39 protein-coding genes, 2 tRNA genes and 1 other RNA gene (1 of these 42 running past the window's edge) are annotated in these 57,671 nt (G+C 46.9%); 22 read left to right on the forward strand and 20 right to left on the reverse strand.

What is annotated here, in order from left to right; translation table 11 throughout:
• Window positions 1-827: 827 nt before the first annotated feature.
• From E5342_RS02590 to E5342_RS02605, 4 genes are all read right to left on the reverse strand, one after another.
• Window positions 828-2,405 carry a sulfatase family protein gene (locus E5342_RS02590; RefSeq protein ID WP_135958761.1) on the reverse strand — a complete coding sequence of 526 codons (1,578 nt, stop codon included), beginning with the start codon at window positions 2,403-2,405 and terminating at the stop codon, window positions 828-830.
• Between the two features lie 116 nt (window positions 2,406-2,521).
• Window positions 2,522-3,994 carry a glycoside hydrolase family 125 protein gene (locus E5342_RS02595; protein ID WP_121736483.1) on the reverse strand — a complete coding sequence of 491 codons (1,473 nt, stop codon included), beginning with the start codon at window positions 3,992-3,994 and terminating at the stop codon, window positions 2,522-2,524.
• 107 nt (window positions 3,995-4,101) lie between these two features.
• Window positions 4,102-4,962 (reverse strand): sigma-70 family RNA polymerase sigma factor, encoded by an 861-nt coding sequence (locus tag E5342_RS02600; RefSeq protein ID WP_121736482.1) that lies wholly within the window; start codon window positions 4,960-4,962, stop codon window positions 4,102-4,104.
• 138 nt (window positions 4,963-5,100) lie between these two features.
• Entirely contained in the window at window positions 5,101-6,627 is a 1,527-nt protein-coding gene (locus E5342_RS02605; RefSeq protein ID WP_135958762.1) for a Do family serine endopeptidase, read from the reverse strand.
• 386 nt (window positions 6,628-7,013) lie between these two features.
• Here E5342_RS02605 and rnpB point away from each other — a divergent pair.
• The 3 genes from rnpB (at window position 7,014) to E5342_RS02620 (ending at window position 10,150) form a co-directional block, all read left to right on the forward strand.
• An RNA gene (rnpB, locus tag E5342_RS02610) (RNase P RNA component class A) lies at window positions 7,014-7,368 on the forward strand.
• Between the two features lie 30 nt (window positions 7,369-7,398).
• Window positions 7,399-8,769, forward strand: coding sequence for a YihY/virulence factor BrkB family protein (locus E5342_RS02615; protein WP_121736480.1), 1,371 nt, complete (start codon window positions 7,399-7,401; stop codon window positions 8,767-8,769).
• A gap of 25 nt (window positions 8,770-8,794) precedes the next feature.
• Complete coding sequence (locus E5342_RS02620) at window positions 8,795-10,150, forward strand: MATE family efflux transporter (RefSeq protein WP_135958763.1); 1,356 nt, start codon at window positions 8,795-8,797, stop codon at window positions 10,148-10,150.
• A 98-nt stretch (window positions 10,151-10,248) separates the two neighbouring features.
• Here the strand turns inward: E5342_RS02620 and E5342_RS02625 are convergent.
• The 12 genes from E5342_RS02625 to E5342_RS02680 all read right to left on the reverse strand — a co-directional run bounded on the left by E5342_RS02625 (window position 10,249) and on the right by E5342_RS02680 (window position 23,814).
• Window positions 10,249-10,320: transfer RNA gene (locus E5342_RS02625), tRNA-Met, on the reverse strand.
• Window positions 10,321-10,466: 146 nt separating this feature from the next.
• Complete coding sequence (locus E5342_RS02630; protein ID WP_121736478.1) at window positions 10,467-10,784, reverse strand: chaperone modulator CbpM; 318 nt, start codon at window positions 10,782-10,784, stop codon at window positions 10,467-10,469.
• A gap of 13 nt (window positions 10,785-10,797) precedes the next feature.
• Window positions 10,798-11,661 carry a DnaJ C-terminal domain-containing protein gene (locus E5342_RS02635; protein WP_121736477.1) on the reverse strand — a complete coding sequence of 288 codons (864 nt, stop codon included), beginning with the start codon at window positions 11,659-11,661 and terminating at the stop codon, window positions 10,798-10,800.
• Window positions 11,662-11,859: 198 nt separating this feature from the next.
• Window positions 11,860-12,462: a riboflavin synthase gene (locus E5342_RS02640; protein ID WP_121736476.1), complete on the reverse strand. Its 603-nt coding sequence runs from the start codon at window positions 12,460-12,462 to the stop codon at window positions 11,860-11,862.
• A gap of 336 nt (window positions 12,463-12,798) precedes the next feature.
• Window positions 12,799-15,126, reverse strand: coding sequence for an ABC transporter permease (locus E5342_RS02645; protein WP_121736475.1), 2,328 nt, complete (start codon window positions 15,124-15,126; stop codon window positions 12,799-12,801).
• A gap of 38 nt (window positions 15,127-15,164) precedes the next feature.
• Window positions 15,165-17,537 carry an ABC transporter permease gene (locus E5342_RS02650; RefSeq protein ID WP_135958764.1) on the reverse strand — a complete coding sequence of 791 codons (2,373 nt, stop codon included), beginning with the start codon at window positions 17,535-17,537 and terminating at the stop codon, window positions 15,165-15,167.
• Between the two features lie 12 nt (window positions 17,538-17,549).
• Window positions 17,550-18,800 carry an efflux RND transporter periplasmic adaptor subunit gene (locus tag E5342_RS02655; RefSeq protein WP_005861993.1) on the reverse strand — a complete coding sequence of 417 codons (1,251 nt, stop codon included), beginning with the start codon at window positions 18,798-18,800 and terminating at the stop codon, window positions 17,550-17,552.
• A gap of 47 nt (window positions 18,801-18,847) precedes the next feature.
• Window positions 18,848-20,182, reverse strand: coding sequence for a TolC family protein (locus E5342_RS02660; RefSeq protein ID WP_121736473.1), 1,335 nt, complete (start codon window positions 20,180-20,182; stop codon window positions 18,848-18,850).
• A 504-nt stretch (window positions 20,183-20,686) separates the two neighbouring features.
• Window positions 20,687-20,761 (reverse strand) — tRNA-Pro (locus tag E5342_RS02665).
• A 59-nt stretch (window positions 20,762-20,820) separates the two neighbouring features.
• Window positions 20,821-21,561: a murein L,D-transpeptidase catalytic domain family protein gene (locus E5342_RS02670; protein ID WP_135958765.1), complete on the reverse strand. Its 741-nt coding sequence runs from the start codon at window positions 21,559-21,561 to the stop codon at window positions 20,821-20,823.
• Between the two features lie 34 nt (window positions 21,562-21,595).
• Complete coding sequence (locus E5342_RS02675) at window positions 21,596-22,612, reverse strand: L,D-transpeptidase (RefSeq protein WP_135958766.1); 1,017 nt, start codon at window positions 22,610-22,612, stop codon at window positions 21,596-21,598.
• A 113-nt stretch (window positions 22,613-22,725) separates the two neighbouring features.
• Window positions 22,726-23,814 (reverse strand): acyltransferase, encoded by a 1,089-nt coding sequence (locus tag E5342_RS02680; protein ID WP_135958767.1) that lies wholly within the window; start codon window positions 23,812-23,814, stop codon window positions 22,726-22,728.
• A 185-nt stretch (window positions 23,815-23,999) separates the two neighbouring features.
• Here E5342_RS02680 and E5342_RS02685 point away from each other — a divergent pair, with 185 nt between their 5' ends.
• On the forward strand, window positions 24,000-24,536 hold the full coding sequence (locus E5342_RS02685; RefSeq protein ID WP_121736469.1) for an HdeD family acid-resistance protein: 537 nt from the start codon (window positions 24,000-24,002) through the stop codon (window positions 24,534-24,536).
• On the opposite strand, the gene E5342_RS02690 is transcribed toward E5342_RS02685, so the two are convergent.
• The gene (locus E5342_RS02690) at window positions 24,531-25,436 is read right to left on the reverse strand and encodes a helix-turn-helix domain-containing protein (RefSeq protein ID WP_135958768.1); all 906 of its coding nucleotides are present in this window, start codon (window positions 25,434-25,436) and stop codon (window positions 24,531-24,533) included. The genes E5342_RS02685 and E5342_RS02690 overlap by 6 nt on opposite strands.
• 312 nt (window positions 25,437-25,748) lie before the next feature.
• Here E5342_RS02690 and E5342_RS02695 point away from each other — a divergent pair, with 312 nt between their 5' ends.
• The 10 genes from E5342_RS02695 to E5342_RS02740 all read left to right on the forward strand — a co-directional run bounded on the left by E5342_RS02695 (window position 25,749) and on the right by E5342_RS02740 (window position 36,304).
• A complete protein-coding gene (locus E5342_RS02695) occupies window positions 25,749-26,351 on the forward strand; it encodes a TetR/AcrR family transcriptional regulator (protein WP_135958769.1) in 603 nt (200 codons plus the stop codon).
• A 42-nt stretch (window positions 26,352-26,393) separates the two neighbouring features.
• A complete protein-coding gene (locus tag E5342_RS02700) occupies window positions 26,394-27,785 on the forward strand; it encodes a TolC family protein (protein ID WP_135958770.1) in 1,392 nt (463 codons plus the stop codon).
• Window positions 27,786-27,817: 32 nt separating this feature from the next.
• The gene (locus E5342_RS02705) at window positions 27,818-28,843 is read left to right on the forward strand and encodes an efflux RND transporter periplasmic adaptor subunit (RefSeq protein WP_121736465.1); all 1,026 of its coding nucleotides are present in this window, start codon (window positions 27,818-27,820) and stop codon (window positions 28,841-28,843) included.
• 6 nt (window positions 28,844-28,849) lie between these two features.
• Window positions 28,850-31,969, forward strand: a complete 3,120-nt coding sequence (locus E5342_RS02710; protein ID WP_121736464.1) for an efflux RND transporter permease subunit — start codon at window positions 28,850-28,852, stop codon at window positions 31,967-31,969.
• Window positions 31,970-32,140: 171 nt separating this feature from the next.
• Window positions 32,141-32,434 carry a PG0541 family transporter-associated protein gene (locus E5342_RS02715; RefSeq protein WP_005861968.1) on the forward strand — a complete coding sequence of 98 codons (294 nt, stop codon included), beginning with the start codon at window positions 32,141-32,143 and terminating at the stop codon, window positions 32,432-32,434.
• Between the two features lie 36 nt (window positions 32,435-32,470).
• The gene (locus E5342_RS02720; protein WP_121736463.1) at window positions 32,471-33,694 is read left to right on the forward strand and encodes an NADH:flavin oxidoreductase; all 1,224 of its coding nucleotides are present in this window, start codon (window positions 32,471-32,473) and stop codon (window positions 33,692-33,694) included.
• Window positions 33,694-34,485 (forward strand): SDR family NAD(P)-dependent oxidoreductase, encoded by a 792-nt coding sequence (locus E5342_RS02725; protein ID WP_135958771.1) that lies wholly within the window; start codon window positions 33,694-33,696, stop codon window positions 34,483-34,485. Before E5342_RS02720 ends, E5342_RS02725 begins: the two co-directional genes overlap by 1 nt.
• Window positions 34,486-34,621: 136 nt before the next feature.
• The gene (locus E5342_RS02730; protein ID WP_135958772.1) at window positions 34,622-35,206 is read left to right on the forward strand and encodes a 50S ribosomal protein L25/general stress protein Ctc; all 585 of its coding nucleotides are present in this window, start codon (window positions 34,622-34,624) and stop codon (window positions 35,204-35,206) included.
• A gap of 84 nt (window positions 35,207-35,290) precedes the next feature.
• Window positions 35,291-35,854, forward strand: coding sequence for an aminoacyl-tRNA hydrolase (gene pth, locus E5342_RS02735; protein WP_135958773.1), 564 nt, complete (start codon window positions 35,291-35,293; stop codon window positions 35,852-35,854).
• A gap of 21 nt (window positions 35,855-35,875) precedes the next feature.
• Window positions 35,876-36,304 carry an RNA-binding S4 domain-containing protein gene (locus E5342_RS02740; protein WP_135958774.1) on the forward strand — a complete coding sequence of 143 codons (429 nt, stop codon included), beginning with the start codon at window positions 35,876-35,878 and terminating at the stop codon, window positions 36,302-36,304.
• Between the two features lie 178 nt (window positions 36,305-36,482).
• Here E5342_RS02740 and E5342_RS02745 read toward each other — a convergent pair whose 3' ends face one another.
• The 3 genes from E5342_RS02745 to E5342_RS02755 form a co-directional block, all read right to left on the reverse strand.
• Entirely contained in the window at window positions 36,483-36,953 is a 471-nt protein-coding gene (locus tag E5342_RS02745; protein ID WP_135958775.1) for a toxin-antitoxin system YwqK family antitoxin, read from the reverse strand.
• Window positions 36,954-37,055: 102 nt separating this feature from the next.
• A complete protein-coding gene (locus tag E5342_RS02750) occupies window positions 37,056-38,699 on the reverse strand; it encodes an Ig-like domain-containing protein (RefSeq protein ID WP_135958776.1) in 1,644 nt (547 codons plus the stop codon).
• Window positions 38,700-38,743: 44 nt separating this feature from the next.
• Window positions 38,744-41,542 (reverse strand): TonB-dependent receptor, encoded by a 2,799-nt coding sequence (locus E5342_RS02755; protein ID WP_057329471.1) that lies wholly within the window; start codon window positions 41,540-41,542, stop codon window positions 38,744-38,746.
• A gap of 196 nt (window positions 41,543-41,738) precedes the next feature.
• Between E5342_RS02755 and E5342_RS02760 the strand changes: the two genes are divergently transcribed.
• The 8 genes from E5342_RS02760 to E5342_RS02795 all read left to right on the forward strand — a co-directional run.
• Window positions 41,739-43,010: a DUF3843 family protein gene (locus E5342_RS02760; RefSeq protein WP_135958777.1), complete on the forward strand. Its 1,272-nt coding sequence runs from the start codon at window positions 41,739-41,741 to the stop codon at window positions 43,008-43,010.
• A 303-nt stretch (window positions 43,011-43,313) separates the two neighbouring features.
• The gene (gltB, locus tag E5342_RS02765; protein ID WP_135958778.1) at window positions 43,314-47,831 is read left to right on the forward strand and encodes a glutamate synthase large subunit; all 4,518 of its coding nucleotides are present in this window, start codon (window positions 43,314-43,316) and stop codon (window positions 47,829-47,831) included.
• A 25-nt stretch (window positions 47,832-47,856) separates the two neighbouring features.
• Window positions 47,857-49,281: a glutamate synthase subunit beta gene (locus E5342_RS02770; RefSeq protein WP_135958779.1), complete on the forward strand. Its 1,425-nt coding sequence runs from the start codon at window positions 47,857-47,859 to the stop codon at window positions 49,279-49,281.
• A 26-nt stretch (window positions 49,282-49,307) separates the two neighbouring features.
• Complete coding sequence (gene asnB / locus E5342_RS02775; RefSeq protein ID WP_135958780.1) at window positions 49,308-50,972, forward strand: asparagine synthase B; 1,665 nt, start codon at window positions 49,308-49,310, stop codon at window positions 50,970-50,972.
• A gap of 122 nt (window positions 50,973-51,094) precedes the next feature.
• Window positions 51,095-52,753, forward strand: a complete 1,659-nt coding sequence (locus E5342_RS02780) for a DUF6383 domain-containing protein (protein WP_135958781.1) — start codon at window positions 51,095-51,097, stop codon at window positions 52,751-52,753.
• A gap of 754 nt (window positions 52,754-53,507) precedes the next feature.
• Window positions 53,508-54,317: a diaminopimelate epimerase gene (gene dapF, locus E5342_RS02785; protein ID WP_135958782.1), complete on the forward strand. Its 810-nt coding sequence runs from the start codon at window positions 53,508-53,510 to the stop codon at window positions 54,315-54,317.
• Between the two features lie 56 nt (window positions 54,318-54,373).
• On the forward strand, window positions 54,374-55,603 hold the full coding sequence (locus E5342_RS02790) for an LL-diaminopimelate aminotransferase (RefSeq protein ID WP_135958783.1): 1,230 nt from the start codon (window positions 54,374-54,376) through the stop codon (window positions 55,601-55,603).
• A 36-nt stretch (window positions 55,604-55,639) separates the two neighbouring features.
• On the forward strand, window positions 55,640-57,671 hold the 5' portion of the coding sequence (locus tag E5342_RS02795; protein ID WP_135958784.1) for a glutamine synthetase III. 155 nt of this gene lie beyond the right edge of the window; 2,032 of the gene's 2,187 nt are visible here — the first part of the coding sequence; its start codon is at window positions 55,640-55,642; its stop codon lies beyond the right edge, outside the window.

Genomic DNA, 57,671 nt, shown 5'->3' on the forward strand with positions numbered 1-57,671 from the left:
AATTGTTTCTTTTATCCTCGCCCCGGAATCCGTATATCGTAGTCCAAAGTCATACTTCTTTGACGGTATCGATCCGGAAAAATTCCTTTTCCTAATACTTGTACTACTTGTTGAATTATGTAAGTCTCTCAAAGAACTCTCTCTCGCTATCGTTTCTCGATTGCGGCCGCAAAGGTAAGGACTTTTTCTTAACCTCCAAATTTTTCGGTGAAAAATTTTCAAGTTTTTTCTCAAGCCGATCTCCGGGCGGTTGGAAATTATCGCTTGGCCCAGCCAACCTCATCCCCTACCCAAGGATACCTCCACGTTTCCATCATTCCTGAAGCGCCGTTCTCTCTCGAATGCGGGTGCAAAAGTAATGCTATAAAACATAAACTCCAAACTTTTCCGGCATTATTTTTCAAGGTTTCACGATCCCCTTTTCCCCCCACACGCACAAGTACATATTAATACAGTTCCTCATGATCGCTCCGTCCGCCTCGGGTAAAGACATCATGTCGTGGCTACGCAAGTTCTTCGAGGCTATCCATCCCGCATAACAAGCATAAAGGGATTCATTTGAAACCTATATAATGTGCGCATCGTGTGTGTGAAGAAAAAGGTTTCATGAAACCTTAAAACTTGAAACCTGCCTATAGTCATTTTTTAATTCGATACACGCATAAGCAAAGAAGAGCCATACGATAGACTTAATTCCTTCGAGCCAATGACTTAAATCAAAGAGCACAAAGACTCAGCTTCTCACCCACTAAGCTCCAAGTCCTTTATGTACCTTAATCCACAACTAATTAAAAAATCTGATAACAGAACACGAATCTCCGCTCTCATCAGTCCGACACATTGAAGCGTATTCCCACAGAGTCGTCATATTGTTTTTGCAGCTTATAAAGCTCGTCTCGCATGCGTTTCGTCACTGCCTCGTAACTGGGCTTACCGTAAAGGTTATTCATCTCGTGGGGATCTTCTTGGAGGTCGTAAAGCTCCCATACGTCGATGTCGTTGTAGAAATGGATCAATTTATAACGATCGTCACGTACGCCGTAATGACGCTTCACGGAATGCTCGGCGGGATACTCATAGTAATGATAGTAAAGGGAGTTACGCCAGTTCTCCAGCCGCTCGCCTTTCAGCAAGGGAAACAAGGACTCGCCTTGGATGTCGGCTGGAATGGGGGCTCCGGCCAGTTCCAAAAAAGTGGGGGCGTAATCAATATTCTGCACGAGCTGCGGGATATCGCCCTTCTTGCCACCCGGCAAACGCATCAGCAACGGGGTGCGGAAGGATTCCTCATACATGAAGCGCTTGTCGAACCAGCCATGCTCGCCCATGTAGAAGCCTTGGTCGGAGGTGTAGACGATCAACGTGTTATCCAGCAAATCGTTCTTCTCCAGATAATCAAGCACGATACCGATGTTCCGATCCACGGAATGGATCACCCGAAGGTAATCGTGCATATAACGCTGGTATTTCCACTCGGCCAGCTCCTTACCCGTGCGTTTCTTCGCCTTGAAGTCTTGGATGATCGGATCGTAATAGGCGTCCCAAGCGGCTTTCTGATCCGGATTCATGCGATTATAAAGCTCACGGCCATACTTCTCCAGATCGGCGTTGGAAGAATGGATCTTGTTCTCCTTATCGGCCATTTTCAAGTCGTATACGATATCCATATCCTTGATGATGCTCATCTCCTGCTCCGAGGCAGCGATGCGGCCGGCGTAATCATCGTAGAAATTCTCGGGCAGCGGAAAGGTCACATCGTCGTAAAGACGCAGGTCGCAGGTATCGGGCATCCAAGTACGGTGCGGGGCCTTATGGTGCAGCAGGAGGCAGAATGGCTTGCTCTTGTCTCGTTTATTGTCCAGCCAATCAAGAGCCAGATCGGTCGTGATGTTCGTGGCGTACCCTTCGATCTGACGCTTCTCGCCGTTATCGATGAAGATGGGGTTATAGTAATCGCCTTGGCCTACGAGGATGTTCCAGTAATCGAAACCGGTAGGATCGGAGGTGAGGTGCCATTTGCCGATCATGGCGGTTTGGTAACCAGCTTTACGCAATAGCTTCGGGAAGGTCTGCTGCGAGCCGTCGAAGGTATGGGCATTATCGATGAAGCCGTTCTTGTGGCTGTGCTTGCCGGTCAGCATGCAGGCACGGCTGGGGCCACTGATGGAGTTGGCTACGAAGCTATTGGTGAAACGTACGCCCTCCTTTGCGATGCGGTCGATGTTGGGGGTTTGGATGTATCGCTTGTCGTAGGCGCTGATGGTTTGGAAGGAGTGATCGTCCGTCATAATGTAAAGGATGTTCATGGGCTTGGCGGGCTGCCCAGACGTATTCTCTTTTTGGCTACAGGAGGTGGAGGCTATCACCGCCAGACCTGTCAGAATGAATAGTTGATTTGTTTTCATGTATTCCGCATAGATTTATGTTGTCTTGATTGATTTTGCCTAAATACACTCAGCTACAGACTTGTAGAGACGGGCATGCCTCGTCTCTACAAGTGGTGATATTAACCTTGGTGATATTAGCCGAGGAGGTCTTTCAGCTTGCCTTCGGATTGCAGTTTCACGATCAGCTCGCCAAACAGGGTATTCGCCCAAGCGAACCACGAGCGGGTGTAATCAGAAGGATTGTCCTTATGGAAAGACTCGTGCATGAAACCCGTGCCTCCGTCCGTATCACGAAGCGTCTCGATGCAATACCGGATCTCCTCCTCATCGTTGGAAGTCGTGGCACGCATGATCAAGCTCATCGGCCAAATATAGTTGAAGCCGATATGCGGACCGCCAATACCCTCACCAGCCTTTCCTTTAAAGAAGTAAGGATTGGAAGAGCTCAACACCAAGCGACGGGTATTCTGATAAATCGGGTCGTCCACGTCCACGCACCCCAGGAACGGCAGGGCTAGCAAGCTTGGAACATTAGCATCGTCCATGAAAACACGGCTGCCGTAACCATCCACCTCGAAGGCGTATACCTTACCAAATTCCGGGTGCTCCACGATGGCATATTTCTTCACGGCTTCTTCTACCTCGTTGGCCAACGCCTCGCAACAACTAGCCAAGTCTGTATTATTTCTTACAGCACGAAGAACCTCAGCCACCTGACGAAGTGAGGTGATAGCGAACAAATTCGATGGAACCAAGAAGCCGAACAGAGTAGCGTCGTCAGAAGGACGGAAAGAGGAAACGATCAGACCCACCGGGTTCACCGGGCTACCCCAACCCTCATTCAAGAGAGTATCGCCTTGGCGATCCGTCACCCGAGAGAAACGGTACGGCCCAAGGTTGTCCTTGCGCTGTTGCTCACGGAAGGTACGGTAAACAGCCCCCATCGCCTGCTCCCATTTGCTGTCGAATACGGAGGTATCGCCTACTTCCTTCCAGTAATGGTACGCCAAGCGGATCGGGTAACAAAGCGAGTCAATCTCCCATTTACGCTCGTGAAGCTCTTTCTTCATCTCCGTGCGGTCGCTCTCCCACTCGCTCCCGGTAGGGCCTTCGTTGAAACCGTTAGCGTAGGGATCGATCAGTATGCAAGCAGTCTGGCGATTGATAGCACCGACTAGCATTTGCTGCAAGTCCTTATCCTTCTTCGCCAAGGTGACGAAGGGGTAAACCTGCGCCGAGGAGTCACGCAACCACATGGCATGGATATCTCCGGTGATCACGAACGTATCCGGCTTGCCGTCTACCATCTTGAACTCACAAGTCGTGTCCAAGGTATTCGGATAACAGTTCTCGAACATCCAAGCCAGCTTCGGGTCCTTGATACGGGCCTTGGAAACCTTTAGCAATTCCTCTACCGCCTTGGAGGTAAATTTACGTGCCCCAGGAACTGGGCGCTTGCTAACGTAATCGCCTGTCACCTTAGAGGCGATCGTGCTAAAACTCTTTTTATTGTCGGGCGTACTCACGGAGGAGTATACCTTCTCGCCAACCAACAGGCCGGCCAAGGAAATAGATCCTGTTTTCAAGAAATTACGTCTTGTAGTCATTTATATAGTTTTTATGGTATTATATTCCAGTGGCAAAGTTAAGAAAAAAATAAAGGCTCCCAATCCTTTTCGGACCGGAGCCTTCGCCAATTCAATAATTTCTTAAATTAGCCTAAATACGATTTGAGGAGCTTGCTACGAGTTCCTTGTCTTAATCTTCTGATTGCTTTTTCCTTGATCTGGCGAACACGCTCTCTAGTGAGACCAAATTTATCGCCAATCTCTTCCAATGTCATTTCCTGACAGCCAATACCGAAAAACATCTTGATAATCTCACATTCTCTTTCGGTCAGTGTAGCAAGCGCTCGATCAATTTCCTTAGCCAATGACTCGTTCATTAATGACCGATCCGCAATAGGAGCGTCATCGTTCACAAGCACATCCAAAAGACTATTGTCTTCGCCTTCCACAAACGGGGCATCCACGGAAATATGACGTCCGGACACCTTCAAGGTATCGGAAATCTTATCCACCGGGATATCCAATTCATCGGCAAGTTCCTCTGGAGATGGTTTACGCTCGTTTTCCTGCTCGAACTTAGAGAAAGCCTTGCTGATCTTGTTCAGCGAGCCTACTTGGTTCAACGGAAGACGCACGATTCTTGACTGCTCTGCCAAAGCTTGCAGAATAGATTGGCGAATCCACCATACAGCATAAGAAATGAACTTAAAACCTCTCGTCTCATCGAATTTCTCAGCAGCCTTGATCAAACCCAAGTTACCCTCATTAATAAGGTCGGGCAAACTCAAACCTTGATTCTGATATTGCTTAGCTACAGAAACAACGAAACGGAGATTCGCACGGGTCAATTTCTCTAACGCTCTACGATCTCCTCTTTTGATAGCCTGTGCCAATTCCACTTCCTCTTCTACCGTGATAAGATCTTCTCGACCAATCTCTTGAAGATATTTATCCAACGAAGCACTTTCGCGGTTGGTAATGGACTTTGTGATCTTTAATTGTCTCATTCAATTTGTTTAATTGAGAATACGGGGTGCAAAGATAACCATTTTTATTGAAAGAATTGGCTGGATGCACCCCACATCCAGCCAATTAAAAACCTTTAACAATCTTTTACACCTATAAAACTATAATCCTCGTTTATCTTATTCGGCAAGATCTATCGCATAGTACTTCGTGCGTCCGTTCGGATAGAAGCCTTTAATGAAGAGGCCTTGATCTTCCGTACGTCCTAGAAGTATGCTTTCCACAATCTTTTCCAAGTCTTCCGGAGCAGAGATCTTCTGGTTGTTTACAATCATAATAATGAAACCTTTCTTTATACCAGCGTCTTTCAGCTTGCCGCTGGTCAGACCGGTGACCTCGATACCATAACTAACACCCAACTTACGTTTCTGCTCGTCGTTCAATACCTTGAACGCTGCGCCCATAACCTCTGCGCTATCGCCTCCTTTCACGACCTTGGTGCTACCCTGTGCATTACGAAGTTCAACCGTGAATTTCTTCATGCTACCATTACGGTTGATCGTCAACTCTACCTTATCACCCGGACGGTATTTACTGATCTGCTCTTGCAAAGCGCTAGACGATTTGATCTTCACTCCGTTCACAGCTACGATCACGTCGCCCTTCTCGATTCCTGCTTCCTTAGCGGAGCTACGCTCGGCGAAACCACCTACGTAAGCGCCCTCGAATACTTTCACTTTTTCTTTCTCTGCATCGGGCACGTACTGCGGGTCTTGTATCAATACACCTAATACGGCACGCTGCACGGTTCCAAATTGTTTCAGGTCGTTAGCTACCTTACCGGCGATGCTGATAGGTACAGCGAAAGAGTATCCAGCGAAGTTGCCGGTCTCGGAGTAGATAGCAGTATTAATACCGACCAACTCTCCTTTCGTATTCACCAACGCACCACCACTGTTTCCTGGGTTCACAGCAGCGTCTGTCTGTATAAAGGACTCTATCTTGCTACGATCCTTACCACCGGCACCGATGTTACCACGACTCTTAGCGCTCACAATACCTGCGGTAACAGTAGAGGTCAAGTTAAACGGGTTACCTACCGCCAACACCCACTCACCTACTTTCAATTTCTCAGAATCACCAAAGGGGATCGTAGGCAAGTCGGTTGCCTCGATCTTGAGCAAAGCGATATCTGTTGTCGGATCGGCCCCTATAATCTTTGCAGGGAATTTCCGGTTATCGTTCAATGTAACCTCCAGTTCGTCAGCTCCGTCAATCACGTGGTTATTCGTGATGATATAACCGTCTGTAGAGATAATGACACCCGATCCGGCACCCACACGAGGCTGCTGCTGCTGCGGACGTTGGAACCCTCCACGACCACCGAAGCCGAAAAAATACTCGAACGGATCCATGTATTGCTGACCACCGTTCCCGTTAGAGGCTTGGGCGTTAGTCGTGGCCTTGATATGGACAACCCCGTGGATGGCGCTCTCGGCAGCCGTAGTGAAATCGATATTCTCGGCAGCTACGGTTCCATAATTTGTCAATCGGTACGGTTGCTTGAAGGTATTCTCAACTCCGGATACCAAATCCGCCGGACGTTGATTCTTATTCATCAGGTAAGTACTCGTTCCGATTGCGGCACCAGAACTAATGGCTGCTATTAGAGCTACACCAAGCACATTCTTCCAGATATTTTTCATACTTTTCTTATTTAATTAAACACTTAAATTTAACAGTTTCTTTACGGCAAAGAAAACTCAAAAATTGTGCGGATATTCCATTTCCATCGTATTTTTTATCACTTTTAACTAGGACTTACAAGGGCTTAACCGCACTTAACAGTACTGTGTATTGCAAAGTACCTTTTTAACAATTAAACAGCAGACGAATTGACAGTTGACACATGACAACTGACAGTCGGTTGCCGACAATCTACAATTTCTATTCGTATAAAAAAACACCTTGGGAGCAGAATATGTTTAAGGCTGAAAAAGAAAATGTTATCCTATCTTTCCTTTGCGTCTTCAAAATAATTGTCAACCACCGATCGTCAACTGTCAACTAAAATACCTATCTTTGCCCTATCGCAGTCTGCCGGTCTGTCGCTCACTTTCGGGTGTGAGGAAAGTCCGGGCAACATAGAGCACCATACTTCTTAACGAGAAGCTGTCCGTGAGGGTAGAGTAACGTAACAGAGAATAACCGCCGGCCTCGTCCGGTAAGGGTGAAAAGGTGAGGTAAGAGCTCACCGGATCCCGTAGCGATACGGGATGCCGTACGTCTTATGGGTTGTAAGGTCATGTATACCGGCGCATGTAGGATGGCTCGTCCGATGCCGAGGGGTAGACCGCTAAAGCTTACCGGCAACGGTAAGACAAGATAAATGGCAGACACCTCTTTCCAAAGAGGTACAGGACCCGGCTTATAGGTAGACTGCTTTTTTTATTTGCCAATTAAAATCATGTGCCAATATGCCTAAAAACAAGCCACGGGAAGAAAAGAAGCCTATTGGAGAACGGATCAGCGCATTATTAGCACGAACCATCCGTTTCGTCACTTACGACATTTGGCGGATTACCGAGAATGAAGTGAGTGGGTTGAAGGAGATTTATATCAATATCATCAAAACGATCATACTCGCCGTGCGGGGTTTCCAAAGCGAGAACCTACAAACCAAAGCATCGGCACTCACCTACAGCACATTGTTATCTATCGTACCTTTGTTGGCCGTATTATTAGGTATAGCGAAGGGCTTCGGTTTTCAAGGGACAGTACGGCAGGAGTTGTTCGATTATTTCCCCGGACACGAGATGGAACTGAACAAGGCGTTCGAATTCGTGGAAAGCTATCTGGCGCAAACGCAAGGGGGAGTGATCATCGGGGTTGGTTTGATTTTATTGTTTTATACGGTGATCAACTTGATCTCGTCCGTAGAGGATACGTTTAACGATATCTGGCAGATCCAGAAATCCCGACCGTGGTACCGGAAGATATCCGACTATCTCGCCTTATTCCTCGTGTTGCCAGTGCTAATGACGGCATCCAGCGGTTTATCCATCTTCATGTCTACCTTGCAGAACTCGTTCTTGGGACAATACTTGTTTTTCACGCCACTCATGGAACTATTCTTACATATAGCGCCTTATATTATCACAACATTTGCTTTCACAGGACTGTACGTCTCCCTACCGAATACGAAGGTAAGGTTCATGAACGGGTTGGTGGCAGGCTTTATCGCCGGTTGCGCCTTTCAGTTGTTCCAATTCATTTATATCAGCGGGCAGATTTGGGTGAGCAAGTACAACGCTATTTACGGTAGTTTCGCCGCATTGCCTTTGTTGTTGCTTTGGTTGCAACTTTCTTGGTTGATTTGCTTGTTTGGCGCAGAGCTGTCGTACGCCTCCCAAAATGTGAAGAAATTCAGCTTTGAGAGGGACAGCAAGAATATCAGTCGCCGTTACAAGGATTTCCTTACCTTGCTGATCGCCTCGCTAATCATCAAACGGTTCGTGAAAGGCCCCCCCCCCTATACGGCAGACGAGCTATCCAACGCTTACCGCATTCCTATCCGCATAACGACGCAGATTTTATACCTGCTTACAGAGCTAAATATCATCATTGAGGTGAATTACGGGAATGATGACCGTGTGGCATATTATCAGCCGGCGATCGATGTCAATAAGATCACAGTCAGTTACCTGCTGACTCGCATGGACGAGTATGGTTCTGAGAACTTCAAGATTGACACGAGCCAGCTTTTCTGCAAGGAATGGAAAGCCCTACTAAAGACACGTGAGGACATGATAAAGGCAAACAATAATATCCTGTTGAAGGACCTATAGGGGTCTGAAAATCGAGAGTTGAAAATTGAAAATCAAGACGGGAAATAGGGATTTGACGAGAGGAGCGGTATGGAAGGTGATCCTGCGTTTCGCATTCCCTTTGCTGATCGGTAATCTGCTGCAACAGCTCTATAACGTGACCGACAGCGTCATTGTCGGGCAGTTTCTAGGGAAAGAGGCGTTGGCGGCGGTATCGGCTTCTTTCTTCATCTATTACTTTATTATCTCACTGATAATCGGTATCGGAAGCGGTACATCGGTGGTGATCTCGCAATTTTTCGGGGCGAAGGAGTTCGATAAGGTACAGAAGACCTTCTCCTCTTTCTTTATCTTCATGTTGGTCGCTGGAGTATTGCTGTCCATAGCGGGAATTATTTTCGCCAAGCCGATGTTCAGGTTGACGAATACGCCAGAGGACGTGATCCCACAGTCGGTCGCTTATTTCAGGATCTATGTAGGGGGTACGTTCCTGTTCGTCACTTTCAATAGCATCATCTCCATATTACGGGGTGTCGGGGAGTCCGTGCGTCCTATGCTGTTTATCCTGCTTACCACGATTTTGAATATCGCTTTGGATTTACTCTTCATTGTCGTTTTCAAATGGGGAATTGAGGGAGCGGCACGGGCTACGATAATCGCCCAAGGGAGCGGCATGTGCATGGCCCTAGGCTACGTGAACAACACCCACCCCCTACTCTCTATCAAGAAACAGGATTTATTGTTCGATATGGGATTGTTCAAGGAAGGACTCCGCATCGGGCTTCCCACCAGCGTACAGCAATGCGCCATATCGCTCGGATTGATAGCCTTGCTGGGGATCGTGAACAGTTTCGGCACGGACACGCTCACTGCTTACGGGGCGGCAGGCAAGATCGACACGATCATCATCCAAGCGGTATTGACTCTCTCCGGTGCACTAGCTGCTTTCTGCGGGCAAAACATCGGAGCCGAACACTTGGACCGGGTACGTGACGGGGTACGATTCGCCATGCTTGTCAACCTACTGCTGGGTCTAGCGACCTTCACGGCCATCTATTTCTTCGGGGACAAGATGATGCTGGCTTTCACCAAGGACCCGGAAGTGATCCGGATTGGCAAGGAATATTTATTGATCATGGGAGGATTCTTTGTCATACACGGTGGCTTGAACGTCTTCAATGGGGCATTACGGGGAGCTGGCGATACCCTGTTCCCGATGGCAGTAAGCATCACTTGTCTTTGGCTGATACGCATTCCCCTCGCCTATTGGTTTAGCTCTATCTGGGGACGAAGCGGTATATGGTGGGCCATCGGCTCCAGCCTTTGCATCGGGCTTACAATCACCTATATTTATTATAAATTGGGATTCTGGAAGAGCAAAGGGCCCTTACGGAAGAAATAAGCATAGCTTATTATTCGTTTCCGTTGGGGTCGCATCGCCCGATCACTTGATTGAATAGAGAAAAAGCCCCAGGTCAATAACCAAAGGGCTTTCTTTTGTTGCGGAGGCAAGACTCGAACTTACGACCTTTGGGTTATGAGCCCAACGAGCTACCACTGCTCCACTCCGCGATATAGTCGCTATCATTTCCTGATTGCGAGTGCAAAGGTATATATTATACTCCAGACTTCCAAACTTTTTCAAGAAATATTTCCAATTTGTTTGCATATACCCTTCGCTATCCAGCAGTGAAGCCTTGTTTAACAGCAATTTGACACTAGAAATTTCCGACCGCATCAAAATCGAATGGTTCATATAAATGCAGACGATTTCTCAAAGATTGTATTTCCGCCTGCAAATTCCGCATCCGGTCCAGCATATGATGAATGGCCTCGATTCCCTCGATGTTAATAGACAAGTCGTAATACATACGTGTGTATTGTTCTAGATCAGGAAGTTGGGAAGAGAAGAGATACCTCTCTCCATCCGTAATATTAATGTCAATCAAACCTCCCTCTTCCAGCAAGATGATGAACGAAGGGTCTATATGGCATTTCTGGCAGTATTCACTGACAATAACTAAATCCGTTTGCATAATATACCTGTTTTTAATTTAGACTTTGTATTTCCCTGAACAACTCCTTCTGTTTCTCCGTCAAGTCGGTCGGCACCTCGATCAAGTACGTGACGATCAAATCACCAAACTGTCTCTCCTTCTTGTAAACAGGGAATCCCTTACCTTTCAACCGGACCTTCGTGTTGTTTTGCGTACCCGGTTTTACTTTCAGTTTCACCTTGCTATCCAAGGTATCGATAATCTGCTCGCCACCCAAAACCGCCGTATAGAGGCTCAAGGGAACGGTCAGGTATAGATCATCTCCCACCCGTTTGAAACGGCTGTCGTCTGAGATAATGAACGTAATGTACAAATCCCCGGCAGGACCTCCATTCATCCCCGCCCCGCCTTGGCCTTTCAGCTTAATGGTTTGCCCATTGGCTACGCCAGCGGGAACCGTGATACGCAAGTTATTGCCGTTCACGGTAATCACCTGCTTATGTGTCTTGGCTGCATCCATCAAGGACAAGTGCAATTCGGCCGTGTAATCCTGTCCACGAAACTCATGATTAGAATGATTGCCACCACCCCGGCGGGAACCGAACATAGACTCAAAGAAATCTGAGAAACCGCCACCAAAGCCGCCCCCCTGCTGACCGTACTGCTTCCGTTGAGCCTCGAACTCATCCACATGTTTCCAATTCTCCCCGTACTGGTCGTATTTCTTACGCTTTTCCGGATCGCCAAGCACCTCGTTCGCTTCATTAATCTCCTGAAACTTACGATGGGCGTCGGAATCGTTCGGATTCAAATCAGGGTGATATTTCCGAGCCAACTTTTTATAGGCTTTCTTAATATCATCCTGAGAAGCGTCCTTATTCACCCCCAAAATCTCGTAATAATCGATATAGGCCATAATCTGATATATTTTAGTCTATTTTTCTCATATAATATAACAATAAACATACCAAGAATAGTTTTGGTTAGTAAAAATTCACTTAAAACGTTTTTTTATCGTACACGCACGGAATTAGATTGTTTGTAAATAAAAAAGGCTCTAGCCGAGATCATCAGATACCGCTAAAGCCTTTATGGATAGGAAATTCTTCGAACCTTATTTAAACTGCATCATCTTGCTGATATATTTCCCGACAATATCGAACTCTAAGTTTACGACCGTACCTTTCTCAATCTGGCAAAAGTTCGTGTTATCGTGTGTATAAGGGATGATAGCGACTTGGAAGCTGTTTTGCAGGGAGTTGCATACCGTCAGGCTGACACCGTTCACGCAAACGGAACCTTTCTCCACGGTCATATACCCCTGCCGAGCCATCTCCTTGTCAAAAGCATACTCGAACGTATAGTACCAGCTGCCGTCCACCTCCTTCACCTCTGCGCAAACAGCGGTCTGATCCACGTGTCCCTGTACGATATGCCCGTCCAAACGGCCGTTCATCAACATGCTACGCTCCAAGTTCACCTTATCACCCACTTTCAGGTTCCCGAGGTTCGAACGTTCCAAGGTCTCCTTGATAGCGGTAACCGTATACGTATCTTCCGTCATGCTTACCACCGTAAGGCAAACGCCGTTGTGAGCCACGCTCTGATCTATTTTCAGTTCATTCACGAATGAGCACTTCATCGTCAGATGAAGGTTTCCTTTATCGGATTGGAGGGCTACTACCTGAGCCGCTTCTTCTACAATACCAGAGAACATAATCAAATTATTTTTAGTTCGTACTCCCAAAACTGTTATTTATTCATGGGCAAAGATAACGCCTTTAAGGTAATAAGCCCGATAAAAAGGAAGTTATTAAATGTTTTTAATTTACGATAGAAACCAGACCTTATTCATCGTCCAAAGAGATCAAATCGTAGCATTTGCTTCCCAGATCTAACGGTTCTGCATCTCGTATATCATTATAAACCATTCCTAAACATTCCTTAAAGCCACTTGTTCATAAATAGATTATCCTAAAATAAACATAGATCTTATGGAATAAAGGCCTTATTTTTAAACAAGTGTTATTACCTTTTATGATATGCTTAACAATCAAAACCTCTGCCTAAAGCTATCCACCGGATTCGACGTGGCAGCCCGGTAGCTCTGAAAAAAGACAGAGACAAACGAGATCACGAGGCAGAATAAACCGGCGGCGATAAATATCAGCGGACTTAAACTGATACGGTATGAATAATCGGACAGCCAATCCCGCATGAAATATATAATAATCGGTACGGCAATCACGAAAGCGATCAGCACATAGTTCAAGAACGTGAATACGAGCTTAACCAATATCTCCCGATTGCTGGAACCAAATACCTTTCGTACGGATACCTCCTGCGAACGCTGTTGGATAAAATAAGTGGACATTGCCAATAAGCCTAGCAAAGAAATAAGGATAGCAATTACTGAGAATATGATTACGATCTTTGCCAAACGGATTTGCGAGTCGAATGATTTTTGTAAACGCTCATCCATGAAGAAAGCCTCAAACTCAAGTCCGGTCACTTTCTCATACACTTTACCGATAGCCTCCTTTGCGGCGAAAGGATCACCTTGTGTCTCGATCAAGATCATCCAAGGATCTTCATTATCTTTCAAGAAACGGAACATGACGGGGTTCATCCCTGTCGTCACATTTCCAAAGCAATAGAAATCCCGGACGATACCCGCTATCGCTATCGGCCTTTCGTGCCTATCCAACATAAAAGAGGTCGCATCCTCCGATAAGTTCATCTCACGCATCGCTTGCTCGTTTAGGAACCAGCCCTCTGTCGTTAAATGGTTATCACGCAAAATCTCCAATCCCAGCATATCGTAACAATCCTTATCCATAACGAATTGCTGGAAAGATATATTTTGCCCCTGATAAGTAGAAGTCCAGTTATTACTACCGAATAAAGGCAATCCTTGAGTCTTCCCGACCCTATCTACGCACGACAAGCCTTTCAGCTCACCGACAAAAGCAGACAACAGCCTTCCGTCTACCGAGTTCATGGCCAACAAATTCTTCGTATTATATCCCACAGGAGCGTTGATCATATGAACAATCTGGCTAACCATCACGATAGAGGCTGCGATCATCGTGATCGTGATCACATTCTGGAATACGATAAAGAACTTGCTGAATACCATTTTCGTCTTAGCCCGGAACGTACCCCTTACCACCTCGATCGGTTTAGAAGAAGAAATAATGATAGCGGGCAGCAAGCCGGATAAAACTCCCACGACAACCGTTAATGAAACCAGAGCCAATAGCCAGACAGCTCTACCCAATACATTCATATCGACACGTGTCTGCAATAAATCATTGACAAACGGCACGACCGCCAGCGCAAGGAGAACCCCGATAATCAAAGAAATAAACGTAAGTAAAGTGGACTCCAGCATCAAACGCATGAATAACTCACCCCGTGAAGATCCCAAAAGGCGCCGGGTAGCCATCTCCTTCGCCCTGAAACCTGCTTGGGCAACCGTCAAGTTAATATAATTGATAACCGCAAAAATCAAGATAAGAAGACCTACGGACATTAGCACGATCACGAAACGCCAATCTCCCTTTCGCAAAGAAGAGTAAGAAGCGGCTTTCGCAAAATACTGCTCACTAAGTGGCAATATGCGTACCTCTTTTGCCGTCCCATATTGATACGGCCAATAAAACGACTTGAACCAATTGGCCATATCCTCCGCACGAGAAGGGAAATCACTACCCTCACGCACCAAGACAAAAGCCGATGTACTTCCGGCATTCCCCAATTGATCCGGAGCCAACGACCAGTTCAAATACCGGACCTGCTCCCAACGCACGATCACATCGGCTTCGGGAATAGAGGAATGAAGTAAATCCTCCACCACCCCGTTTATAGTAGCCGATATGGTATCGCCCACCACCAACTGCCGTCCCATCGGATCATCCGTTCCGAACATCTTACGGGCGAACGAAGAGGAGACCACCGCATAGTTCCCGGCGGCCAACGCTTGCTCACGAGTGCCTTGTAGCAACCGGAAATCAAAGAAATCGAAGAACGTAGAGTCTGCGAACATCACGTTTGCCTTCAGTTTCCGATCACCGGAAACGGTAACGATGCCGCCAAAATTACCCGCCACTACCGGACAAACTTTCTCTACCTCCGGATAGCGTTCCTTGATCTTATAAGGAATGGCGGCTCCGGTAGCCATCCAATTCTCATTCCCGACCAGATAGATACGATCCGCCTTGGTATGGAATTTATCAGTCGACATCTCCTGTACCGTATAGACCGCTATCAATAACACAAACATCAACGATACGGACAAACCAAACACGTCTATCAGCGTATAAGCCTTATTCCTTCCGAGAAACTTAAAGAAGGACTTAAAGTTCAATAAATTATTCATGAATTATAAATTATCAATTTTCTATTATCTATTTTCAATCACTCAGATTTCAAGCAGTTCACCGGATTATCATTAGCCGTCTTGCGGGCATCCAGACAGACCACGGAATATATAATCAATAAGACACATACGCCACAACCCAAGAATATGTACCATGACAAAGGAACTTTTTCCGTGAATTGCTCTTGCCACTTTTGCAAGACAAAGTATGCTATGCCACCGCCTAATACGACCGCATAGATACAGATATACCCGATATCCTTTATGAACAACCTCAATATATTCCATAAGGTAGCCCCATTCACCCGGCGGACAGCGATCTCCTTACGACGGCGGCTCACCTCATCATTCGTATAGCCAATAAGCCCGATCAACGTAACAAGAAGCGTGACCAAACCTCCGATCATCACGGAATCTCGGAATTGACGGGAGTCCTTATATAAATCCATGATCTCGGAACGGAAAGAGATAGCGTTCAAGTCACGATCCGGAAATGTCTCGGATATCTTCTGCTGTAAACGAGCCATATGATCATTGGCCAGCTCATGGAACTTTACCTGCAAGGTGTACATGGGCTCATGAGTATAGAATAACACGGAAGGACGCATATCCTGGCTCGAGATTCCTCCCAAACGGATATTCTCATACACACCGCAAATCGTAAATGGCTCTCCGTTCCTGCTATGCTCGGTAATACAGATAGACTTCCCTATCACGTCATCCGTCCAACCAGCCACCAATTTCATCTTCTCCACGAAACGACGGTCTACCATGACCTCTCTCGAATTGCTTACGTTCTCCGTGAACGAGCGGCCTTGGATCACGGGAATCTCCATCATGTCCAAATATCCGTTACCTACCTCATACAGATCGGCGATATTAAAAAGCTCTCGCTCCTCACCCGGTAAAAGAATATTATTACCGGAAGCATGCTCGAAAGGCAATTGATAAACGGTGGTAGCCGCAACGACTCCCGGAAGCCGCATCACCTCATCCAGAATCTTGGCACGGGAGGTAGAGTCCACTCCGGCTAATCTACAGTAGGCAAGGTCCTCATAGGCATATCCCGGACGGTCGTTCACCATAAACGTATATTGACGGGCAACGAAAACAAGCATCGTCACCAAAAAACCCGTAGCTACAAACTGGACAAGCAACAAGACTTTCTTCCAGATACGCTTATTCTCCCGGTAATTACGGAAAGCGGAGGCCACCGGGACCCGGGCGTATAATGATCCCGGCATAAAACCGGATACGAAAAACACCAAGACACATATTCCCAATAAGAACAAGCTGCCATTGGACAAGAGCAAGGAATCTAACGAAGTCGCCAGCAACTCCTCCACCGTACCTCTAAATGCAAGGATCAGCAATAAGGCCAAGATCAGTGAAAGCACTATATGCACCAACGCCTCACCAAACATCATACCATGAATATTATTCTCACTCGCTCCATAACATTTATGGACAGCCACCTCCTTCGAACGATTTACGATAGAAGAGATCACGATCAAGACATAGTTCATCACCGCCGTAAAGATCAAAGCGAAGGCCAGTAAGGAAAGTATCCATGTCATTCGCTTGACTTGCGGCAACTCCTTGTGTAAGCCATCCAGCTCATGAAACGAGAAACCAATGTTAAACCCTGTCTTTTGCTGTTCCTCCGGAGGGAAATAAGAATTCACGAACGTATGCACCTGTTCCTCCAAAGCTAAAGGATTCACCCCCTTGTGTAATTTCACGTAGCTTATGTAACGATCATTTCCCAACATATTAGTAGGCGAACCCTCCCACATGAACCGACCCGCCGAAGCCATAGAAACAATCACATCGTAACGGGAATGAGAATTTTCCGGAACTTCCTCAAAAACGCCACCAATAGTCATAGTACGTCCCGGCGAACTGTCTACCGTGAAGTTTTTCCCGATAACATCGCCCCCGATATTTTTCGCTATACGACTTGATACCAACACGTACATCGGGGTGGAAAGAACCTCTTTCGCATTTCCGATCAGCATAGGACGAGGAAGAATATCAAAGAAACAACTATCCGCTATGATACAACGACCGGAGTATTTCATCTTGGTGTCGGTCATCGTAAAGGTCCAGTCTCCAAAACTCGTGTATCGGGTGACGGTCTCGATCTCAGGTATCTGTTGTTGCATGGTCGGGACAATGCCACCGCTTGTTTGCGGATAATCCTTCAACTCCCCTCCATTTTGCTGGTATTTCGCCCATACTTGATAGACCCGGTCTCTATCCGGATAAAAATCATCATACGATTGTTCGAAATAGACTTTAGCGATCAATACCAAACCTACCGCTAAACCGATTCCCAACGATACGATTTTCATCACGTTATGCCGCCCTTTCTTAAAAATGGAACGAATGGCGATTAGTATGTTTTTCATATTATATCGATTTTATTCCAGCACCAGCACTTCATTATCCTTATAACTCTCATAACTGGACACAATCACCTTCTCACCGGCTTCCAGACCTTCAAGAACCTCATAATATTGCGGGTTCTGACGACCGATCTTGATAGAACGCCTGTAAGCTTTCTTTCCATCCGGATCAAGAACAAATATCCAACTTCCACCCGTACTCTGGAAGAAAGTTCCCTTCGGGATAATGATACTCTCGGTAGGTTGCCCCAGCTCCAAGTTGATATAGTAGGTCTGTCCGCTACGGATATTATCCGGACGCTCGCCCGTGAAAACGAAATCCGTACGGAACTTACCATCACGAACCTCGGGATAGACCTTGCGTACCGTTAAATCGAAAGAAGAACCTTGACGCTCGAAAGCGGCGCTTAGGCCCGGTTTCACACGATCTATATAATGCTCGTCGATCATGGCCTCGATCTTATAATCGGAAAGGTCGTTAATCTGACCGATCTTTTGTCCCGGATTGATACTTTGCCCCAATACGACATCCAACAGTCCCAACTCACCGTCGATCTGGGAACGGACATTCAGGTTTTCCTTACGCTCGCGTATCAACAGGATATTCTTCCGCATGTTCGCTAAACTGGCCTCCATCTCATCCATCTGGATCGTGCGGGAGATAGAGTCTTGGCGCAAGCGCTCGGTAATCAAGGCGTGCTTTTGAGAGGCCAACTCGAAGTCCTCCTTCGCTTTCAGATAATCCTCCTTGGCGATCAAGTTCTCTTTATATAACTGTTCTTGTTGATTAAACGAACGGCGGGCCCGGTTCATGTCCATATCGTATTGAAGTTTCTCCATCTGATTGGTCAGCTTATCCTGCTCCATGGTAACCTGCGTATTACGAAGGAAGTTCTGCTTCTCCGCCAACTCAGCCTCAGCGTTCAATATCTGCAAATCCAGATTTGAGTTGCTCAGACGAACAATAATATCGCCTTTCTTCACCTGGGCGCCTTCTTCCACGACTTTCTCCTGCACGATACCTCCCTCCTCGGGGCTAAGCTGCACGACCGTGATAGGTTGCACCTGACCATCCATACGAAAGAAGTCGTTGAATTGCTCACGGGTCACATTACCAATGCTAATTCCTCTCGCATCCACTTTCAACGTAGAAGCATGATCACCAAAGATAATCCATCCCAACAAGATAACGAACAACACGCCACCCGCTACATAAGGAATATGCTTCTTCTGAAGACCTTTCTTTTTCTCTAATTGTATATCCATCGTATTCTATATTTTTTATTATCATCTAAATTCTATGTTCTCAATTCTTATTCATTGATAAGAGGCTTGCCCTTATAATAATCCACCAGCTTGCTTTTCAATAAGTACATCAATCGCTTTTGAAGCAGATTAGCCTTGGACTCCAACAGTGTATTTGCGCTTGTCTGTACATCCAGCGTGCTCATCAGGCCTTCCTCGTACTTCCGTAGGGTAACACGATAAGCCAACTCATCCGATCTCACCTTCTTATCCATCTGTATGGCCTCTTTAGCGTATCCCTCACGATCCAAGACAGATTGCTCTACCGCTGTCTGCAACTGGCGAAAGACCTCTGTTCTTGTCTCCCGAGCGATCCGCATATTGTTACGGTAACGACGAGCGTTCGTTAGTCTGCTCAAACCATCAAACAAGGGAAAGCTAAGGCTAAAAGAGACATATTCACCACGGTTATTCTTAAACTGATCCTTGAAACCTTCCGGGGCATTATCAGACTTCAGATTCTCGAAATAACTCGTAGAGATTCCGGCATTCAAATAAATACTCGGCAACAACTTTCCTTTATAAATACGATATTGGTATTTACTTTGCGTTAATTGATACTCGGCTTGCAAGGCGGTAGGGTTATTCCCGGACGCATAGGCGAAAATCTCCGCCACGTTCTCTACTTCCGGGACATAATTGATATCCGGTAATAAAGTATCCACCTCCAGTTCTAAATCAGAGGGATAATTCATACATTCCCTCAAGGTAAGCAAGGCCGTATTGAAAAGATTCTGCTGGTGGGTCAATGTATAATCATCGGCCGCTACTTGAGCCTCGAATTGAGCAACATCCGCTTTCCCTTTCAAACCCAGCTCTTCTTGCCGGCGAGTCTTATATAAGGTACGGTTACTCTCCTCCAATTTCTCGGCCGCCATACGAATCGTTCCTTTATAATACACCACATCCATATAAGCCTGCATGGTTTTCATCGCTAAATCATCTTTCGCTTTCTGGATGTCATTAACCCCCATACGGCGATTGGATTTTGCCATCAACCATTGATTGATCAGCTGTCCGCCCGTAAAAATAGGAATAGAAGCATCGAGGCCATAGTTATTATTAAACGTAGAAGTATTCTCATAGGTATTGGTCGCCGGGTCAATCGAACGGCCAAAACTATATTGCGCTCCGACCTTAGCCGATGCCGCAGGGAAAAAAGAAGCTATGGCGGCATTCCGTTCCGCCTTATACGTATCTGATGTATAAACTTGCTTTTTAACCGACGGGCTGTTTTCCACGGCATAGCGCATACATTCATCCAAAGTCCAAAGTTTCTCTTGGGCCACCGTTGCGGTAGCGAAACTGAGAGAAAGAACTGTTGTAAGTAATATTTGTTTCATTGCTCTATTATTTTCTACCTAAATAATAGCAAAGAACGTGCCAAAACACATAAACAACTAAACAACAATCAGATAACAAAAAGCCATTCTTTTAGAACTGTCCAATATTTTGACAATGCTGTCTAATTGTTTGACAGTATTCCCACTTTGATACGTAAGAGCGTCTCCTCTTCTCCCTAAGCAAAAAGCACTCTACTCCTATATGAATTCTTTCCCGATAACCTATGAATTCTTATACGCATACTGTATAATTCTACAAACCACGACGTGGTCTGTACAGATCAAGGCGTGGAATATACAGATCACGCCGTGGTCTATATATTCCACGGCGATAATCAGGAAATAGATGAGATAGTAATTATATTTGTATATAGTAAGAAGAATGTTTTTTACTTGAAGATACGAACAATTGTTTTGATTACAATCGTTGACTATCCTTTAGATCTAAGAACAAGACAAAAAAAAGGGAAACAGTCGAAAATCAACTGTTTCCCTTTTACCAAGTCGGGGTACCAAGATTCGAACTTGGGACCCCCTGCTCCCAAAGCAGGTGCGCTAACCGGACTGCGCTACACCCCGTTTTGCAATTCATAGTGTTTATCTCTGATTGCGGTGCAAAGGTACGCCTTTATTTTAAACTACAAAACTTTTCGGTAACTTTTTTCTTTAAAAATATCATTTTCTTGTTGAGCGGATAGAATGGAGCTTTGCGTCAGATAGCTCTTGTCGTTGGCGTAAATGAATAAAAGGGTTCCATTCTTTATCGTATTAATAATTGGCTTACTGACAGATACAGGCAATGCGGGGCAACCCAAGCTACGTCCTAACCGACCCGAGGAAGCGGCCACCGAAGGATCGGAATAAGAGGCGCCATGAATTACAATCGCCCTTTGCTTAGCCAAATCATTTATTCCTTTTTCCAATCCATTCAGGATAAGCGAATAGCCATTCCGACCTTGGTACGTATTTTCCGTCAGATAAAATCCTAAAGAGCTTTTGTGGGAACCGCTCTCGTTCGAGAAAGAGGTCGCATAAATCCCTCCGCTATTCTTACCGTGAGAAACCAAAGAGGTGTAAAGTATTCTCTTTTGCCGTATATCCAATACAACCATACGTTCCGCCGTAGAAGGTTTAGAGAAATCGATCAATGTAAGGATATCCTTATTTTTCCGCTCGATCTTCCCAGAACCTCTAAGCCCCTGCATAAACGCATCGAAACAAACCCATTGCTCCAACCGCATCTCCTCATATAATTGGCGCCCCATAACCGCCACAGGCGTTGATCCCGTTTCCGGAGATAGGGCACGCAAAACTCCACCGGTTGAAATTGAACCTACAGACAAGACAATAAAAAACAAATACAAGAAAATCCTTCGCATATTAAAAAACAATAACGCCGCGAAGTTATGATTTTTATTCTAATACAAAAACAATCGTCTCATTAACAGGTGCCCAATCATAAACAAATCGCGCATGCGAAGTCGCGTTTCTCACACACATATGAGACCGGGGTATCGTTCCCAACGAAGGACTATATTCGATCAATGATTTACGAGGAGCGTTGACCGGTACGCCATGGATATACGCCCCATTCGTAAAACGATTGGCATAAGGAGCGAATCCGCCTGTCTCCTTGGAACCGTCTACCAAATAGATCATGCGAGACTTTTTTTCTTGGAGAACATACATTCCCAACGGGGTTTCCTGCGCATAAGGAGGATGATACTGTCCGGTAGTCGCAGGGTTCATACTACGAACCAACCATTTCGAGCCGACGTGCTCCAAGGTCGCGATATTCTGGTTGTGACGATCCACGAAGATCGCCTTATCGAAGACTACCGTATCCCCTATTTGCTTGATATATTTCCTCGGAGCATACCACTCCTCCCCATCGTACACGGTTTGTATACGAGCGAATTTAGAATCCTTACCCATCGCCTTGATACGGACTAGGCTACCGTCACGTCCATAGATTTCGGGAGTCACGGTATCAGTCATCAAATAAAGCGGGACAGATTGATAACGTTCTACACCAAGCGTATCGGAAACCCTTTTATAGGCATCTCTCTTGAAGACTTTCACAAGAGGAGCCTCTCCATTCCTGTTTTTATAGTTCTGCAATATCGCCCATTGAGACGGCTCCTTTTGGATCGACTCCAATAAGGATAATCTTTCTTTCATTTTCTCCCATTGGAACTCCCGTGTCGTATCTTTATAGGGATAAGTATCTTCTAAAGTATGCTTATCGTAAAGCAACTCTTTCTCTATTTCGATACGGGAAGGCAAAGTCTCCACAATCACGGTGGAATCCTTCGATATAGAATCCACAGGAGTTAAGACCTCGGTTTGAGCAGGCTCGGTCCTCGGCGTACAATAACTTAGCGTACAAAGGCTCGATATCAAAAGTATAAAAACTGTTCTCGTCATCATTATTACCCGGGATTTATTTGAATATCGTAAATATACGATTTTTTCCAAATAACAGGTAATCTTATCATCTTGTTTACAAAGTAACCGCACCAAATGACAGAGCTATCCTATACTCATCCTATAATCCATTTACTGCCCGGTATTAATGAGATAATCTTTGTCGTCACATAACAGCTGATAAATGTACTTACCGCAATGCAGGGTATGGCGGCGACAGTAGGCAACACTAAATCGTGCTTGAACACAGTTACCCACAATCCGAGCCAAAATATATGCATAAGATACATACCGTAGCTGAGTCTAGACATCTCTGTTATAAGTCGTGGAGATTTCGAATCGCCTATGCAAGTAAAAGCGAGGAACGTACCCGCCGTAAGAAGCACACAATTGATTGTACAGAAAGCCCACCCGATCTCTATCTTGGGTGTGACAAGGATTACTCCGGGTACCGCTTGGACATAGAAAGAATAGATCGTCAGCAAGGCACCGACGAGCATCGAGGCAATTCCGATGACCAAACGTTTAGAATGGTTCCATGTAAGATGGACATGTATATAATGTGCCAGTACGAGGTATCCTAAATAACCGGAGAAGTACCAGAGTATATGGTATTCATTCCAAAAACATTGCCCCCACACCTCGCCGAAGCAACGATTGAGATAGGGCATACAGGTCGACAACAGAAACAAGCCGATGAAAAAAAGCTCTTCTTTCGCCGTGGCTTTATTCAACCATGGCGATATTACGGGTATAAATAAATAGAGGCTGATCAAAGGGTACATGAACCACAAATGTCCGGCCAGTGAAGGAAAGTTCAAGAATATTCTCGATATATCTTTCAATGATGTCTCGGCATCTATCTGCCCCCACAGCATAGGTAAAGTGCTGTATAATATCATAAATATGAAAAACGGAGGTAAGATGCGGATACAACGCTGACGATAGAATTGCCAAGAGGTCAGCCCTGCCTTCATGGGCGCAAGAAGAAAGGCGGAGACAATTATAAACAGTGGCACCGCCATGCGTGAGAAACCATCGTATACGGCTACCCATAACCGATCTGCCTCATTGGCCAGATAAGATTGCGGTCCCACCATATCCGTAGAGCCCTCAGCTCCATAAAAGTTTTCACTGGCGTGGACAACCATGACAAGGAAGCACGCAAACACACGCACGTAATCCAAAAAAACTATACGCTTCATTTTTTGTTTTAGTATTATTATTCGTTAGATGATTCAAGTTTGTCTTTTTATGCGAAGCATGCATGCAAGAGGGATATATTTCGATGTTTTTCCTGATACAGCTTTATGGCGTACAAAGGTAAAAAAAGTCGAAAAGAATATATACCTTTGTCATAAATTATAAATGAAATCTAAAATAAAAACATATGAGATCTATTAATGGCGCAGTTTTACGTAGCGCATTCGCGATGGTATTAGGGTTTGTTTTGGTATTATGGCCGGAAGTAGCCATAACTTATCTGGTTATTACGATCGGCATACTATTCATTTTACCGGGATTATTCGCTATCCTCAGCTATTTCACCCGACCGAAAAATGAGAACGGGGAGAAACCGATGTTTCCTATCGAGGCAACGGGAAGCGTACTGTTCGGAGCGTGGTTGGTGATCATGCCCGAGTTCTTCGTGAATATATTAATGTACGTACTTGGCGCCTTATTGGTTATTGCCGGCGTACAGCAATTGGTTTCATTGATATCCGCAAGGAAATGGAGCAATGTACCGTTTGGGTTCTACCTGATGCCGACTTTGATCCTGATAACCGGAGTAATGATTCTAGCCTACCCGTTCGGGGCGGCGACAAATACATTCGTAATCTTCGGCGTAGCCAGCATTTTCTACGGGGCCTGTGAGTTGATCAACTGGTATAAGTTCCACAAACATATAGAAAATACCGGATTATGATTTCCGGTATTCCATGGGTGATATTCCCATATGCTTCTTGAAAAACTTGCCAAAAGTGGATTGATCGGAGAAGTGGAGTATATCCGCTACCTGCTGAACCGTGGCTTGCGGAGTCTTCAATAGCATCTTAGCTTCGACAATCAAGGCGTCATCAATCCATTTATTCGCCGATCTACCCGTTAGCTCCTTTAAGATAAGCGAAAGATACTGCGGGGTAATAAATAATTTCTCGGCATAGAACGTAACGACGTGCTGCTCCTTGCAATGCTCGAAAAGCAATTGCAGGAACTGCTCGAAAAGCTCCTCCTTACGGGAGAGCGTAGGTGCTGTCATAAGTTCCTTCTTACCCATAAAGATATTAGCCAACTCGATAAAGAAACCGATCAAGGCGTTCTGAAGAGCCTCCTTCTGAAAAAAATGGGTACGCAACTTCATCTTTTCCCGTAAGATGGAGAATTGACCGGATATATGCTCTGTCTCCTCGGCACTCATCGCAGCACATGGATTCTTACGGATCTGCATATAATGCACCATGGAGTTTTTTTTCCCTGCCGGGGCAGTATATCCATCCAGAAAAGATCTGGACACGATCAACAAACGCCCTCTTAAATCTTTGCTCACTTTCGATACCTGTACGATATGAGTCGGCATCAAGGTTATAAACGTATTCTTCTCTATCTTATATGGAATATAGTCTACCGAAATATCGGCGGTACCTTCCTGTACCAAGATCATCAACAAGGCATTTAAACGCATCGGGGTGGAATGCTCCAGCCTTTTTTCCTCGTAATTAATCAAATCTCCGTTCAGATCCGCTATCGATAAATCATCTTGAAAGCTGTCACTGGATTCAATCCCCTTGATTAACTCAGTGACTTCAATTAAAGGTAAATTTTTCATATCTAATCTATAGATTATTATTATCACCTCGGACAAAGATAGAAATAAAAAGCCAAAGACCACCCATTATTTCGTTTTTAACCAATTTTCATCCAAAATAGAAGGAACAGTAAGAATTTTCAACAACACCCTGTTTCATTCCATACCAATACCGTAACAGTATAAACCTTTCCGGTTTTCTAAATATATCAGACCTTTGCGAACAGATTCAATGGGAATATCCGGTCATTGGTCGATTCTAACGGACGAATCATCGCTTTTTACTTGCATATGGGGATTGTCCCAGCTACTTTTGACGTAACAAAAACAAATATGATGAAGAAACAGATTATTAATACGGCGTTCGATCTTTTTTCTCAATATGGCATCAAGAGTGTGAGTATGGATGATGTAGCGAAAGCGGCTGGTATCTCCAAGCGCACACTTTATGAGTCGTTCGAGGATAAGGAGACTTTACTGATCGAGGGGATCGATCACAATTCCGAATCGCTCGGACAATATCTGACGGGACTGGAAAAAGAACCTTTCAATGCCTTGGAAGTAATCCTGCTCTTTTATGAAGAGATGATGAAAAACCCGAGATGGTTCAACGAGAAGTTTTACGAAGACTTGAAGAAATATCCGAAAGCCCAACAAAAAATAGAGATGAATAAAGCGAGAATGGGCAAGAGGTGTATGGACTTATTTGCGCGGGGTGTTAAAGAGGGCGTGTTCCAACAAGGGATCAACTTCGAGATCATGGCCTTGCTGGTGAAAGAGCAGACGAAGATGTTGCGGCCTTCCAATGTCTTCTGCAAGCATTCCATCACCGAGGTATACAACACGATCCTCCTCACATTCCTGAAAGGAATCAGCACCGAGAAGGGAAGAGCGATCCTAGACCGGTTCAACCTCAAACAATCCTATGATTTATAGCAAACACTGAATGAGTTTAATCACAGACAAAATCTATCCTAAATGAAACGATTATTGAAGAGTAGAAAAATGATGCTGGTCACATTTATGGTATTGCCTTTTCTGGCGGCGAGACCGGTTCTGGCTCAAGACACCCTGAAACTGGATCTTGGGAAAGTGCTAGAGATCGCTTTGAGCGAGAACCCGACCGTAAAAGTTGCCGATAAAGAAATACAGAAGAAAAAGTACGCACGTAAAGGATCGTATGCTTCTCTATTTCCGCAGATCAGTTTTGCGGGGGACTACAACCGTACCTTGAAGAAACAGGTGATGTATATGGACTTCGACATGGGTGACATGGGAGGCGGCAGCTTACCCGAAGACACGGACATGTCAAGTATGGACAAAGGCTTCGAGGTAGGACGTAGCAATAATTGGAGTTTGGGCTTCAACGCTTCCATGCCACTGGTGAACGCCTCTTTATGGAAAAGCTTGAGTATTTCAGCCCTAGACGTGGAATTGGCGGTGGAGCAAGCCCGCTCTTCTAAAATAGCGATGGTGAACCAAGTGAAAAAGAGCTTTTACGCTGTCCTTCTGGCAAGCGACTCTTACCGGGTATTCAAGCAAAGCTACGACAATGCCATGGAGAATTATCTGGACATCAAGCGAAAGTACGAACAGGGAACCGTAGCTGAATATGACCTGATACGTGCCGATGTGGCAGTAAAAAATACGGAGCCTAATCTGTTGCAGGCAGAGAACTCCCTTACTTTGGCCAAATGGCAGTTAAAAGCGTTATTAGGTATGGATCTGGATTTAAATATCGATTGCGACGGGCAACTGACGGATTTCAAGTCCAGCCTCTTTGCCGACTATCTATCCACAGACACGACCTTATCCGAGAATACGGACTTGAAACAATTAGACCTTCAAGCGGAACAGCTAAAAAAGACGCTGGTCATGCAGAAATTCGATTATCTGCCAACCTTGTCACTGACCGGCTTATATCAATGGAGTGCTATGAATAATGACTTCAAGTTCAAGAATTACAGATGGAACCCCTATTCAATGATCGGTATCACGTTATCGATTCCGATCTTCTCTGGAGGCAGTAAATTTTATAAAGTAAAGCAGACAAAAGTCTCCATCGACCAATTGAACCTGCAACGGGACGATACCAAGCGTAATCTACAGTTGGCCGTGAAGCAGTACATTGATAATATGAATACCTGTATCAAGAAGTTCGACGCCGCCCAAAAGGGAGTCGAGCAAGCGGAACGGGGATATATGATCTCACAAAAACGGTACGACACCGGCGCCGGCACATGGTTGGAGATGAACGATGCCGAACTTGCCTTGACGCAGGCCCGGTTGAACTTCAACCAATCTATCTACGACTATATGGTAGCGAAGGCGGATCTGGAGAAAGTATTAGGTAACGGACAGATAAATTGAAAATTTAATAGATAATAATTAAGAACAATCATATGAAAACAAGTCAAATGCTAAAAGTAATACCGGTAGTTACATTGACCCTCCTGATGTCTTGCTCGGGTAACAAGAGTGAGGAAGCCACAGAAATACAGAATGAGAAAGTAAAGGTAAAGGTGGAGACGGTCTCTGTTCAAGACGTAGAGCAACTCAGTGAATTTACCGCTACGGTGGAAGCGAATATCAAAAATAATATCGCTCCTCAAACCCCGTTCCGTATCGAGAAAATCTTCGCCGAGGTAGGCGATCATGTACAAGCCGGACAGTTATTGGCAAAGATGGACGCTACCAGCTTGAAACAGGCAAAGATACAATTGGATAACCAAGAGATCGAGTTTAAACGTATTGACGAATTGTATAAGGTAGGGGGTGCTTCCAAATCCGCTTGGGATGCCCAAAAGACTTCCTTGGAAGTGGCTCGTGAGACGTATAAGAACTTGGTAGAGAATACCCAATTACTAAGCCCGATCAGCGGAGTCGTAACCGCCCGCAACTACGATAGCGGCGATATGTACAGCGGTGGAACCCCCATCTATACGGTAGAGGGAATACGTCCGGTCAAATTAATGGTGAATGTCTCCGAGAGTCTTTTCACGAAAGTGAAGAAAGGCCATGAGGCAGATATCTGGCTAGATGTGTACGGAGACGAGGTTTTCAAGGGTAAAGTCAACTTGGTTTACCCAACGATCGATCCCGCTACCCGCACGTTCCCCGTGGAGATCAAGATCGCCAACTCGGATGAGCGAGTACGACCGGGTATGTTCGCCCGGGTGACGATGAGTTTCGGCCATATGGATCACGTGGTGGCTCCGGATCGCTCTATCGTAAAACAATCAGGCGCCGGCGACCGGTATATATATGTATGCAAAGACGGCAAGGTCTCCTACCAGAAGGTGGAGCTAGGACGCCGTATGGGTGATAAATATGAGATCATATCCGGAGTGGAGGATGGCGACCAAGTGGTTATCACAGGGCAAAGCCGCTTGACGAACGGTATGGAAGTTGAAATCGAAAACGAATAACGGACTATGAGTTTATATGGAACAGCGGTAAGAAAGCCCGTATCGACCGCCCTTGTATTTGTGGCGATCGTGATCTTCGGACTTTTTTCCTTAAGCAGGTTATCAGTAGACTTGCTTCCGGAGATAGAAACGAACACCATCATGGTAATGACGGCCTATCCCGGCGCCAGTGCTTCGGATATTGAGATGAATGTTTCGAAGCCCTTGGAAAACGTGTTGAATAGCGTAAGCGACTTGAAGCATATCACGTCGCAATCCCGTGAGAATATATCGATAGTAACGTTGGAATTTAATTATGGCATCGATATCGATGTCGCCACGAACGATGTCCGCGACAAACTGGACATGGTGGAGTCTTCCCTACCCGATGACGTAGAGAATCCGATCATCTTCAAGTTCGGTACAGACGATATCCCCATCTTGATCCTTTCCGTGACCGCGGAGGAGAGCACGAACGCTCTTTACAAGATCTTGGACGATAAGGTATCCAACCCATTGGCACGTATCAGCGGCGTGGGTGCCGTGTCTATCTCCGGAACGCCGATCCGTGAGTTGCAAGTGTATTGCGACCCATACAAGCTGGAGGCTTATGGGCAGACCATCGAAGGAATCTCTAACATCATCGCACAAGAGAACCGGAACACACCGGGAGGTAGCGTAGATATCGGCTCCAATACCTACTCCTTGCGTGTTCAAGGAGAATTCACGGACGCTAAGCAAATGCTGGATCTAGTAATCGGTAGCCAAAACGGAAAGAACGTATATCTGCGCGACGTGGCCCGTGTAGAGGACAGTATCGAGGAACGTGCGCAAGAGACGTTCAACAACGGTACGAAAGGTGGTATGATCGTCATCCAGAAACAGTCCGGAGCAAACTCGGTAAACATCGCCAAGAAGGTACACCAGAAACTTCCGGAGATACAGGCCAGTTTGCCATCCGACGTGAAACTGGATATAATCATGGATACTTCCACGAATATCTTGAATACGATCGACAGCTTGAAAGAGACGATCATGATCACCTTTATCATCGTTATGTTGGTGGTATTCGTGTTCTTGGGACGTTGGAGGGCTACGTTTATCATTATCTTGACCATCCCGATCTCCCTGATCGCTTCTTTCGCTTATTTGCTGGCCTCGGGTAATACGTTAAATATAATCTCGTTGAGCTCACTTTCTATCGCTATCGGCATGGTGGTGGATGACGCTATCGTGGTATTGGAGAACGTAACTACTCATATCGAACGGGGTAGCCAGCCAAAACAGGCTGCCATACACGCCACGAACGAGGTGGCTATCTCGGTTATCGCCTCCACCCTTACGATGTTGGCGGTGTTCTTGCCGTTGACTATGGTTACGGGTATGGCGGGTATCTTATTTAAGCAGTTGGGATGGATCGTTAGTATTATCATGATCGTTTCTACGGTAGGCGCCTTAACATTGACCCCGATGCTTTGCTCGCAATTATTACGCCTACAACCGGAGAAGGGTAAATTGTACCGGATGTTCTTCACACCTATCGAAAAGGGCTTGAACGCTTTGGATCGGGGTTACGGACGCTTCTTGAACTGGGCCGTACGCCACCGAAAAACAGTGATCGTAGGCGCTACGCTAATCTTCATCGGAAGTATGATGCTGATCACAGTCATCAAGACGGAATTTTTCCCGACGCAAGATAACGCACGCATCGGTATAACGATTGAGTTGCCAATCGGTACACGACAGGATATTACCCGTGAGTTAGCTCTCGACATCGATAAGAAGTTCCGTGAGAAATATCCGGAGATCCAGATCAGTAACTTCACTGAAGGTACGGCGGATACGGATAACACCTTCGCCCAGCTAAGCAATAACGGTACGCATATTATCGAGTTCAATATAAATCTGACTAGCGTGGGCGACCGTGAGAGAGGTCTTACCGAGATTTGCGAGTTGATGCGACAGGACTTAGCCCAATACAGCGAGATCAAGAAATTCGAGGTACTCGCCGGAGGGCAGGAAGGTTCTATGGGTGGAGAAACCTCGGTTAACATCGAGATCTATGGCTTTGATTTCGCCCAGACGGATGCCGTGGCGAATGAGATCGCCCGTCGTATGAGAAATGTAAAAGGATGTTCGCAAGCAAATATCAGCCGTGAGGATTATATCCCAGAATACCAAATCGACTTCGACCGGGAGAAACTGGCTATCAACGGGCTAAACGTAACAACCGCCTCCATGTATCTCCGGAACCGTATAAATGGTTCCACCGCTTCAAAATATCGTGAGGATGGAGATGAGTATGATATCAAGGTACGCTACGCCCCCGAGTTCCGAGAGTCCGTAGAGGATCTTGAGAATATCTTGATCTATAACAATGAGGGCAAAGGCATCCGCATCCGTGATTTAGGCAAGGTAGTGGAACGTATGACTCCCCCGACCATCGAGCGTAAAGACCGTGAGCGTGTGATCACTGTATCTGCCGTAGCGGGTAAGGGAGCGGCATTGAGCGACTTGGTTGCCGCCGCCCGGAACGAGTTGAAACAAATGGATATCCCATCCGACGTAAGTTGGCAGTTGGGTGGAACATTCGAAGATCAGCAGGATACATTTACCGATTTGGGTATCTTGATGGTATTGATTATCATCCTAGTATTCATTGTGATGGCTGCCCAGTTCGAGTCGTTGGTGGACCCGTTCGTGATCATGTTCTCTATCCCGTTCGCCTTTACGGGTATCGTATTGGGATTGGCAGTTACGCAGACACCTTTAGGAGTTATGGCCTTGATCGGCGTAATCATGTTGATGGGTATCGTGGTTAAGAACGGTATCGTGCTGATCGACTATACGATCTTATGCCGGGAACGTGGCATGGGTATTATCACGTCGGTAGTGACTGCCGGTAAATCCCGTCTCCGTCCGGTATTGATGACAACGTTGACGACCGTATTGGGTATGATCCCGATGGCGGTGGGAACCGGCGAGGGCTCCGAGATGTGGCGCTCGATGGGTATGACCGTGGCTTGGGGTCTTTCCGTATCCACCTTGATTACCTTGATTATTGTTCCGACGGTCTATGCCGTATTCGCCGCCAACGGCATAAAACGAAGACGCCGCAAAATAAGAAAGGCATTACGAAATAATTAATTATCTTTACGTACCATAGGGAAGCCGAGGCCAAGCAAACCTCGATGGGCATTGTTAAGTCGTAACAATGCCCATTGTAAGGTGCTTACGATGCCCATTATAAGCAGGCTTGAATGCCCATCGTAAGAAAAGCCTCCCTACGGGTATGCGATCTCATAAAAAAACAACTATATGAAAGCGATATTTATATCTTTCAATCAAGCGTATTACGAGACCATCGTCAATATCATGGACCGTAATAACCTTAAAGGTTTTACCTATTGGGATGTCGTGCAAGGACGGGGAAGTAAAACAGGCGAGCCACATTACGGCAATCACGCTTGGCCTACCTTGAATTCAGCCATCCTTACGATGGTAGAAGACGAGAAGGTCGATCATTTTCTGGAAATCCTACACAACTTAGACAAGGAAACGGAAGCACAAGGGCTTCGGGCCTTCGTCTGGAATATAGAGAAAACTATCTAACTTAATTTTTCGGAACAACTATATTAATCTATTGATATGGACAAATCAATCCTGTTTACACCCGGTAAGATCGGTCCGCTAACACTTAGGAACCGCACGATCCGGGCCGCCGCATTCGAGAGTATGTGCCTGGGAAACGCTCCCTCGGAGCAGTTATTCAACTATCATACATCCGTAGCCGCCGGAGGGATCGGCATGACGAACATAGCTTATGCCGCCGTGACGCAAAGCGGCTTGTCGTTCGAGCGTCAGCTGTGGATGCGTCCGGATATTATTCCCGGCCTCCGCAAGCTCACCGACGCTATCCATAAAGAGGGAGCCGCCGCTTCCATCCAGTTAGGCCATTGCGGTAATATGTCGCATAAGCGGATTTGCGGATGCACGCCTATCTCAGCATCCAGCGGTTTCAACCTCTACTCTCCCACGATCGTACGAGGTATGAAACAATCCGAGATCGCTTCCATGGCTCGTGCCTATGGTGAAGCCGTACGATTGGCACGTGAGGCAGGTATGGACGCTGTCGAGATCCATGCCGGGCATGGTTATCTGATCAGCCAATTCCTTTCCCCGTACACCAACCACCGGAAAGACGAATATGGAGGAAGCCTTGAGAACCGTATGCGCTTCATGAGAATGTGTATGGAAGAGGTGATGAAAGCAGCAGGTTCCGACATGGCCGTAACCGTAAAGACCAATATGCGGGACGGGTTCAAGGGAGGACTTGAAATAGACGAATGCCTAGAAGTAGCCCGTACACTCCAAGACCAATGCGGAGCGCATGCCTTAGTACTAAGCGGTGGATTCGTGAGCCGTGCCCCCATGTATGTAATGCGGGGAGAAATGCCGATCCGTACGATGGCGTATTATATGCCTAGGGGCTATCTACCGATTGGAATCCGCATGATGGGTAAATATATGATTCCCTCGGAACCGTTTAAGGAGGCTTACTTCCTTGAAGATGCGTTGAAATTCCGCAAAGCCTTACATTTACCTCTTATTTACGTAGGAGGATTGGTCTCCAGAGACAAGATCGAGGAGGTACTGAACGACGGATTCGAGTTTGTGGCCATGGCACGCGCTTTGGTGAACGAGCCGGGCTTCGTCAACCGTATGAAAGAAGACGAGCACGCCCGTTGCGATTGTGGGCATAGCAACTATTGTATCGCCCGTATGTATAGCGAGGATATGGTCTGTCATAAGAACGTGAAAGGTCTTCCGGAATGTATCGTACGTGAAATCAAAAGGCTTGAATATAAATAATGGAAAAGAAATGGGCTTTAGTCACGGGGGCCAGCTCCGGAATAGGTCTCGCCTATGCCGAGGAGCTAGCCTCACGAGGCTATCAGTTAGTGATCGTCAGCAATGAGGAGCAGGCGATCCGGGAGAAAGGCGAGTTTCTCTCCGAGAAATATGGTATAGAAGTTTTGCCGCTTTATCGTGACCTTGCGATCCCGGGGGCGGCCAAGGAACTGTATGATGCTTGCCAAGAGAAAAACATCCCTGTAGAGGTATTGGTCAATAACGCCGGTATGTTTTATTTCTGCGAGACCTTACAAGCTAAGGCCAACATCGTCGAGAAAATGCTCTACCTCCACGTGACCACTCCTACCCAACTTTGTTATTATTTCGGTCAGGAGATGAAGAAACGGCGTCATGGATATATCCTCAATATGTCATCCCTATCTTGTTGGCTACCTTATCCGGGAATTACGCTGTACGCTTCCACCAAACGATACTTGAAAAGTTTCTCCCGGGGCTTGCGTTCAGAGTTACTGGATTATGGAGTAAGCGTAACCGTACTTTGTCCCGGCGCCGTCGCCACGAATTTATATAACCTAAGCGACAATTTAAAGACCTTAGCGATCCGTCTAGGTATCATGATGCGTCCGGAAAAACTGGCTAAAAAAGGGATTAATGCCTTGTTTCACCACCGGGCTTCCCTATTACCGGGTCTCTTCAACAAAATATGCACACCCCTCGTAGTGCTCCTCCCCCACGGCCTTGTCCGTTGGATCATGCGAACCACGAAATTAGTGAAGCTAGATCGATAATCCGGCAAATAACATACAAAATATTTGTCATATCAAACAAAAATCGTATCTTTGCACCGCTTTTTAGCCCCGTACCGTGTGATGGGAAATTAGGAAGCAGAACAACTAATTTTGAGTAACACAAAAATTAAAGAAAATGAAGACATTTGAGTTAGAAGGAAAAGGAAGAGAGATCGTCGCTCGTTCCGCTGATCAGAAAAGAGCCTTGAAGGCAATGCGTAAGAACAATGAAATTCCCGCTGTATTATACGGTGGCGAAAAAGTAACTCACTTCACGGTTACAAAAGAAGCCGTTCGTAAGTTGGTTTACACTCCGGAGATTTTCGTTGTTGAGTTAAGCATTGACGGTAACAAGACGATGGCAATCGTTAAGGACATACAGTTCCAACCTGTAACTGACGAAATCCTTCACATGGACTTCTTGGAAGTATCTAAGGACAAAGCCGTAGTAATGGAAGTTCCTGTTGTTTTGGAAGGTCACGCAGAAGGTGTTAAAGCTGGTGGTAAGTTGTCTCTTCAAATGAGAAAACTGAAAGTGAAAGCAGTATACGATCAAATCCCTGAAAAGTTGACAATCAATGTAGATCACCTTGGTTTAGGTAAGACTATGCAGGTAGGTGCTTTGCACTTCGAAGGTCTTGAATTGATGAACGCTAAGAACGCTGTTGTTTGCGCCGTTCAATTGACTCGTGCCGCTCGTGGTGCTCAGGCTAAAGGATAATCAGAGGTAAAAGCATTACTACATACATAAAGGGGAGAATATTCATAGAATGTTCTTCCCCTTTCTTTTATAGATTCGAGGATAATGAAATACTTGATAACAGGACTTGGTAATATTGGTTCCGAATATTGGGGAACCCGCCATAATATAGGTTTTCGGGTTGTCAACCATTTGGTAGAGAGCGTAGGAGGCAATTTCACAGAGGAGCGATACGGAGCAATCGCACGCATACGGGTGAAAAACTGTGACTTGATCGTACTAAAACCGAATACCTTTATGAACCTCAGCGGCAACGCCGTTCGGTACTGGTTGCAGAAAGAGAAGGTTCCCGTGGAAAATCTATTGATTGTCGTAGATGATCTGGCATTGCCATTCGGAACCTTACGTCTGAAACCCAAGGGTAGCGACGCCGGGCATAACGGATTGAAGAATATCGCCCAGTTATTGAATACGCAGGAATATTCCCGCCTTCGTTTCGGCATAGGCAGCGATTTCCCACGGGGTGGACAGATCAATTACGTGCTAGGGAAATTTCCCCCGGAGGAATTGCAATTGATGCCAAAGATATTGGATCGTGCGACAGAGATCATCAAAAGCTTCTGCCTCACCGGTATTCAAATCACTATGAATCAATTTAATAATAAATAAAAAGAGACAGAGAATACAGACATGAACGAGGTACGTATCGATAAATGGATGTGGGCGACCCGTATCTTCAAGACCCGCACGATAGCTGCAGAAGCTTGCAAGAAAGGACGTATCATGATAAGTGGAGTAACGATCAAACCTTCCCGCATGATCAAGGTTGGCGATGTGATACAAGTGCGTAAACCGCCGATCACTTTCTCTTTTAAGGTAATCAGATTGATCGAAAATCGTATAGGCGCAAAGCTCGTCCCGAATTATATGGAGAACGTGACACCCCCGGATCAGTATGAGATTCTAGAGATGAATCGTATCTCCGGTTTTGTAAATCGTGCGAAAGGTCTCGGACGTCCTACCAAGAAAGACCGCCGTGAACTGGAGCAATTCACTGAGCCGGAATTCATGGATGACGGATTCGATTTCGAGTTCGACTTTGGAGAAGAGGAAGAGTAGTAAGCATGCTGATTTCCATTCAATTACATTTACCAATATTTTCATCAAGAAGTAAAAGTATTTTCACCTAGAGGTAAAACTGTTTACATGCTGATGTAACGACATTTACCTCTAGAGGAAAAAACATTTACCATTAGAGGTAAATGGCATTACAACGGTATGTAAACGGCAATTATTCCTATTGATTCTCCTCGGAAAGTAGATTCCCCTCCTCATCCCAGCTACGCCAGACACCAGATTTCTTCCCTTCCGTATAGAACATCTCATGCAACAAATTTCCCTTATCGCTCCAGATACGCCAAGGGCCGTCCTTTTGCCCTTCCTTATAAGAAGCCAGGCCGATCAGCTGACCGTTATCGCTATACGTTCGCCATTCACCATGGAAGATCCCGTGATAGTAGGAACGCACCTCGGCGATCTTGCCATCCGGATAATAGATCACATAGGTTCCCTCGGGGCGGCCGTCCTTCAGGTACAGCTCCATCTTGAGCATGCCATCCTCATAGAATTCCGTATAGCGGCCCGTATACGGGGTGGTTTGTGTCTCATCGGTATAGTACTGCCCCTCGCTCAATACCAAGTCTTGCGCCTGCACGGTCAAGGAGGCTCCCGCCAGAAAAGCGGAAAGTAACAATAGCTTTTTATTCATGATACATTCTTATCTAAATTATACATAAAAAGACACCGAGGGATCTTTCCGGATGCCTCAGTGCCTTAAACAAATTCACAACCTATTCAATGCCAAGCTTGATTAATATTCGGTATTTTGAGGATCCCAATTAGCCCAACCAGCAGTCCAGTCATTCTTTCCGTCGAAAGCACCTTTGTAAGTTACTTTCTCGAAGAAGCTGTTGTTCAATACTTCATCGACAAATTCAGCGCCTTGCACAGCTGAAGCTACGACAGAAGAGTAATCACCATCTTTAGAGATAATCTCGTTGGTCGTTGCCAGAGTCCTGTTGCTACCGGCTAGATTGAAGAAGTTCTCACTTACCTTATCATCCTCATAGAAGTTTTTCCACATACCAGCAAAGATCACATTCTTGATGGCAATGCCATCGTTTGCCGTACCTTTCTTATCAGTAGCACGAAGTCCGTAAGGCCAGCCGGTGAATACGGAGTTGTAAACATTCAAGCTGGTGTTACGACGCAGGTGCATGGCTGCCTGGAATTTACCACCCTTGGCACCGTTAGCAGCGTCGGCTGTCTTGGCTTCCACCTCAGCCTGTGTCTTATCGGATACCTTGCCATAGAAAGGACCTATCAAGGTTACGTTGGAGAAGACCGGCTTGGTAAGCGGAGTGTTGGAAGAACCGTCACCGTCGTTATCAGATTCAAAACCGTTGGAGTCTGAAGTATCAGCGATATTCTTATCACGTACGCTCAACAAGAATTGCAGTTTACCCGTATAACCGAAGTCTGTATCGAAATCATCATCCCAGCCTTTGTAAGCGATCAAGTGTTTGGCATTTACCGTTCCACCGAACCATTCGTAAGAATCATCGTTCGAATATGAAACCTGAATGAACTCGACTTCCGTGCCGCTACCAACGCCGCCGAAGGTTAAGCCATTGATTTCCTTGTCTGGCTCCAAAGGATAACCGGCGAACTCGATACGAACGTATTTCAATTTACCGGAACTTTCCGTATTAAACTCATCGGAGGTCGTATTTCCATATAATGTACCAGGTCCTCCTTCGATAGTTGGTTGATTGGTACGATTCACACGAGCGTTACCACAAATAATCAGACCGCCCCAGTCACCTGTCAAACGTTTACCCGGCTCTTTATCGGATGTAAAGACGATCGGTTTGTCAACAGTACCTTCGGCGATGATCTTTGCGCCCGGCTCGATAATCAAGGAAGCGGCTTTCTCGCCCGGACTAACGGACACACCTTTGATAACAGAACCAGCCTCAATAGTCAATGTAGCGCCTGATTTCACGTATACGAAGCCTTTCATGAAGTTCTTGTCGGCAGCGTTGATCGTAAAATCAGTCGTGATATTTCCTTCCAATATCACCTCCTTGGAAGACGAAGCATCATTAGAGACAGTCACGGTACAAGTAGCCGTTTTACCGCCATCCTTCGTAGTTACAGTAATCGTAGCGGAACCTTCGGCCACAGCTGTTACCTTACCGGCATTGACCGTCGCGACCTTTTCATCGGAAGTACTCCATGTAACCGTTTTATCCGTAGCATCACTTGGAGTAATAGCCGCAGACAAGGTAGTGGATTCGCCCACCTTGATAGTAACGGTAGTAGGACTGACTGCCACAGCCGATACAGCTACGGAGCCATCAGGTTTATCATCGTCATCACTACACGATACAGTCCCAAACATAACGGCCATCGTTAACACAGAGGCCAAACCTTTTAAGAGAAATCTGTTCATAATAAAAACATTTTGTTTGTAATAGATATATATTCAATTAAACATCAAAACTTAAGAGAAACACCGATATTGATATCCACTCCCGGGCGATAGCTGCGGATCAGTTGTTCACGCTCACTCTTGCCGCCCTTGTTGTCCGTCAGTTTCACGAACTGCTTGTACTCGACCTTGGAGTTCAACATATCCTGAATTCCCGCCTTGATCTCGACAATCTTGCTAATCTTCTTCGAGAAAGTAAGGTCCAACGAGTTGCGGGGCATCTCATATATATCAGGGATATCCTCGTTCTGGTTCTGCATCGGGACACCGACCGACTCAATACGCTTCCCGATCCGGTTATAGAGCAGGGAGGCGGAAATCCCCTTGTCATCGTACTGGTAGAAAAAGCCGGCATTAACCAAGTAGGGAGATTGCCCTGCCAAAGGGCGATCCCGCTCCGGTGCCCCTTCCTCAAAACGGACACGGCTATAGATATACGCGGCGTTGCACACAAAGCTCAAGCCTCGCAGCCCTATAAAGTCGAGGTTCTTTTTAACGTCCAACTCTACGCCGAAGGTCTCGGCGTTCTTCGCGTTATGATAGGTATATTGCAGGCCGGAACCAGCCTCGTTGTACGTCTCCTCGATAGGATCCTTGAAGTGCTTGTAGAAACCGCCGATCGTGATCATTTCGCCCGCGGCTGGATAGAACTCATAACGAAGATCGATATTGTCAGCATAGGCATTCTTCAGCTCCGTATTTCCCACGATGTTTGCGTCTCGCTCGAAGTTGAAGTACACATAAGGCACTACCTCTCGGAACTCCGGACGGTTGACCGAGCGACCGTAAGCGGCGCGGACCAAATGTTTTTGTGAGAGGTTGTAGGCAACATTAACTGAAGGGAAAAAATCCGTCGTCTTATTATCCAAGTGTACCGGGGTCGTACCGTCCGAGCTATATCCGTCCATCTTCAATTGGTAGTATTCCATACGAACACCGATATTAGCGTTCAACACCTCCCCATAATTCAGTTTAGCGGAGACATAGGCGGCTCCCAACATGTTCTCGGAAGTATAAGAGTCACTGTTCGTAGTTGTCTCACGCATCCATATCTTATCCGCCGAGATATTTTCGTCGCCGAACAACTCCGTATAATCCCAGTCCGCATACCGGTCGTAGCCGCTACCCAACAGGTTGTAGCCAAAGCGACGGGCAGCGAAGGTACGGCTCTTATATTCACCGTAGACACCTCCATTGAGAACAGGAGCGAACCTATCGGATACGGTGAATTTATGTTCGTAGTTGGCGACTATAGAGGCGCTATGATCCTTCAATTCTTGGTAATAACGCATCGGGTCAGAGACATAGTAGTTCGGCTGTTCCGTACGGTTCTCGTCAAGGATGGAGTTCACGATCTTACGATCCGGCTCACGGTAGGAGGCAAAGGCATAGCCCGCCGTCCAATCCACCTTGTTGACATTCTCTCGCAAGGTATGCACACCGCTGATCTGCCCAGAGTAAGTGGTACGCCCGGTATAGAGGGATTCCCATTTACGGATATCCTTGTCGGAATAATAGTTCATTCCTTCCCTTTGTGTCAGAGCGGAAACGCCACGCTGGCTGAAGAAGTTGCGAAGCTCATATTTGCTGCCATCCCGTTGGAATGACCAGTTAAAGAGGGCCCCTAGCTTGGAGGTATTCTTATAGCGGATATCGTTGTACTCAAAGCGGGGACGGGATACGTCGTTCTTCACGTCGTAGGCGATGTAGTTGTTATTCACCGTCTCCGAGTAATCGTACTCGGTACTCCAGTTCAAGTTCGTGATATTTCCGATCTTCCAGCCGCCCACATCATAAGAGCGGTGCGAGGTAAGGGATATCTTCTGATCGGGGATGGCGGTGAACTTGTTGATCCCCCAACGTTGGTTGATTTGGCGGGTAAAGGCAGCCGCCTCATCCGTGGAGTGTTCTCCTAGGTGAGCGGGGAAAGAGGAAGGCAGGTTTCTCACGCCCGCTCCGAATCCAAGGTAATCCTTTGCCGTGCCGTCCGTCAGCTGGAAGTTACGGAAGGTGGCGTTCGTGTTGAAGCCCATTTGGTAGGATACGTTGAAGGTGTTCCCGTCCGGGATATTCTTGGTCATCACCCGCACGAAACCGCCGGAGAAATCCGCCGGAAGCTCGGCCGAAGGGCTCTTGTAGATCATCATGTTATCGATCAAGGAAGAGGGAAGCACATCGAACGAGAAGGCACGGCTGTCCGTCTCGCTGGAAGGGGTCGTGGCATTGTTCAGCCATACATTATTATAACGTTGCGCCAGACCCCGGACCACGATAAAACGATCGTCCACGATGGTGATTCCCGGGATGCGGCGAAGCACCTCGGCGGCATCGCTATCCTGTGTTTTACTGATTTGCTGGGCGGAGATACCATTCACGACCGGAAGGCTCTTGCGTACGGTATTTAATACGGCCATCTCGGTTCCCAATTTCCGTTGGGCCACTACGACCACATTCTGTAATTGGAGGTTAGCGTCGGAAAGCTCGATATTCAACACCGCCTCTTGACGTGCGACTACCGGAACATCCTTTACCGTTTGCGTTTGGTACGACACGTAAGAGGCGGCTACCGTATAAGTACCTGGTCTCACGTTCTCGATACGGAAATTACCGTCTATATCCGTGATAGCGCCAACCGTAGTCCCCTCGATCACGACCGAGGCGCCGATCAACGGTTCTTTCATCTTTGCGTCCGTAACCGTCCCGCAGATAACCCCTGTTTGTGCCCATAGAGAGAATGACAGGAAAACTCCCATCCAGAAAAGCCCTAACCTTTTCAATCTTTTGCCCCTTAAACTCTTTCCCATTATCTTACTATTTATTATTTCATCTTTGATTTCGACGCAAAAGTACGGGGGCGGTATTTCAAAGATGTTTAGATCCGATAACAATAAAGACAACAAATGTCACATTTTTAGGACCTCAACTTTTCCTTATCGTTTGACATAGCTAACATATTTTTACTACATTTGCACTCCTGAATACATAAAGACATCAAATAACATGAAGAACATAAAAATTTTCCCGAAAGATTGGTTGCAGTTGCATCCCTATAAACAAAGCACTCCCGTGGATTCCTATTACACGGGAATAGCGAACCGTATCTACGATATCATGGAGAAGACCGAGTTGGTAAACTCCTTCGAGGGCGAGGAAACAAAGCAGATCTGTATCCGCATGGCCGCCTACTTCGAGGACGTGATCTCCGGCATGGGGATTTGGCGTGCCTTCATCCTTACCCATAAGGAGCTATACGGCAAATACCTCCCCTTCTACACTCCGGACGATCATTATTACGACGATGAGGTGAACCTTGAGGACGTGCGCTTCCTCCTTTGGCATTATACCCAGCAGTATCACGGCTATCGTAAAGGCACTTTCGTCAGTCCGGACAACCCTGCCAACGAATCCACCGGCATGCTTATCTACGACCTGTTCTGCAAAGAGTGGACCACGGCGCCGGAGAATACCCGCATGGCCAAGCTTTTCGCCCTTGATACCCGCTACGAGCGACAAGAGGATTACGACCGTCTATTGCAATGGTTCCATTACGAATCCTATATCCTGCCCGAGTCGGCCCGGGAACTGAGCGACTTCGCCCACGACCGCTGGAAGGAGCAGCCCGACCTCAACCAAGAGCAGCTTAACAACCTGCTCGTCAACAGCCACGGCATGATGGCCTACACCAGCAAGACCTCCTTGCTAGGTCTGACCTCCCCGCAATGGCTGGCAAAGATATTGCCCGCCGAGCATCCCGACCATGCGGTATTTCAGAACACCGCCGACGAGTCTGTAGCTACCCTGCCCGACGATATGCTGGAGGAAAACCGCCAACAATACGAGACTTTCCGCAAAGCCGCAGGTGACAAACTGCTTCTCTATTTCGACAAGACCGAAGATGCACAAACATTTATCACGGAGACTTCCGGCCTTATCCCCGCCGAGAACTTCCATCTTCCCGAGGACTGGCAAGGCAAGAAGCTGGCGATCTACGCCACGCCCGAGGAAGGCGCCCAAGTCATTACCCGAGACGTGGAGCTGATCAAGGATGAGAACAATCCCTTCTACGACTCCAACCGTGCCGCCAAACAAGCGCTCTCTTTCTTCATCGTGAAACATTGCAGCGTTTACTTCCTGAAAGAGCTGGTAGACCGAGGCATGTTGACCGACGCACAAACGAAAAGCCTTACCAGCCCGGAACGTGGCAAGGCGATCATACAAGATAATTGGAAATTCCTATCCCGCTATTTCATCCGAGAATATCCCGATAGATAAAACAGATAGGAAGCGACATCACAATCCGTGACAGCGCTTCCGGAAAAAAAGAAGCACTGTCGCAAAACGTGACGGTGCTTCTTTTTTTAGTTTGTCTTTCATTTAGAAAACTAACCAACCAAATATCTTTCAAATAAAAAGAACAAACCCAATAAATACTTACAAATAGAAACATTAGATAAGATATTCTTATCTTTTCTCCGTTCTTTCGCTCCTGCAAGCAATCACATTATGCCATTAATACCTATATTTGCGAAACAAATTGACGCAATAATCATTTATACGCAAACATAAGGTCAACAAATGAAAACAAACAGAAATCATTTTAATAGCAGACAAGGATTATACGACCCGTCTTATGAACATGACGCTTGTGGAGTAGGAATGTTAGTAAATATCCACGGCGAGAAATCGCACGACATCATCGAATCAGCCCTTAAGGTACTAGAGAACATGAGGCATCGAGGCGCTGAGGGAGCCGATAACAAAACGGGTGACGGAGCGGGAATCTTATTACAGATCCCGCATGAGTTCATCCTCCTGCAAGGAATTCCGGTTCCAGAGAAAGGCAAATATGGCACCGGACTAATCTTTCTCCCCAAAGACGAGGAACAGCAAGCAAGCATCCTCAGTATCCTCATCGAGGAGATCGAGAAAGAGGGATTAACCTTGATGCACTTACGCAAAGTTCCCGTTCATACGGAAATCTTGGGAAAGGACGCACAAGCGACCGAACCAGATATCAAGCAGATATTCATCATCGGCTGCAACGATCAGCAAGAGCTGGAACTAAAGCTATACCTCATACGTAAGCGGGTCGAGAAAAGGGTATCGGCCACCGACCTTCCGGCCAAGGATGATTTCTATATAGCGTCTCTTTCCACCAAAAACATCGTTTACAAAGGCATGCTGGAATCCATGCAGCTACGCCATTACTTTCCGGACCTGACGCAACCTTATTTCACTAGCGGACTGGCCTTGGTACACTCACGTTTCAGCACCAACACCTTCCCCACTTGGAGTCTGGCGCAACCTTTCCGCCTACTGGCACATAACGGGGAAATAAACACGATACGGGGCAACCGGGGATGGATGGAGGCCCGGGAGAGCGTACTCTCCTCCCCCAGAATCCCGGATATCAACGATATACGCCCGATCATCCAGCCGGGCATGAGTGACAGTGCCTCACTGGATAACGTATTGGAATTCTTCGTGGCCTCCGGGATGAGCCTGCCGCATGCCATGGCGATGCTGGTACCGGAGAGTTTCAACGAGAAGAACCCGATCTCCGAAGATCTAAAGGCTTTCTACGAATATCACTCCATCTTGATGGAACCGTGGGACGGGCCTGCCGCCCTGCTCTTTAGCGACGGACGCTACGCTGGAGGCATGCTAGACCGTAACGGTCTCCGCCCCGCCCGTTACCTGATCACGAAACATGACATGATGGTCGTGGCCTCCGAAGTCGGCGTCATGGATTTCGAGCCTAACGAGATCAAGGAAAAAGGCCGTCTGCAACCCGGAAAGATCTTACTCATCGATACTAAGAAAGGCGAGATTTATTACGATAGCGAGCTGAAGGAACAACTGGCGAACGCCCAGCCCTACCGTACTTGGCTGGAGAAAAACCGGGTGGAATTGGACGAGTTGAAATCCGGCCGTAAGATTCCTCATAAGGTAGAGAAATACGACAAGCTACTGTGTACGTTCGGATACAGCCGTGAGGATATCGAACGTATCATCGTACCGATGTGCACGGGAGGGGCGGAACCGGTCGGCTCCATGGGCAACGATACGCCACTGGCCATATTATCCGCCCGTCCGCAAATCCTCTATAATTATTTCCGCCAACAATTCGCCCAAGTAACCAACCCGCCGATCGACCCGATCCGCGAGGAACTCGTCATGAGCCTGACCGAGTATATCGGGGCCGTGGGAAGCAATATCTTAGTTCCAACCGAGAGCCACTGTAAAATGGTTCGGCTGAACCATCCGATCTTGACCAATACACAACTGGATCTCCTGTGTAACATCCGGTATAAGGGCTTTAAAAGTGTTAAGCTCCCCACTTTGTTTGACGCAGAGAAAGGATGCGCAGGACTGAAAGCTGCCTTGGACGAATTATGTAAACAAGCGGAGCAATCCGTCACCGACGGCGTTAACTACATCATTTTAAGCGACAGGAACGTAGATGAGAAAAAAGCGGTGATCCCCTCTCTGTTAGCGGTAAGCGCCGTGCATCACCATCTGATCTCCGTGCAGAAAAGGGTGCAAACAGCGCTGGTAGTGGAAACCGGCGAGATGCGTGAGGTAATGCACGCCGCCCTCTTACTAGGCTACGGAGCCAGTGCCATCAACCCTTATATGGCTTTCGCTATCTTGGATGATCTAGTAGACAGGCAAGAGATACAATTGAATTACGAGACTGCCGAGAAGAATTACGTAAAAGCCATTTGCAAGGGTTTATTCAAGGTTATGAGCAAGATGGGGATCAGCACGATCCGCAGTTACCGGGGAGCAAAGCTTTTCGAGGCGATCGGCCTAAGCCGGGATCTGGCAGATACTTACTTCGGGGGAACCACCAGCAACATCGGTGGTATCCGCTTGGAAGAGATAGCGGCAGACGCGATCGCCATGCATAACGACACATTCTCCCAACCCACGGATTCCTTATTGGAACATAAAGGCATTTATTCCTTCCGCAAGGATGGCGAGAAGCACGCTTGGAACCCGGACACCATTTCCATGCTTCAACTGGCTACCCGCTTGGGGAGCTACAAGAAATTCAAGGAATATTCCCATACGGTCGATGAGAAGGAAAGCCCGATCTTCTTGCGTGACTTCCTGACATTCAAGCGACGCACCCCGATCCCCTTGGAGCAGGTAGAGCCGGAAGAAGCGATCATGCGTCGCTTTGTCACGGGAGCGATGAGCTTCGGTTCTATCAGTCGGGAAGCGCACGAGACGATAGCTATAGCCATGAACAAGATACACGGACGCAGTAACACGGGCGAGGGTGGTGAGGACTCGGCCCGTTTCATCTCCCGTGAGGACGGGTTATCGCTCCGCTCCGCCATCAAGCAAGTAGCCTCCGGACGCTTCGGCGTGACCACGGAATATCTGGTAAACGCCGACGAGATCCAGATCAAGGTCGCCCAAGGAGCGAAACCGGGCGAAGGAGGACAGCTTCCCGGCTATAAGGTGAACGATATCATAGCGAGAACCCGTCACTCGATCCCGGGTATCTCTCTGATCTCTCCCCCACCTCACCACGATATTTACTCGATCGAGGACTTGGCGCAATTGATCTTCGATCTGAAGAACGTGAACCCTCAAGCCGAGATCAGTGTGAAACTCGTATCCGAGAGTGGCGTGGGAACCATCGCCGCCGGTGTAGCCAAGGCAAAAGCGGACCGGATCGTGATCTCCGGGGCGGAAGGAGGAACGGGGGCTTCCCCGATAAGCTCTATCCGTTACGCCGGAATCCCACCCGAGCTAGGACTATCCGAGACTCAACAGACGCTCGTGATGAACGGCCTCCGGGGACAAGTCCGTTTGCAAACAGACGGACAGTTGAAAACCGGACGGGATATCGTATTGATGGCGATGCTGGGTGCCGAGGAGTTTGGATTCGCCACCTCCGCCTTGATCGTCTTAGGCTGTGTGATGATGCGTAAATGCCATATGAACACGTGTCCGGTAGGTGTCGCTACCCAAGATGAGGAATTACGTAAACGCTTTCATGGCCGACACGAATATTTGGTGAATTTCTTCACCTTCCTCGCCCGTGAAGTTCGGGAATATCTGGCAGAGCTAGGCTATACGAAACTAGACGATATCATTGGCCGTACGGACTTACTCATGCGTAAACCTTCCGATCATATCGAGAAACATGATCTATTGGATCTCAGCCGCTTGATCCATCTACCGGAACAAGCCGCCACGCAGGCCATCCATCATGTCACCCGTCAACTCCATGCGATCGACAACGTGAAAGATGTGGATATAATCCGTCACGCGAAGGCCGCCATCGAATCCGGACAGGAAGTATCGTTGGATTACGCGATAGCCAACACCGATCGTTCCGTAGGAGCCATGCTTTCCGGCGAGATCGCCAAGCGGTATGGGAACATCGGGTTACCGGAGAACACCCTGCATATCAAGTTCAAGGGGGCGGCGGGCCAGAGCTTCGGAGCCTTTCTGGCCCACGGCGTACATTTCCGGTTGGAAGGCGAGGCGAACGACTATCTCGGAAAAGGATTGAGTGGCGGACACATCAGTTTAATGCCTCCGGTACGCTCCACCTTTATAGCGGAAGACAATACGATAGCCGGTAATACCTTATTATATGGGGCTACCAGCGGTGAGGTTTATATCAACGGCCGGGTCGGGGAACGTTTCTGCGTGCGAAACTCCGGGGCGATCGCCGTCGTGGAAGGTGTAGGCGACCATTGTTGCGAGTACATGACCGGAGGCCGGGTTGTCGTCTTAGGCAATACAGGCCGGAACTTCGCCGCCGGAATGAGTGGCGGTGTCGCTTACGTATGGAACAAGAACGGTGATTTCGATTACTATTGCAACATGGAAATGGTAGAGCTTTCCTTGATCGAAGATAGCACCTCACGGAAGGAACTTCATGAATTGATCCGCAAGCATTATCATCATACCGGCAGCCATCTAGCCGGATTAATGCTCGATAACTGGAACAAGTACGTGGATGAGTTCATCCAGATCGTCCCGATCGAATACAAGAAAGTACTCCAAGAGGAACAGATGCGCAAGCTCCAACGCAAGATCGCGGAGATGCAGAAAGACTACTAAATATTTACACAAAAACAAGAGAACTATGGGAAACCCAAAAGCATTTCTAACGATACATAGACAAGAGGCGGGCTATCGTCCCGTCCACGAACGTATAGATGATTTCAGCGAGGTAGAACAGACCTTGAACAGCAGCGATCGCCGTACGCAGGCCTCCCGCTGCATGGATTGTGGCGTACCCTTCTGCCACTGGGCCTGCCCGCTGGGTAACAAGCAACCCGAATGGCAAGATTTGTTATACAAAGGCCATTACAAAGAGGCATATCACGTATTGGAGCAGACCGACGACTTCCCGGAGTTCACGGGACGTGTCTGCCCCGCCCTCTGCGAGAAAAGCTGCGTACTGAAACTTAGTTGTGACGAACCTGTCACGATCCGTGAGAATGAGGCGGCTATCGTGGAAGCCGCTTTCCGGGAAGGATACGTACAGCCAATCCAACCGGTACGCAACGGGAAAAAGGTAGCCGTGATCGGTAGCGGTCCCGCCGGATTGACCGTTGCGAACCAATTGAACCGAAAAGGATATGAAGTCACCGTATTCGAGAAAGATGAGTTACCGGGCGGCTTGCTACGCTTCGGCATCCCCAATTTCAAGCTAGGCAAGCACATTATCGATCGCCGTATCCGCATCATGGAGCAAGAAGGGATTCTTTTCCGTGTAAACACGATGGTCGGCAAAGAGATATTAGCGAAAGATGTAGTGAAAGATTTCGACGCTGTTTGCGTAGCGATCGGCGCCGAGGTTCCCCGGGATCTATCTATCGAGGGACGTCATTTAAGAGGCGTACATTTCGCCTTGGAGTTATTAAGCCAGCAGAACCGGATCTTAGAAGGCATCCCGATCCCGCCCAAAAGCCAGATCAATTGCAAAGGCAAGAAAGTCTTAGTGATTGGCGGAGGAGATACGGGTAGCGATTGCGTAGGGACAGCGAACCGTCATGGGGCGGCCTGTGTCACCCAGATCGAGATCATGCCCCAGCCACCCGTCGGACAGAATCCGGCGACACCTTGGCCCATGTATCCCCAAGTACTGAAAACCAGCAGCAGCCATGAGGAAGGTTGTATCCGCCGGTGGAATCTAGCCTCTAACCGTTTTATCGGAGAGAAAAACAATCTGATAGGGGTTGAGGTAGAAGAAGTCGAATGGGTTCCCTCCCCAGACGGAGGCCGTCCGCAGATGAGGCTGACCGGCAAGAAAGAGATCATCGAGGCCGATCTGGTTTTCCTCGCCATGGGCTTCCTGCATCCGGAGCAAGAAGGATTGATCAAAGAACTGCGATTGGCTACCGACAACCGCAATAACATCGCCGTAGACAACGCCGGATATACCGCCAACAGCAACCTATTCGCCTGCGGAGACGCTGTCAGCGGAGCGAGCCTAGTCGTAAAAGCGATGGCCTCCGGCCGTAATGTCGCCCGATCCATCGACCGTTTCTTACAAACCAACTAATTTTCAACTTTCAATTTTTAATGATCATGTGTGGTATAACAGCGATATTCAATATACACGACGGAGCGCAAGCCCTGCGTAAACAAGCGTTATTAATGAGTAAACGAATCCGTCACCGGGGGCCGGACTGGAGTGGTATCTACCAAGGCAAAACCGCTATCTTAGCCCATGAACGCCTTTCCATCGTAGACCCTGCCTCCGGAGGGCAGCCTTTGGTCAGCCCCGACGGGAAACTCATCCTCTGCGTCAACGGAGAAATCTACAACCATCAGGAATTACGAGAACGGTTAAAAGGCGATTACGAGTTCCAAACCGGCTCCGATTGCGAGGTGATCCTCGCCTTATACAAGAAGAAAGGGATTGATTTCATCGAGGATCTCAACGGAATTTTCGCCTTCGCTCTCTATGACGAGGAGAAAGAGGTTTACTTGATCGCCCGTGACCCGATCGGTGTGATCCCGCTCTACATCGGATACGATGACGAGGGACACTTGATGGTATCTTCTGAGTTAAAAGGACTTGAAGGCTTCGCCACTCATTACGAGCCGTTCCTCCCCGGTCATTATTTCTATAGCGAAGACCGTAAACTCACGAGATGGTACACCCGTGACTGGATGGATTACGCCAACGTGAAAGATAATCCTACCGACGTACAACAACTTCACGATGCGCTGGAAGCCGCCGTCAAACGCCAACTGATGAGCGATGTCCCTCATGGCGTCCTTCTATCCGGAGGTCTGGATTCCTCCATCACCTCCGCTATCGCCAAGAAATACGCGGCGAAACGCATCGAGACCAATGGGAAAGCTGACGCATGGTGGCCTCAACTCCACTCGTTCGCCATCGGATTGAAAGATGCCCCGGACTTGCTCGCCGCCCGTAAAGTAGCGGATGCGATCGGTACGGTTCATCATGAGATCCATTATACGATACAAGAAGGATTGGACGCTTTACGAGATGTCATTTATCATATCGAGACCTATGATGTCACTACCGTCCGAGCCTCTACCCCCATGTATTTATTGGCCCGTGTGATCCGGAGCATGGGTATCAAGATGGTACTAAGCGGCGAGGGTGCGGACGAGGTATTCGGGGGATATTTATATTTCCATAAGGCCCCGAACGCACAGGCTTTCCATGAAGAGACCCTGCGTAAATTAAGCAAACTGTATTTATATGATTGCTTGCGCGCGAACAAAAGCCTTTGCGCATGGGGCGTAGAAGGACGAGTGCCGTTCTTGGATAAAGAGTTTCTTGATGTGGCCATGCGTCTGAATCCGGCGGCAAAGATGTGCCCGGGTACGACCATCGAGAAGAAGATACTTCGAGAAGCATTTTCCGACAGCTTGCCCAAGGAGATCGCTTGGCGGCAAAAAGAGCAATTCTCGGATGGGGTAGGCTATGGCTGGATCGATACATTAAAGAAAATAACCTCCGAGTCGGTCACTGATGAAGAGATGGCGAATGCCGCCAAACGATTCCCGATCAATCCACCCCAAAACAAGGAAGAGTATTATTACCGCTCCATCTTTGAAGAGCATTTCCCCAGCGAAAGCGCAGCGAGAAGCGTGCCTTCCATTCCTAGCGTAGCGTGTTCTACCGCAGAGGCTTTAGCTTGGGACTCGGCTTTCAAAAACATGAACGAGCCAAGTGGCAGGGCCATAAAAGACGTACATGAATCCGCTTATTGACGAATATTTCTTTTCTTTAGTAGCAAAATGCACCAACTTTTATGAATAATAAACGCTGGTGCATTTAATTTTTATAATAACTTTGCCAACTAGAGTCATAAAACACTTTAAAACAAATTTATATGAAGAAAATCTTTACATGCATTAGTTTGGCAGCCGCTACATTCATGGCTACCACCCCAGTGATGGCACAACAACAAAAACAAATATCAGACCAAGAAAAGGTGGCTTTTGTAAAAGCTGCGGTACCGGCGATATTTGATCAAGTAAAACAAATCAGTGGTATAGATTTCATGGGATTAACAAATCCCAACATTGAAACCGTACTAAACTCTCCGCTTTTTGGTACACAAGGCATGTTACGTGCAGCTACATCAACACCGATTAGTATTCAGCCAGATAGTATGAATATTAATTTAAGTGAGGTAGATATCAATGGCATACCAGCTACAGTAAAGCCAATGTTAGCCAATATCAAATTAAAATTTGCGGATTACAAAGATTATACGATGACAACCGCAAATGGGCAAACTATCGAAATCAGCGTACCTTTGAAAGTTACAGCTAGTGCTTTAGATGGTTTTATCTCTTGCGGTGTGAATTTTTCTGTAGGAGAAAAGAAAGGGTTACTTCCGTTTAGTTCCTTCACGGCCAATCTTGATCTTGGAGATCTTGAAGCACTATTGACATCATTAGGTATGACTAATATAAAGAGTGGCACTCTTGTTTCCATGACAGAAACAGGTTCCAATGCTGTTTATAATTATGATATTAAAATTGGAGAAAGCTTACGTGGAATAACAGCGATAAGCAAACTTCCAAACTTCCAGATATCCATTGATATGACTAAAATGCAGAGTCAAAAACCAACAATCAACGCATCTTTGAAGGGTATCATAACAAATGGAATATTGCCTATGGGGGATGCAGTAGTATATTTAAATCCACAGGCAACAGTAGCAGGTACTATAACTCCTGACTCTACAATCTTAACCTCATACGTTTCCGGAACTGTCAACGTAGATAAATACAAAAAACTAGTACAAAATGTCAATGTTGTAAATAGCAAGAAGATCCAAACACGTTACACAACGTATGAGAAAAAGACATTAGATGCTACTTGGAGTTGGGAAGACGCTAGTATGACAACTATACAAGGTAACCAAGAAATTAATCCTCAACATTTAGCATCTTCTATATTGAATGGAGTTTTTACTGATTTAATTTCAGGAAGTTCTACTTCTTTCAACATGAGTACAACTGAATTTGAGTCTGAAGCAGATAGTAAAGGTATTACTACATTTGCAATGGAAGTTGTTCCATCTATGGTAGGTACACAAGCAGCTAAAGCAACTATTAAAATGAGTTCATACGATGATGAAGCAAAAGCATTGAAAGCAAGTATGAATATAGATGTAACTATGCCATTAAAAAATCAAACTATCACAGTTGATTTTACACCAGCAGATTATACAGCTCCTGTAGGAACAATGTATATCAAATCTAATGCTATGGGTATCATCACAGACAACGAGACTATCGAGAATGATGTCGAAGAGGTTAAGGTTTCTACAACCGCTGGCGGTCTTCATGTAAAGAATGGTAAGGGTAATTATGTAATCGTTAATATGGTAGGTAAAGTTGTTTCTACGGGTATCATCACTAGCGATGAGCAATACATCAGCACTCCGAATATGCCGAACGGTATTTATATGATCTCAATCGATCAGTCTAAGCTCTTGAGATCTGCTCATAAGACAACTGTTAAGTTCGTAAAATAAATTATCTAGATAATTAGTTAATCTGATAAAAGGAGCTATCCGGAAACAAAACCGAGTAGCTCCTTTCTTTTTGTCAATTTGTAAACCAAACTCCCGGAGATTTGATTTTTCTGGCCTGATGTACTTCTCGTCCCTAAATATGAGAAAAAATATTAGCAAATGATTGTTTAGTAATATATTAGCCAAATACGACCTTTTGTTCTAGAAAAATAATTCATGCTAGTTCACATTTATACGGGTCAAAACATATTTTTTATACGGATAAAAGAGGCATTTCATACGGTTGTATCGCCCGACGCGACTATATGTATCGCCTTATGCGACCTATCGCGTTGGCTAACGCCACTACTTGCGTCGCCCAACGCGACCTTTCGTGTGACAAAACATGACCTTTTACGTAGAAATCAGTGGTTAAATACGTATTTTCACCCATTATCTATCCCTAGTTGAGGCTTCTTAAAAAAGAGGCTCGTCAGACAAACAGACTTATTTTAAGCAAATAGATAGATATATAGCTTTTTTACTTACAGTTATAGCAACCCATATTCACAAAGCATATATTACGATATAAAACCAACATACACACTTCTAATTATCATTTACAACTAAAAGCATATATTATAACTTCAATCTATTACAAACCTCATATTTATAAAACATTCGAGCCTCTCACCTGTCATATACTTATCAAAACGTTATATATTTGCATTACAATAAAACAAAAAGAAATAATATAAAGAATAATATCATTAAAATGACAAGATCAATCAGATTCACAAAGATGCACGGTGCCGGAAATGATTACATCTATGTAAACACGATGGTCTATCCGATAGACAACCCCGAGGAATTATCTATCGCATGGAGCAAGCCGCACACAGGCATAGGATCTGATGGTTTGGTCTTGATAGGTTCTTCAGACATTGCGGATTTCAGCATGCATATCTATAATGCGGACGGCTCCGAGGCGATGATGTGCGGAAACGCATCCAGATGTATTGGCAAATATGTCTATGAGGCCGGCCTAACGCAAAAGAACAAGGTTACCTTAGAGACCTTATCTGGTATCAAAGAGCTACAATTGAAAATAGAGCGTGAAGAGGTCACCGAGGTCACGGTAGATATGGGAATGCCTGCCGTAGGCGAGATGGCCTTGGAGGTTGAGGCTGGAGGAGAAATTTACACCGGCACCGTCATCTCTATGGGAAATCCTCACTTGGTTATCTTCGTGGACGAGATAGACCAGGTCGGTCTGGCAAGCGTAGGCCCGTTATTGGAATGCCTCCCGCTTTTTCCGGACCGGACAAACGTGGAGTTCGTGCAGGTGCTAAAACCGGACGAGGTACGGATGAGAGTGTGGGAACGAGGTTCCGGCATCACCCAAGCCTGCGGAACCGGAGCTTGCGCCACCGCCGTGGCCGGGGTCGTACGTGGGAAGACAAAGCGAAAAACAAAGGTCATCATGGATGGGGGCCCTTTAACCATCGAGTGGAACGAGCGAAGCGGTAAGGTCTTTATGACCGGCGGAGCGGTCAACGTATTCGAGGGATTCATCAAAGTCTGACACGGGGAACGAGACAAAACAACGAAAACAACAACATAAAAACAAAAGAACTGAGTATGGCACTAATTAATGAACATTTCCTGAAACTACAGAACAATTACCTTTTCTCCGACATCGCGAAAAAGGTAAACAGCTTCAAGGTTACCCATCCCAAGGATAAGATCATTCGAATGGGCATTGGTGACGTTACGCAACCACTTGCCCCCGCCGTTATCGAGGCGATGCATAAAGCCGTGGAAGAAATGGCGAGCAAGGATACATTCCACGGATATGGCCCCGAGCAGGGATATCATTTCCTAATCGACGCTATCATCAAGAACGATTATGCCAGCCGGGGAGTCTTTATCGAACCGAGCGAGGTATTCATCAGCGACGGAGCGAAAAGCGATTGTGGAAATATAGGCGACATGCTCCGCCACGACAATAGTATCGGGGTAACAGACCCCGTATATCCGGTCTACATCGACTCAAACGTAATGAGCGGACGTACCGGAGTATTGGAAAACGGGAAATGGAGCGATGTCGTATACATCCCTTGCACGGAGGAAAACAACTTCATACCGGATCTGCCCAGTCGCAGGGTGGACATCCTTTATCTCTGCTATCCCAATAACCCGACCGGAACGACCTTGACTAAGGACGAATTGAAGAAATGGGTAAACTATGCTCTTGCCAACGACGTGCTTATCATGTACGATTCGGCTTACGAGGCTTATATACAGGACCCGAATATCCCTCACTCTATCTACGAGATCAAGGGTGCGAAGAAGGTAGCCATCGAATTCCGGAGCTTCTCTAAAACCGCAGGGTTCACGGGAATACGTTGCGGATACACGGTCGTACCGAAGGAGTTGAACGCCTTCACGCTAGACGGGCAACGGGTACAGTTGAACAAATTATGGAACCGTCGCCAATGCACGAAATTCAACGGAACCAGCTACATAACCCAACGGGGTGCGGAGGCGGTTTATTCCACCGCCGGCAAACAGCAAATAACAGCTACTATCAATTATTATATGACCAACGCAAAGATCATGAAAGAGGGTCTGCAAAACTGTGGTCTCACGGTGTACGGAGGCGATAACGCCCCATACCTCTGGCTAAAGACCCCAGACGGCCTCTCCTCATGGAAATTCTTTGACAAACTGCTTTATGAAGTCAAGATAGTCGGAACCCCCGGAGTGGGATTCGGACCAAGCGGGGAAGGTTATCTACGCCTCACCGCTTTCGGCGATAGGGATGATACCCTAGAGGCCATGGCTAGGCTGAGGAAGTGGCTAAGATAAGTCATTTACTATAAACAACAATAATCATTAGGTATTATGTCAAAGTTAAGATTTAGAGTCGTAGAATCGGCGTTCGAGAAGAAAGCTACCGAGCTAGCCACTCCCGCCGAGAGACCTTCCGAGTATTACGGAGAGTTGGTATTCAACCGTGAGAAGATGTTTAAATATCTTCCCGAGAAAGCGTACGAGAGACTGGTGGACTCCATCGATAACGGTAGCCCGTTAGACCGTGAGACAGCGAATGCCGTGGCCTCCGGCATGAAGAAATGGGCGATGGAAAAAGGCGCTACCCACTACACCCACTGGTTCCATCCCTTGACGGAAGGTACCGCCGAGAAGCACGACGCTTTCATCGAGCACGATGGCAAAGGCGGCGTACTTGAGGAATTCGAGGGCAAACTACTGATCCAGCAAGAGCCGGACGCCTCCAGTTTCCCGAACGGCGGTATCCGCAATACGTTCGAGGCCCGTGGCTACTCGGCTTGGGACCCTTCCTCCCCCGCTTTTATCGTAGGCGACACCCTATGCATCCCAACGATCTTCATCGCTTACACGGGCGAATCCCTCGACTACAAAGCCCCCCTGCTGAAAGCCTTGGAAGCCGTGAACAAGGCGGCGGTCGATGTCTGCCACTACTTCAACCCGGACGTGAAGAAAGTATACGCCTACCTAGGTTGGGAACAGGAATACTTCCTAGTAGACGAGGGCCTGTACGCCGCACGTCCCGATCTGTTGATGACCGGCCGAACCTTGATGGGACATGAAAGCTCCAAGAACCAGCAGTTGGAGGATCATTACTTCGGCGCCATCCCCACCCGTGTCATGGAATTCATGAAAGACCTCGAGGTAGAGGCATTGAAACTTGGCATTCCCGTAAAGACCCGCCATAACGAGGTCGCCCCGAACCAATTCGAGCTAGCTCCCATCTTCGAGGAATGCAACCTCGCCAATGACCATAACTTACTGATCATGGCCCTAATGCGCAAGATCTCCCGCAAACATGGGTTCCGTGTCCTGTTGCACGAGAAACCGTTCAAAGGCGTGAACGGTTCCGGCAAGCACAATAACTGGTCGCTGGGAACCGATACCGGAATCCTTTTGATGGGACCGGGTAAGACGCCAGAAGACAACCTGCGCTTCGTGACCTTCGTGGTCAACGTACTGAAAGCCGTGTACACCCATAACGCATTGTTGAAGGCCAGCATCTCCAGCGCAACCAACGCACATCGCTTGGGAGCGAACGAGGCTCCTCCAGCAATCATCTCCAGCTTCTTAGGAGCACAATTATCCAAGGTATTGGAGCATCTGGAGAACAGCGATACGGAAGATTTCAACCTAGCGGGAAAGCAAGGCATGAAACTCGATATCGCCCGTATCCCCGAGTTATTGATCGATAACACGGATCGTAACCGTACCTCCCCTTTCGCCTTCACCGGTAATCGTTTCGAGTTCCGTGCCGTAGGTTCCTCCGCGAACTGCGCCGCCGCCATGCTGGTATTGAACGCTACCGTAGCGGATCAGTTGAGGCAGTTCAAGGCCGAGGTAGACGCTAAGATAGCCACCGGAAAGGATAAGTTCGCCGCTATCATCGAGGTAATCCGCAAGGATATCAAGGAATGCAAGGCGATCCATTTCGACGGCAATGGCTACAGCGAGGAATGGAAGGCCGAGGCCGCACGCCGGGGCTTGGATTGCGAGACCAGCGTGCCTTTGATCTTCGACGCTTATCTGAAAGATAGCAGTGTCCGCATGTTCGAATCCACAGGAGTCATGACCCGCAAGGAGCTGGAAGCCCGCAACGAGGTCAAATGGGAGATGTACACGAAGAAGATCCAGATCGAGGCACGTGTATTAGGCGACCTAACTATGAACCATATCATCCCGATGGCCATCAAATACCAGTCTTCCTTGATCGACAACGTATATAAGATGCGTGAATTATTCCCCGCAGATAAAGCCGCCCATCTATCCTCCAAGAACATGGAGATCATCGAGGATATAGCGAACCGCACGATCTTCATCAAGGAAAAAGTGGACGAGATGGTCAACGCCCGCAAGATAGCCAACA

The organism is Parabacteroides distasonis, assembly GCF_004793765.1.
In the GTDB taxonomy this organism is placed as follows: domain Bacteria; phylum Bacteroidota; class Bacteroidia; order Bacteroidales; family Tannerellaceae; genus Parabacteroides; species Parabacteroides distasonis_A.

Coding starts and splice junctions, on each gene's coding strand:
- E5342_RS02740 (WP_135958774.1), top strand. CDS start 35,876: ATGAACGAGGTACGTATCGATAAATGGATGTGGGCGACCCGTATCTTC.
- E5342_RS02615 (WP_121736480.1), top strand. CDS start 7,399: ATGCCTAAAAACAAGCCACGGGAAGAAAAGAAGCCTATTGGAGAACGG.
- E5342_RS02730 (WP_135958772.1), top strand. CDS start 34,622: ATGAAGACATTTGAGTTAGAAGGAAAAGGAAGAGAGATCGTCGCTCGT.
- dapF (WP_135958782.1), top strand. CDS start 53,508: ATGACAAGATCAATCAGATTCACAAAGATGCACGGTGCCGGAAATGAT.
- asnB (WP_135958780.1), top strand. CDS start 49,308: ATGTGTGGTATAACAGCGATATTCAATATACACGACGGAGCGCAAGCC.
- E5342_RS02695 (WP_135958769.1), top strand. CDS start 25,749: ATGATGAAGAAACAGATTATTAATACGGCGTTCGATCTTTTTTCTCAA.
- E5342_RS02685 (WP_121736469.1), top strand. CDS start 24,000: ATGAGATCTATTAATGGCGCAGTTTTACGTAGCGCATTCGCGATGGTA.
- E5342_RS02595 (WP_121736483.1), bottom strand. CDS start 3,994: ATGACTACAAGACGTAATTTCTTGAAAACAGGATCTATTTCCTTGGCC.
- E5342_RS02605 (WP_135958762.1), bottom strand. CDS start 6,627: ATGAAAAATATCTGGAAGAATGTGCTTGGTGTAGCTCTAATAGCAGCC.
- E5342_RS02640 (WP_121736476.1), bottom strand. CDS start 12,462: ATGTTCTCTGGTATTGTAGAAGAAGCGGCTCAGGTAGTAGCCCTCCAA.
- E5342_RS02770 (WP_135958779.1), top strand. CDS start 47,857: ATGGGAAACCCAAAAGCATTTCTAACGATACATAGACAAGAGGCGGGC.
- E5342_RS02755 (WP_057329471.1), bottom strand. CDS start 41,542: ATGGGAAAGAGTTTAAGGGGCAAAAGATTGAAAAGGTTAGGGCTTTTC.
- E5342_RS02645 (WP_121736475.1), bottom strand. CDS start 15,126: ATGAATAATTTATTGAACTTTAAGTCCTTCTTTAAGTTTCTCGGAAGG.
- E5342_RS02705 (WP_121736465.1), top strand. CDS start 27,818: ATGAAAACAAGTCAAATGCTAAAAGTAATACCGGTAGTTACATTGACC.
- E5342_RS02715 (WP_005861968.1), top strand. CDS start 32,141: ATGAAAGCGATATTTATATCTTTCAATCAAGCGTATTACGAGACCATC.
- E5342_RS02750 (WP_135958776.1), bottom strand. CDS start 38,699: ATGAACAGATTTCTCTTAAAAGGTTTGGCCTCTGTGTTAACGATGGCC.
- E5342_RS02790 (WP_135958783.1), top strand. CDS start 54,374: ATGGCACTAATTAATGAACATTTCCTGAAACTACAGAACAATTACCTT.
- E5342_RS02600 (WP_121736482.1), bottom strand. CDS start 4,962: ATGAGACAATTAAAGATCACAAAGTCCATTACCAACCGCGAAAGTGCT.
- E5342_RS02725 (WP_135958771.1), top strand. CDS start 33,694: ATGGAAAAGAAATGGGCTTTAGTCACGGGGGCCAGCTCCGGAATAGGT.
- E5342_RS02650 (WP_135958764.1), bottom strand. CDS start 17,537: ATGAAAAACATACTAATCGCCATTCGTTCCATTTTTAAGAAAGGGCGG.
- E5342_RS02590 (WP_135958761.1), bottom strand. CDS start 2,405: ATGAAAACAAATCAACTATTCATTCTGACAGGTCTGGCGGTGATAGCC.
- E5342_RS02630 (WP_121736478.1), bottom strand. CDS start 10,784: ATGCAAACGGATTTAGTTATTGTCAGTGAATACTGCCAGAAATGCCAT.
- E5342_RS02710 (WP_121736464.1), top strand. CDS start 28,850: ATGAGTTTATATGGAACAGCGGTAAGAAAGCCCGTATCGACCGCCCTT.
- E5342_RS02655 (WP_005861993.1), bottom strand. CDS start 18,800: ATGGATATACAATTAGAGAAAAAGAAAGGTCTTCAGAAGAAGCATATT.
- E5342_RS02680 (WP_135958767.1), bottom strand. CDS start 23,814: ATGAAGCGTATAGTTTTTTTGGATTACGTGCGTGTGTTTGCGTGCTTC.
- E5342_RS02760 (WP_135958777.1), top strand. CDS start 41,739: ATGAAGAACATAAAAATTTTCCCGAAAGATTGGTTGCAGTTGCATCCC.
- E5342_RS02745 (WP_135958775.1), bottom strand. CDS start 36,953: ATGAATAAAAAGCTATTGTTACTTTCCGCTTTTCTGGCGGGAGCCTCC.
- gltB (WP_135958778.1), top strand. CDS start 43,314: ATGAAAACAAACAGAAATCATTTTAATAGCAGACAAGGATTATACGAC.
- E5342_RS02690 (WP_135958768.1), bottom strand. CDS start 25,436: ATGAAAAATTTACCTTTAATTGAAGTCACTGAGTTAATCAAGGGGATT.
- E5342_RS02700 (WP_135958770.1), top strand. CDS start 26,394: ATGAAACGATTATTGAAGAGTAGAAAAATGATGCTGGTCACATTTATG.
- E5342_RS02635 (WP_121736477.1), bottom strand. CDS start 11,661: ATGGCCTATATCGATTATTACGAGATTTTGGGGGTGAATAAGGACGCT.
- E5342_RS02780 (WP_135958781.1), top strand. CDS start 51,095: ATGAAGAAAATCTTTACATGCATTAGTTTGGCAGCCGCTACATTCATG.
- pth (WP_135958773.1), top strand. CDS start 35,291: ATGAAATACTTGATAACAGGACTTGGTAATATTGGTTCCGAATATTGG.
- E5342_RS02670 (WP_135958765.1), bottom strand. CDS start 21,561: ATGCGAAGGATTTTCTTGTATTTGTTTTTTATTGTCTTGTCTGTAGGT.
- E5342_RS02720 (WP_121736463.1), top strand. CDS start 32,471: ATGGACAAATCAATCCTGTTTACACCCGGTAAGATCGGTCCGCTAACA.
- E5342_RS02660 (WP_121736473.1), bottom strand. CDS start 20,182: ATGAAACAAATATTACTTACAACAGTTCTTTCTCTCAGTTTCGCTACC.
- E5342_RS02675 (WP_135958766.1), bottom strand. CDS start 22,612: ATGATGACGAGAACAGTTTTTATACTTTTGATATCGAGCCTTTGTACG.